This window comes from Citrobacter sp. W9 (assembly GCF_026719375.1).
Classification (GTDB): Bacteria; Pseudomonadota; Gammaproteobacteria; order Enterobacterales; family Enterobacteriaceae; genus Citrobacter; species Citrobacter werkmanii.
Genome location: NZ_JAPPTE010000016.1, coordinates 1 through 57,671, shown reverse-complemented (window position 1 = coordinate 57,671; position 57,671 = coordinate 1). Strand labels below are relative to the sequence as shown.

55 protein-coding genes and 2 rRNA genes (1 of these 57 running past the window's edge) are annotated in these 57,671 nt (G+C 52.9%); 26 read left to right on the top strand and 31 right to left on the bottom strand.

The genetic code is table 11. The features are described from left to right. Positions 1-213, top strand: partial view of a zinc uptake transcriptional repressor Zur gene (gene zur, locus OOJ59_RS20055; RefSeq protein ID WP_038636258.1) — the 3' end only. The gene continues 306 nt to the left of window position 1, outside the view; only the last 213 of its 519 coding nucleotides appear in the window; its start codon lies beyond the left edge, outside the window; the stop codon is at positions 211-213. A gap of 41 nt (positions 214-254) precedes the next feature. Here the strand turns inward: zur and OOJ59_RS20050 are convergent, their stop codons facing one another. The 4 genes from OOJ59_RS20050 to OOJ59_RS20035 form a co-directional block, all read right to left on the bottom strand. Further along, the gene (locus tag OOJ59_RS20050) at positions 255-464 is read right to left on the bottom strand and encodes a CsbD family protein (RefSeq protein WP_006688302.1); all 210 of its coding nucleotides are present in this window, start codon (positions 462-464) and stop codon (positions 255-257) included. A gap of 131 nt (positions 465-595) precedes the next feature. Beyond that, positions 596-1,921, bottom strand: coding sequence for an MATE family efflux transporter DinF (gene dinF / locus OOJ59_RS20045; RefSeq protein ID WP_160955796.1), 1,326 nt, complete (start codon positions 1,919-1,921; stop codon positions 596-598). Between the two features lie 131 nt (positions 1,922-2,052). Beyond that, a complete protein-coding gene (lexA, locus tag OOJ59_RS20040) occupies positions 2,053-2,661 on the bottom strand; it encodes a transcriptional repressor LexA (RefSeq protein ID WP_003031703.1) in 609 nt (202 codons plus the stop codon). A 109-nt stretch (positions 2,662-2,770) separates the two neighbouring features. After that, on the bottom strand, positions 2,771-3,139 hold the full coding sequence (locus tag OOJ59_RS20035; protein ID WP_003826594.1) for a diacylglycerol kinase: 369 nt from the start codon (positions 3,137-3,139) through the stop codon (positions 2,771-2,773). 171 nt (positions 3,140-3,310) lie between these two features. Here OOJ59_RS20035 and plsB point away from each other — a divergent pair, with 171 nt between their 5' ends. Further along, a complete protein-coding gene (gene plsB / locus OOJ59_RS20030) occupies positions 3,311-5,731 on the top strand; it encodes a glycerol-3-phosphate 1-O-acyltransferase PlsB (protein ID WP_038636254.1) in 2,421 nt (806 codons plus the stop codon). Between the two features lie 54 nt (positions 5,732-5,785). On the opposite strand, the gene ubiA is transcribed toward plsB, so the two are convergent. From ubiA to malK, 5 genes are all read right to left on the bottom strand, one after another. After that, positions 5,786-6,658, bottom strand: a complete 873-nt coding sequence (ubiA, locus tag OOJ59_RS20025; RefSeq protein WP_003826589.1) for a 4-hydroxybenzoate octaprenyltransferase — start codon at positions 6,656-6,658, stop codon at positions 5,786-5,788. 13 nt (positions 6,659-6,671) lie between these two features. Next, the gene (ubiC, locus tag OOJ59_RS20020) at positions 6,672-7,169 is read right to left on the bottom strand and encodes a chorismate lyase (RefSeq protein ID WP_038636252.1); all 498 of its coding nucleotides are present in this window, start codon (positions 7,167-7,169) and stop codon (positions 6,672-6,674) included. 180 nt (positions 7,170-7,349) lie between these two features. Beyond that, positions 7,350-8,297, bottom strand: coding sequence for a maltose operon protein MalM (malM, locus tag OOJ59_RS20015; protein WP_069325183.1), 948 nt, complete (start codon positions 8,295-8,297; stop codon positions 7,350-7,352). A gap of 113 nt (positions 8,298-8,410) precedes the next feature. After that, positions 8,411-9,766, bottom strand: a complete 1,356-nt coding sequence (locus tag OOJ59_RS20010; protein ID WP_038636248.1) for a maltoporin — start codon at positions 9,764-9,766, stop codon at positions 8,411-8,413. A gap of 91 nt (positions 9,767-9,857) precedes the next feature. Beyond that, positions 9,858-10,967, bottom strand: a complete 1,110-nt coding sequence (gene malK / locus OOJ59_RS20005; protein WP_038636246.1) for a maltose/maltodextrin ABC transporter ATP-binding protein MalK — start codon at positions 10,965-10,967, stop codon at positions 9,858-9,860. Positions 10,968-11,327: 360 nt separating this feature from the next. Here malK and malE point away from each other — a divergent pair, with 360 nt between their 5' ends. From malE to xylE, 4 genes are all read left to right on the top strand, one after another. Then, positions 11,328-12,518 carry a maltose/maltodextrin ABC transporter substrate-binding protein MalE gene (malE, locus tag OOJ59_RS20000; protein WP_160955797.1) on the top strand — a complete coding sequence of 397 codons (1,191 nt, stop codon included), beginning with the start codon at positions 11,328-11,330 and terminating at the stop codon, positions 12,516-12,518. 130 nt (positions 12,519-12,648) lie between these two features. Next, on the top strand, positions 12,649-14,193 hold the full coding sequence (gene malF / locus OOJ59_RS19995; RefSeq protein WP_160955798.1) for a maltose ABC transporter permease MalF: 1,545 nt from the start codon (positions 12,649-12,651) through the stop codon (positions 14,191-14,193). A 14-nt stretch (positions 14,194-14,207) separates the two neighbouring features. After that, positions 14,208-15,098, top strand: a complete 891-nt coding sequence (gene malG, locus OOJ59_RS19990; protein WP_038636242.1) for a maltose ABC transporter permease MalG — start codon at positions 14,208-14,210, stop codon at positions 15,096-15,098. Positions 15,099-15,421: 323 nt separating this feature from the next. After that, positions 15,422-16,897, top strand: a complete 1,476-nt coding sequence (xylE, locus tag OOJ59_RS19985) for a D-xylose transporter XylE (RefSeq protein ID WP_038636240.1) — start codon at positions 15,422-15,424, stop codon at positions 16,895-16,897. A 51-nt stretch (positions 16,898-16,948) separates the two neighbouring features. Here xylE and psiE read toward each other — a convergent pair whose 3' ends face one another. After that, positions 16,949-17,353: a phosphate-starvation-inducible protein PsiE gene (gene psiE, locus OOJ59_RS19980; protein ID WP_160955799.1), complete on the bottom strand. Its 405-nt coding sequence runs from the start codon at positions 17,351-17,353 to the stop codon at positions 16,949-16,951. A 139-nt stretch (positions 17,354-17,492) separates the two neighbouring features. Here psiE and OOJ59_RS19975 point away from each other — a divergent pair, with 139 nt between their 5' ends. Both OOJ59_RS19975 and OOJ59_RS19970 read left to right on the top strand, forming a co-directional pair. Continuing rightward, a complete protein-coding gene (locus OOJ59_RS19975; RefSeq protein ID WP_038636237.1) occupies positions 17,493-18,002 on the top strand; it encodes a GNAT family N-acetyltransferase in 510 nt (169 codons plus the stop codon). Positions 18,003-18,015: 13 nt separating this feature from the next. Beyond that, a complete protein-coding gene (locus OOJ59_RS19970; protein WP_069325179.1) occupies positions 18,016-18,468 on the top strand; it encodes an acyltransferase in 453 nt (150 codons plus the stop codon). A 79-nt stretch (positions 18,469-18,547) separates the two neighbouring features. Here OOJ59_RS19970 and OOJ59_RS19965 read toward each other — a convergent pair whose 3' ends face one another. From OOJ59_RS19965 to pgi, 5 genes are all read right to left on the bottom strand, one after another. Further along, complete coding sequence (locus tag OOJ59_RS19965) at positions 18,548-20,644, bottom strand: YjbH domain-containing protein (protein WP_038636233.1); 2,097 nt, start codon at positions 20,642-20,644, stop codon at positions 18,548-18,550. Beyond that, positions 20,644-21,381, bottom strand: coding sequence for a capsule biosynthesis GfcC family protein (locus OOJ59_RS19960; protein ID WP_193157157.1), 738 nt, complete (start codon positions 21,379-21,381; stop codon positions 20,644-20,646). The genes OOJ59_RS19965 and OOJ59_RS19960 overlap by 1 nt, the downstream gene beginning before the upstream one ends. Continuing rightward, on the bottom strand, positions 21,378-22,016 hold the full coding sequence (locus OOJ59_RS19955) for a YjbF family lipoprotein (RefSeq protein ID WP_121529826.1): 639 nt from the start codon (positions 22,014-22,016) through the stop codon (positions 21,378-21,380). The genes OOJ59_RS19960 and OOJ59_RS19955 overlap by 4 nt, the downstream gene beginning before the upstream one ends. Before the next feature lie 241 nt (positions 22,017-22,257). Then, on the bottom strand, positions 22,258-22,500 hold the full coding sequence (gene yjbE / locus OOJ59_RS19950; protein WP_003826562.1) for an exopolysaccharide production protein YjbE: 243 nt from the start codon (positions 22,498-22,500) through the stop codon (positions 22,258-22,260). 420 nt (positions 22,501-22,920) lie between these two features. Beyond that, the gene (gene pgi / locus OOJ59_RS19945; protein WP_160955802.1) at positions 22,921-24,570 is read right to left on the bottom strand and encodes a glucose-6-phosphate isomerase; all 1,650 of its coding nucleotides are present in this window, start codon (positions 24,568-24,570) and stop codon (positions 22,921-22,923) included. 314 nt (positions 24,571-24,884) lie between these two features. Here pgi and lysC point away from each other — a divergent pair, with 314 nt between their 5' ends. The 3 genes from lysC (at position 24,885) to OOJ59_RS19930 (ending at position 27,669) form a co-directional block, all read left to right on the top strand. Continuing rightward, complete coding sequence (gene lysC / locus OOJ59_RS19940; protein ID WP_038636225.1) at positions 24,885-26,234, top strand: lysine-sensitive aspartokinase 3; 1,350 nt, start codon at positions 24,885-24,887, stop codon at positions 26,232-26,234. 92 nt (positions 26,235-26,326) lie between these two features. Beyond that, complete coding sequence (panS, locus tag OOJ59_RS19935) at positions 26,327-27,253, top strand: ketopantoate/pantoate/pantothenate transporter PanS (RefSeq protein ID WP_069325174.1); 927 nt, start codon at positions 26,327-26,329, stop codon at positions 27,251-27,253. A gap of 143 nt (positions 27,254-27,396) precedes the next feature. Further along, positions 27,397-27,669, top strand: a complete 273-nt coding sequence (locus OOJ59_RS19930; protein ID WP_160955803.1) for a DUF3811 domain-containing protein — start codon at positions 27,397-27,399, stop codon at positions 27,667-27,669. On the opposite strand, the gene rluF is transcribed toward OOJ59_RS19930, so the two are convergent. Next, entirely contained in the window at positions 27,666-28,541 is an 876-nt protein-coding gene (gene rluF / locus OOJ59_RS19925; RefSeq protein ID WP_008786901.1) for a 23S rRNA pseudouridine(2604) synthase RluF, read from the bottom strand. The genes OOJ59_RS19930 and rluF overlap by 4 nt on opposite strands. A 475-nt stretch (positions 28,542-29,016) precedes the next feature. Here rluF and OOJ59_RS19920 point away from each other — a divergent pair, with 475 nt between their 5' ends. The 8 genes from OOJ59_RS19920 (at position 29,017) to OOJ59_RS19885 (ending at position 35,557) form a co-directional block, all read left to right on the top strand. Continuing rightward, positions 29,017-29,964 carry a sugar-binding transcriptional regulator gene (locus OOJ59_RS19920; RefSeq protein WP_139815604.1) on the top strand — a complete coding sequence of 316 codons (948 nt, stop codon included), beginning with the start codon at positions 29,017-29,019 and terminating at the stop codon, positions 29,962-29,964. A 70-nt stretch (positions 29,965-30,034) separates the two neighbouring features. Continuing rightward, on the top strand, positions 30,035-30,841 hold the full coding sequence (locus OOJ59_RS19915; protein WP_160955804.1) for an SDR family oxidoreductase: 807 nt from the start codon (positions 30,035-30,037) through the stop codon (positions 30,839-30,841). Between the two features lie 9 nt (positions 30,842-30,850). Continuing rightward, positions 30,851-31,258 (top strand): mannose/fructose/sorbose PTS transporter subunit IIA, encoded by a 408-nt coding sequence (locus OOJ59_RS19910; RefSeq protein ID WP_160955805.1) that lies wholly within the window; start codon positions 30,851-30,853, stop codon positions 31,256-31,258. Next, positions 31,258-31,752 (top strand): mannose/fructose/sorbose PTS transporter subunit IIB, encoded by a 495-nt coding sequence (locus OOJ59_RS19905; RefSeq protein ID WP_087856546.1) that lies wholly within the window; start codon positions 31,258-31,260, stop codon positions 31,750-31,752. Before OOJ59_RS19910 ends, OOJ59_RS19905 begins: the two co-directional genes overlap by 1 nt. 65 nt (positions 31,753-31,817) lie before the next feature. Then, positions 31,818-32,615 carry a PTS mannose/fructose/sorbose transporter subunit IIC gene (locus OOJ59_RS19900; protein WP_042313048.1) on the top strand — a complete coding sequence of 266 codons (798 nt, stop codon included), beginning with the start codon at positions 31,818-31,820 and terminating at the stop codon, positions 32,613-32,615. An 11-nt stretch (positions 32,616-32,626) separates the two neighbouring features. Beyond that, positions 32,627-33,451: a PTS system mannose/fructose/sorbose family transporter subunit IID gene (locus tag OOJ59_RS19895; RefSeq protein WP_048216971.1), complete on the top strand. Its 825-nt coding sequence runs from the start codon at positions 32,627-32,629 to the stop codon at positions 33,449-33,451. A gap of 68 nt (positions 33,452-33,519) precedes the next feature. Continuing rightward, entirely contained in the window at positions 33,520-34,743 is a 1,224-nt protein-coding gene (gene sorE, locus OOJ59_RS19890; protein ID WP_160955806.1) for an L-sorbose 1-phosphate reductase, read from the top strand. A 1-nt stretch (position 34,744) separates the two neighbouring features. After that, a complete protein-coding gene (locus OOJ59_RS19885; protein WP_087856548.1) occupies positions 34,745-35,557 on the top strand; it encodes a shikimate 5-dehydrogenase in 813 nt (270 codons plus the stop codon). Between the two features lie 49 nt (positions 35,558-35,606). On the opposite strand, the gene OOJ59_RS19880 is transcribed toward OOJ59_RS19885, so the two are convergent. Next, positions 35,607-35,963, bottom strand: a complete 357-nt coding sequence (locus OOJ59_RS19880; protein WP_121530048.1) for a hypothetical protein — start codon at positions 35,961-35,963, stop codon at positions 35,607-35,609. Positions 35,964-36,104: 141 nt separating this feature from the next. On the opposite strand from OOJ59_RS19880, the gene OOJ59_RS19875 reads away from it, so the two are divergent. Together OOJ59_RS19875 and OOJ59_RS19870 are read left to right on the top strand one after the other, a co-directional pair. Further along, positions 36,105-36,266 carry a phage protein gene (locus tag OOJ59_RS19875; protein ID WP_003841416.1) on the top strand — a complete coding sequence of 54 codons (162 nt, stop codon included), beginning with the start codon at positions 36,105-36,107 and terminating at the stop codon, positions 36,264-36,266. Between the two features lie 185 nt (positions 36,267-36,451). Next, entirely contained in the window at positions 36,452-36,820 is a 369-nt protein-coding gene (locus tag OOJ59_RS19870; protein WP_226809241.1) for a GNAT family N-acetyltransferase, read from the top strand. Between the two features lie 284 nt (positions 36,821-37,104). Here OOJ59_RS19870 and OOJ59_RS19865 read toward each other — a convergent pair whose 3' ends face one another. From OOJ59_RS19865 to OOJ59_RS19850, 4 genes are all read right to left on the bottom strand, one after another. Continuing rightward, on the bottom strand, positions 37,105-37,764 hold the full coding sequence (locus OOJ59_RS19865) for a LysE family translocator (protein WP_121529819.1): 660 nt from the start codon (positions 37,762-37,764) through the stop codon (positions 37,105-37,107). A gap of 103 nt (positions 37,765-37,867) precedes the next feature. Continuing rightward, a complete protein-coding gene (arsC, locus tag OOJ59_RS19860; RefSeq protein ID WP_085049574.1) occupies positions 37,868-38,293 on the bottom strand; it encodes a glutaredoxin-dependent arsenate reductase in 426 nt (141 codons plus the stop codon). Between the two features lie 12 nt (positions 38,294-38,305). Further along, on the bottom strand, positions 38,306-39,595 hold the full coding sequence (locus OOJ59_RS19855) for an arsenic transporter (protein WP_038636211.1): 1,290 nt from the start codon (positions 39,593-39,595) through the stop codon (positions 38,306-38,308). A gap of 44 nt (positions 39,596-39,639) precedes the next feature. Then, complete coding sequence (locus OOJ59_RS19850; RefSeq protein WP_038636209.1) at positions 39,640-39,960, bottom strand: transcriptional regulator; 321 nt, start codon at positions 39,958-39,960, stop codon at positions 39,640-39,642. Between the two features lie 85 nt (positions 39,961-40,045). Here OOJ59_RS19850 and arsH point away from each other — a divergent pair, with 85 nt between their 5' ends. Continuing rightward, complete coding sequence (gene arsH / locus OOJ59_RS19845) at positions 40,046-40,744, top strand: arsenical resistance protein ArsH (RefSeq protein WP_160955807.1); 699 nt, start codon at positions 40,046-40,048, stop codon at positions 40,742-40,744. A 140-nt stretch (positions 40,745-40,884) separates the two neighbouring features. On the opposite strand, the gene OOJ59_RS19840 is transcribed toward arsH, so the two are convergent. Continuing rightward, positions 40,885-41,121, bottom strand: coding sequence for a hypothetical protein (locus OOJ59_RS19840; protein ID WP_137350723.1), 237 nt, complete (start codon positions 41,119-41,121; stop codon positions 40,885-40,887). A 184-nt stretch (positions 41,122-41,305) separates the two neighbouring features. Next, on the bottom strand, positions 41,306-42,202 hold the full coding sequence (locus OOJ59_RS19835) for an alpha/beta fold hydrolase (RefSeq protein WP_137350722.1): 897 nt from the start codon (positions 42,200-42,202) through the stop codon (positions 41,306-41,308). A 518-nt stretch (positions 42,203-42,720) separates the two neighbouring features. Between OOJ59_RS19835 and OOJ59_RS19830 the strand changes: the two genes are divergently transcribed. Together OOJ59_RS19830 and pepE are read left to right on the top strand one after the other, a co-directional pair. Then, a complete protein-coding gene (locus OOJ59_RS19830; protein ID WP_085049570.1) occupies positions 42,721-42,999 on the top strand; it encodes an addiction module antidote protein in 279 nt (92 codons plus the stop codon). Positions 43,000-43,108: 109 nt separating this feature from the next. Next, positions 43,109-43,798, top strand: coding sequence for a dipeptidase PepE (gene pepE / locus OOJ59_RS19825; protein ID WP_085049569.1), 690 nt, complete (start codon positions 43,109-43,111; stop codon positions 43,796-43,798). Between the two features lie 127 nt (positions 43,799-43,925). Here pepE and OOJ59_RS19820 read toward each other — a convergent pair whose 3' ends face one another. Together OOJ59_RS19820 and metH are read right to left on the bottom strand one after the other, a co-directional pair. Beyond that, a complete protein-coding gene (locus OOJ59_RS19820) occupies positions 43,926-45,554 on the bottom strand; it encodes a Na/Pi cotransporter family protein (protein ID WP_038636190.1) in 1,629 nt (542 codons plus the stop codon). Between the two features lie 213 nt (positions 45,555-45,767). Next, entirely contained in the window at positions 45,768-49,451 is a 3,684-nt protein-coding gene (metH, locus tag OOJ59_RS19815; RefSeq protein ID WP_038636187.1) for a methionine synthase, read from the bottom strand. A 195-nt stretch (positions 49,452-49,646) separates the two neighbouring features. On the opposite strand from metH, the gene iclR reads away from it, so the two are divergent. Further along, positions 49,647-50,471 (top strand): glyoxylate bypass operon transcriptional repressor IclR, encoded by an 825-nt coding sequence (iclR, locus tag OOJ59_RS19810; protein ID WP_038636184.1) that lies wholly within the window; start codon positions 49,647-49,649, stop codon positions 50,469-50,471. Positions 50,472-50,515: 44 nt separating this feature from the next. Here iclR and aceK read toward each other — a convergent pair whose 3' ends face one another. The 4 genes from aceK to metA all read right to left on the bottom strand — a co-directional run bounded on the left by aceK (position 50,516) and on the right by metA (position 56,535). Continuing rightward, a complete protein-coding gene (gene aceK, locus OOJ59_RS19805; protein WP_121529812.1) occupies positions 50,516-52,297 on the bottom strand; it encodes a bifunctional isocitrate dehydrogenase kinase/phosphatase in 1,782 nt (593 codons plus the stop codon). 102 nt (positions 52,298-52,399) lie between these two features. After that, entirely contained in the window at positions 52,400-53,704 is a 1,305-nt protein-coding gene (gene aceA / locus OOJ59_RS19800; RefSeq protein WP_038636179.1) for an isocitrate lyase, read from the bottom strand. A 31-nt stretch (positions 53,705-53,735) separates the two neighbouring features. Further along, a complete protein-coding gene (gene aceB / locus OOJ59_RS19795) occupies positions 53,736-55,337 on the bottom strand; it encodes a malate synthase A (protein ID WP_137350608.1) in 1,602 nt (533 codons plus the stop codon). Between the two features lie 268 nt (positions 55,338-55,605). Next, entirely contained in the window at positions 55,606-56,535 is a 930-nt protein-coding gene (metA, locus tag OOJ59_RS19790) for a homoserine O-acetyltransferase MetA (RefSeq protein ID WP_042313076.1), read from the bottom strand. A 157-nt stretch (positions 56,536-56,692) separates the two neighbouring features. On the opposite strand from metA, the gene OOJ59_RS19785 reads away from it, so the two are divergent. Further along, positions 56,693-57,130, top strand: a complete 438-nt coding sequence (locus OOJ59_RS19785) for an acetyltransferase (protein ID WP_137350607.1) — start codon at positions 56,693-56,695, stop codon at positions 57,128-57,130. A gap of 226 nt (positions 57,131-57,356) precedes the next feature. Here the strand turns inward: OOJ59_RS19785 and rrf are convergent. After that, positions 57,357-57,472 (bottom strand): 5S ribosomal RNA (gene rrf / locus OOJ59_RS19780). 98 nt (positions 57,473-57,570) lie between these two features. Then, positions 57,571-57,671: ribosomal RNA gene (locus OOJ59_RS19775) — 23S ribosomal RNA — on the bottom strand; the annotation flags it as partial.

Here is a 57,671-nt window from a genome sequence, read left to right as displayed (position 1 = left end):
TGCGATCGCTGTGGCGTGGTAAAAGAAGAGTGTGCGGAAGGTGTGGAAGACATCATGCATATGCTGGCGGCAAAAATGGGTTTTGCTCTGCGGCATAACGTGATTGAAGCTCACGGGCTGTGCCCGGCATGCGTGGAGGTTGAAGCCTGTCGCCATCCAGGCGAATGTCAGCATGACCACTCAATTCTGGTGAAAAAGAAAGTCGGTCGCTAAGCCAGAGAGCGTACATCCTTGTACTCTCAGGAGGGGACTAATTACCAGCGGTAATCATTGCGGGTTTCCCAGTCAGTGACTTCTTTCTCCGCCTGATCTTTTGCATAACCGTAACGCTCCTGGACTTTACCGACCAGTTGGTCACGTTTGCCTTCAATGACCGTCATATCATCGTCGGTCAGTTTGCCCCATTGCTCTTTCACTTTACCTTTGAACTGTTTCCAGTTGCCGCCGACTTCGTCTTTATTCATCATCAAATCCTCATCGTTAGGTTGTGAATAGCCAGAGTATCTCGTCCAACTCCGCTATCTTTTCTGCTGGACGTGAGAATAAGTGTAGTCACTGATTCGGCATTCGATTCACTATTCAGAATTTTTAACCGTCAGGCTTCAACGAACCACGTCCCGTTGCGCCAGTGACGTCGCCAGATAAAGGCCAGTGAAAGCCCGCGCAGGGCGAGAAACACGGTGAGCGCCAGCCACAAACCGTGGTTACCCAGCAGCGGTAAAGCCAGTAACGTTAATGCGAATCCCGCGGCGGCAGCGGCCATGCTGTTGCGCATTTCTGCAGCCCGTGTTGCGCCGATAAACATACCGTCCAGCAAATAACACCAGACGCCAACCAGCGGCAAAATCACCTGCCAGATAAGATAACGATCGGCCAGCAGTTGAATCTGCGGGAGCGAGGTCAGCAACGCTATAATGTGCTCGCCAAACAGGGCATAAACCAGCGAAAACAGAATCGCCACAAGACCGGACTGTCGGCAGGCTGCGCGCCAGACATCCAGTAACTGGCTGCCATCCCGTGCGCCATAGGCCTGACCAGAATGCGCTTCAACGGCGTAGGCAAACCCGTCCAGCGCGTAGGCGGTAAAGGTCAGCAGGGTCATCAGAACGGCATTTACCGCAATGATATCGCTCCCCAGGCGCGCGCCCAGCACCGTAATGGCACCAAAACAGAGCTGCAGCAACAGCGAGCGCAGCATAATGTCACGGTTAAGCGCCAGTAAGCGGCGGAAATTGCCACGCCAGGCCTGTTTCAACATTGCCAGCGAAATTCCGCGCATATGCAGGACTTTGCGGACCATTAACAGACCGATCAGCAAGGTGGCATATTCGGCGGTGACCGTCGCCAGCGCCGCGCCCTGCACGTTCATATGCAGGCCCATCACCAGCCATAAATCGAGCACAATGTTGAGAACATTACCGACAATCAGCAGGATAACCGGCGCCCGCGCATACTGAACGCCAAGCAGCCAGCCGAGCAGCACCAGATTCGCCAGCGAGGCGGGGGCGCTTAACCAACGGATTTCCAGGAAACGTCGGGCCTGCTCCAGTACTGCTTCACTGCCGCCGACAATATGCAGAGCCAGATCGATAATCGGCGTACGAAACAGTGCGATAAGCAGCCCCGCCCCCAGCGCCAGCATTAGCGGCTGCACCAGCGCACGCGCCAGTGCCTGCGGATTTTTCGCGCCAAATGCCTGGGCGGTAAGACCTGTGGTGCTCATACGTAAAAAAAGCAGCAGCATAAAGAGAAAACTGGTCGCGGTGGCGCCAACGGCAACGCCGCCAAGATAGACCGGACTATCCAGATGACCAATGACCGCGGTATCGACCAATCCCAGCAAGGGAACGGTGATATTGGAGAAGATCATCGGTAAGGCAAGACGCCAGAGTGCTTTGTCGGAGGAGGTAAAGAAAGGCATGAAATAGCGCCTGAAAAGAAGTTAGAGGTACTGGAAGATGTTGCCCTGGCCCGGTAAGCGCAGTGCCACCGGGCGAGTTGCCGGATGGCGACGCAAACGTCTTATCCGGCCTACAGGGACTCAACAGAGTATTACAGCCATTCCCCGTTACGAATGACGCCTACCGCCAGCCCTTCAATAGTGAAGCTTTGCTCGCGCAGGTCGACCACAATGGGTTTGAATTCACTGTTTTCTGGCAGGAGTTCAACCTTGTTGCCCTGTTTTTTCAGGCGCTTCACCGTCACTTCGTCGTCAATGCGCGCAACAACAACCTGACCGTTACGCACATCCTGTGTTTTATGCACGGCCAGCAAATCACCGTCCATAATCCCGATGTCTTTCATCGACATACCGCTGACGCGCAGCAGAAAATCGGCGTTCGGTTTGAACAGTGAAGGATCGACCTGATAATGGCCTTCGATGTGTTGCTGCGCCAGAAGTGGCTCACCTGCCGCAACGCGACCGACAAGCGGTAAACCTTCTTCTTCTTCCTGCAACAGACGAATACCACGCGATGCGCCGGATACAATTTCCAGCACGCCTTTACGCGCCAGCGCTTTCAGATGTTCTTCAGCAGCGTTTGGGGAACGGAACCCCAAACGCTGCGCGATCTCCGCACGCGTCGGTGGCATACCTGTCTGGCTGATGTGATCTCTAATAAGATCAAACACCTCTTGCTGCCTGGCCGTTAACGCTTTCATTCCGCCCCCTGGGTGTATATACAGTTATGCTGTGAGTATATACAGCTAAAGGTGATTTTGGAACCGCAAACTGCACAAAAAACAGGAGAATGATGAAGTTGTGGAATCTTTATCGCAAATGCGACCACAACAGGATGCCCCAGGTGATCAAGGCGACAAAAATCGACAGCAATACCGCCGCCGACCCCATGTCTTTCGCACGACCAGACAGTTCGTGGTACTCGGAACCGATACGATCAACCACCGCCTCAATCGCACTATTGAGGATTTCAACGATCATCACCAGCATCACGGAACCAATCAGCAACACGCGCGTAATGGCGTCGACGTCCAGCCAGCAGGCGATGGCAACGCCTAGCAGAACGGCAACGCTTTCCTGACGAAATGCCGCCTCATTAATCCATGCGGCGCGAAAACCTTTCCAGGAATAGCCTGCAGCTTTGATAATTCGGGTGAATCCAGTGGTATTATTGGCCATCAAAAAGAACCTTTTTACATTATTAGCGTCAATGTCATTGTAACGTTACCCCGTTTGTTTCAGGGTGTGGCAAAGCAGCGCGAAGTATGACCGGATACACCAGAAATTCACTAAACTTTCTGATATCCTTGCAGCGCATTTGCATTATTAACCAGAGGCTTTACATCGTTTATGTCCGGCTGGCCACGAATTTACTACAAATTACTGAATTTACCATTAAGCGTACTGGTAAAAAGCAAGTCTATTCCGGCGGAACCCGCACCGGAATTGGGGCTCGATACTTCTCGCCCCATTATGTACGTCCTACCGTACAACTCCAAAGCAGACTTGCTGACGCTGCGCGCCCAATGTCTGGCGCACGATCTCCCGGATCCCCTGGAACCGCTGGAGATAGACGGAACTCTACTGCCGCGCTACGTGTTTATTCACGGCGGCCCACGTGTCTTCACCTATTACACGCCAAAAGAAGAGTCTATTAAGCTGTTCCATAACTACCTCGACTTGCATCGCAGCAATCCAGACCTGGATGTGCAGATGGTGCCGGTTTCGGTAATGTTTGGCCGTGCGCCTGGACGCGAAAAAGGCGAGGTCAACCCGCCGCTACGTATGCTGAACGGCGTACAAAAATTCTTTGCTGTGTCCTGGCTGGGTCGCGACAGCTTTGTCCGCTTCTCCCCGTCGGTTTCCCTGCGTCGCATGGCGGATGAACACGGTACAGATAAAATTATCGCCCAGAAGCTGGCGCGCGTAGCGCGTATGCACTTTGCACGCCAGCGCCTGGCCGCAGTCGGTCCGCGCCTCCCTGCCCGACAGGATCTGTTTAACAAACTGTTGGCCTCAAAAGCTATCGCGCGCGCGGTAGAAGATGAAGCGCGCAGTAAAAAAATCTCCCACGAAAAAGCGCAGCAAAATGCGATAGCGCTGATGGAAGAGATTGCCGCCAACTTCTCCTACGAGATGATCCGTCTGACAGACCGTATTCTGGGCTTTACCTGGAACCGTCTGTATCAGGGGATTAACGTTCATAATGCAGAGCGTGTACGCCAGTTGGCGCACGATGGCCACGAAATCGTCTATGTTCCGTGCCACCGCAGCCATATGGACTATATGCTGCTGTCGTACGTGCTGTATCATCAGGGTCTGGTTCCGCCGCACATCGCGGCAGGCATCAACCTGAATTTCTGGCCAGCAGGTCCGATCTTCCGCCGCCTGGGCGCGTTCTTTATTCGTCGTACCTTCAAGGGCAACAAACTTTATTCCACCGTTTTCCGCGAATACCTGGGCGAGTTGTTCAGCCGCGGCTACTCGGTTGAGTACTTTGTCGAAGGCGGTCGTTCACGTACTGGTCGTTTGCTCGACCCGAAAACCGGCACGCTGTCGATGACCATTCAGGCGATGCTGCGCGGCGGTACGCGTCCGATTACCCTCGTACCGATCTACATCGGCTACGAGCACGTCATGGAAGTGGGCACGTATGCGAAAGAACTGCGGGGCGCGACGAAAGAGAAAGAGAGTCTGCCGCAAATGCTGCGTGGCTTAAGCAAGCTGCGTAATCTGGGTCAGGGTTACGTTAACTTTGGCGAGCCGATGCCGTTGATGACTTACCTCAACCAGCATGTGCCGGAGTGGCGTGAATCTATCGATCCTATCGAGTCTATCCGTCCAGCCTGGCTGACGCCGACGGTAAATAACATTGCCGCCGATCTGATGGTACGCATTAACAACGCAGGCGCGGCCAACGCCATGAACCTGTGCTGTACCGCGTTACTGGCTTCCCGCCAGCGCTCTCTGACCCGTGAGCAGTTGACTGAACAACTCGATTGCTATCTGAGCCTGCTGCGCAACGTACCGTATGCCCCGGATGCGACGGTTCCTGCGCAGAGCGCCAGTGAACTAATTGACCATGCCTTGCAGATGAACAAGTTTGAGGTCGAGAAAGACACCATTGGCGACATCATCATTCTGCCGCGCGAGCAGGCGGTATTGATGACGTACTACCGCAACAACATTGCGCATATGCTGGTTCTGCCTTCGTTAATGGCGGCCATCGTAACCCAGCATCGTCATATTTCACGCGCCGCGCTGCTGCAGCATATTGAAGCGCTATACCCAATGCTGAAAGCGGAGCTGTTCCTGCGCTGGGAGCGTGACGAACTCGCTGGCGTGATCGACGAACTGGCCAGCGAAATGCAGCGCCAGGGACTCATCACCCTGGACGATGACGAACTGCATATCAATCCGGCCCGCTCCCGTACGCTACAGCTGCTGGCGGCGGGTGCTCGTGAGACGTTGCAGCGCTACGCTATTACCTTCTGGCTACTGAGCGCTAACCCATCTATCAACCGTGGTACGCTGGAGAAAGAGAGCCGCACCGTGGCTCAGCGTCTTTCTGTCCTGCACGGCATTAACGCGCCGGAATTCTTCGACAAGGCCGTGTTCAGCTCTCTGGTGCTGACGCTGCGTGACGAGGGATATATCAGCGATACCGGAGATGCCGAACCGGAAGAGACGATGAAGATCTATCAGATGCTGGCCGAACTGGTCACGTCGGATGTGCGTCTGACCATCGAGAGCGCCACACAAGGCGAGTAAGCATAAAAAAACCGGTCATAATGACCGGTTTTTATTTTGCAGGCTAAGCCAAACTCAAAAATGCCAGTAGCTCATTGCCAGGCCTAAGAACAGCACCAGACCAACATAGTTATTGTTCATAAACGCTTTAAAGCAGGCGTCACGTTCACGGTTGACGATCAGTTTCTGCTGATACACAAACAGCGCCCCAGCCACTAACAGAGACCAGTAATAGCCCAGTCCCAACCCGTTTAACCAGCCCACCAGCGCCATCAGCACCAGCACGCCCACCTGCAGGATACCAATAATCAGCTTGTCGTTCTGGCCGAACAGAATCGCGGTCGATTTAATACCGATCTTCAGGTCATCATCGCGGTCAACCATTGCATACTGCGTATCATAGGCCACCGCCCAGAGGATATTGGCGAGGAACATCAGCCAGCAGCTCAGCGGTACGGACTCGCTCACGGCGGCGAACGCCATCGGGATCGACCAGCCAAACGCCGCCCCCAGCACCACCTGCGGCAGATGCGTATAGCGCTTCATAAACGGGTAAACCCACGCCAGCGCTAATGCCGCAACGGACAACAAAATGGTCATCGTATTGAGCGTCAATACCAGCAGGAAGGCCAGCAATACCAGTACGACAAACAGCGTTCGGGCTTCTTTCTCGGTGACAGCCCCGCTCGGCAGCGGTCGATTCGCGGTACGCTTAACGTGGCCGTCAAACTTCCTGTCGGCATAGTCATTCACCACGCATCCGGCAGCGCGCATTAACCATACGCCGGCGACAAAAACCGCCAGGATCCACAGTTGCGGCATGCCAGGGGTTGCTACCCATAATGCCCACAGCGTAGGCCAGAGCAGCAGTAAGGCGCCGATTGGCTTATCCGTACGCATCAAGCGGTGAAACGCCAGCAGCTTATTCTGCGTCAGACTCCACTCCATCTTTATCTTCCTCTCAGTACAACGGCGATGCAGGCAGAAAAAGCTCGGTAAGCATCAACGGCTTACCGCTCAGCCGCAGGCGGGAACGACGCCCCCACAGCGCTGCATCGCGGCCAATCTCAATAAAATCTCGGGTCAATGTCGATGACGTAAACAGGTAGCGTCCGAGCGGGGTTTTCCCCAGGTTTTGTAAGGCCAGTTCAGGGCCACACAGGGTGGATTCAGGCACCACGGTACGCCCGGCAAGCCAGGGTTCACCATCCGCGCATAACAGGATTTCGCGTAACCAATAGCGGGACTCTTTAGGCAGCAGCGTCAGTTCTTCAGCCACCTCATTTTGCCCAACGAACGCTTCGCGAATCAACGTGACGGTGACTTCTTTGCCCTGCTGCTCAAAACGTTTGGTCATGGAATCTTCCAGTAACAACCAGTCGAGCAGTTGCGGGTCCAGCGCCGGGATCGCATCAAAATAACGCAGCGCACGCAGTTGCGTTAACGCAGGGTGTGGCATGCCTTACTCTCCGATTTATAACCTAAAGGCATTGTATCGCAGAAAAGGCATTACGGGGTGAGCAAACACAATTAAGTGATCGGCAGAGCAACATAAGCGTAACAATTCGCACTGAAGGATAAAAAAAGGTGCGCCAGGAGACGCACCAGTTGTTGCAAAATCAACAATGTGGGGAGATGTTTACCCCTTGCCTTTTACACTGCTGATAAAGGTGGATCGGGCTGATTTGGATCCCAGACGTTCAGCTTCATCAAGCAGCTTCAGCGCTTTATCGACATCGCCTTTCGCCACGGCATCCTTAATCGCCTGATTAAAATAGCTTTCGGTGTCGTTCAGCATCGGCTCACTTTTCTTCACCGGCTGCGGCGCAGGAGCGGCAACCGCTGCTGCCGGAGCCGCATAAGTCACTGCAGGCGCTGCGGTATTGCCGACAGTGACAGGGCCAGGGCCGGAAGAACCGAACAGCGGCCCGACCAACACACTGGAGGACGAGCTGGTTTTGACTTTCAATTTCAACAGACCATCGGTGGTATGACGCGCGATCGGGTCCGGAATATCGGGAACGGCGTTACCGACGCCCTTGGCATAGGCTTTTGCCGGATCAAGCAGGGTCGTGGTCTGCTGGAGGTCTTTATCCGTCGTAAAGACCAGAACATAAAGCTTTTGCTGGCCCAGCGCTGGCGTCAGACGCATTACGCCTTCCAGGCGATCGGCACTCATTACGCCGGGCTCCTGGTAGGTGAAATAGCTGCTGGGGAAGAACGCAGATGGCGTCATGTTCTGATCAAGAATTAAGACGTTTGGCGCAAATACGCTGGTTTGTTTGTTTACTTCACTGGTTAGCGTCAGAGTTAACTCGCCAATATTGGCCGGTACGCTCCAGGCCGCGACCGGACCGGTAATACCAGCAACATCCAAACGCTGGCCCGCGCTCGCAAGCTGCGTGGACTGAGTTTTGGATTGATCAACAGGCGTCCAGGTTAACTGTTGCAACGCAGCAGTGGGAATAGCAGGCGCCGCGGTGGTGTTCTGCGGAACAATATTCACATCGGCCAGGCTGATGCCAGGCGCGCTGGCAAATAACCCTGCAGATAAACAAAGGGCAACGAGACTTTTCTTCATTTTCATTGTTATCACCTCAGATAGCATGGGTTCAGCGGTGGCCAGGCAATAGCGCGCTAAACCGTAATCAAGAGGGGCTTACGCCCCTCTTTCGGTCTTTACGTCAGGTTAGTGCTGAATTACCACCAGATTTCCATCTGAGCACCGAAGGACCACTCATCGCTGTCACCACGGCTGGTGGTGCTGATACCAGAGTTCGTTGCAGCTGCATATTTGGTTACGTCGTTACCATTTTTGACGTAGCCCCACTCCTCATCCCACTTGGCATAGGTTGCGAAGACACGAATTGCCGGGCGGGACCAGATGCTGTCGCCAGCCTGCCACTGTTGCGCGAGGGTGATTTTGTACTGGCTGTTGCGATCGCCAGTCTGCTGAGATTTGACGTTGTCGTAGCCGACTTCCATCAGGGTGCTCATGATTGGCGTCCATTTGTACATCGGGCGGATACCGACGGTGTACCATTCGGTACCCAGATCGTTATCCATATCGAGGTTCTGGTACATACCGACGTACATCAGATCCCATTTGTCGCCCAGAGAGATGGCGCCGTGGTCGAGAATACGCACCAGGCTACCGTTGTTATTAATCACGTTATTGGCGTAATTGGTTTTACTACCATCTGGATTAGTAATGGTGAAGGAAGAAGAACCGTAAGAACCCTGGTTCAAACCTTTACCCTGCGTGGTCATGGAGTCTGTCGCGTACTGAACAACAAACTTGTTGTAGCCCTTCAGCATGCTCTGAGTATGTTCAGCGGTGAACATCCAGCCATCTTTTGATGCGCCGTCTGCCAGGCTGTAATCGTCTGTCGTATTCGCACGACCGTAGTCAACACCCAGTTCCAACATACCGTCAGTGTTCGTTGCCAACTGCGCTAAACGAACGTCAAATACGTCGTTGGCGGTATCTTTGGTACGATCATAGATATTCTGGCTGCTGAACGCGTATGAACCACCCGCTTCCTGAGAACGGCTCGCGGCCAGAGACAGTTTACCGAAGCCCAGATCGATGTTTTCAATACCGGCGCCAGGACCTGAAATATCCCAGTAGTAGAAGTCGATCATGTGCACGTCATGACGTTGGTAGAAGCGCTTACCGGCCCAGATAGTAGAGCCTGGCAGCCATTCAATCAGGTTTTTACCCTGCACGTTGGCTTCACGGAAGGCTGGATCAGTTCCTTCCCAGTCATTCTGCTGTGCTACGGAGTAGGCGACGTTGGTGTCGAAGTAGAAGCTCTTATCGCCTTCTTTCCACACTTCCTGACCTAATTTGATTTCCGCATAGGTTTCACATTCGTTACCGAGACGGTATTTACTTTGTGCACCTGTTGCCTGGAAACATTGTTGTTCGCCGCCGCTACCCGTCCAACCGATACCGGAACGAGCATAACCATGGAAATCCACAGCCATTGCCTGAACAGACATAATGCCTGCTGCCACAGCAACCGCCAGAGGAAGTTTGCGCAGAGTAATCATCGTTCTATCTCCTGAGATCATTGCTTTTCTTTAAACGCTGCCACCTTCTGAAACTGCGAATGGTTTTGCGTTTCGTTTTTTTATGGGGACCTTAAACGCCCGGCTCCTGGTGCAACCGACGACATGCAGTGCCATCCTCACGGAACAGATGGCAACGCTCTGGCGGCAGGCCGATAGCGAATGTGGCACCCTCTTCTACCAACACCACGTCGTTCTGGCGGTAAACCAGGTTTTGACGGATGGCGGGGATCTGGATATGAATTTGTGTTTCGTGACCAAGTTGTTCGACCACCTGGACTTCACCTTCAAGGGTGACATCGGCGATTTCACTGGGCAGCAAATGTTCCGGGCGGATACCTAAAGACATATTGGCGCCCACCTGAACGCGGGCACTGTCGACGGGTAACCAGACTTGCTGGCGGTTTGGTAATTCAACCTGCACCTGATCAATCGCCGTTGCGGTAACTTTCACCGGCAGGAAGTTCATCTTTGGCGAACCGATAAAGCCCGCGACAAAGCGGTCGGCAGGATAGTGGTACAGCTCCAGGGGTTTACCGACCTGCGCCACACGACCGGCATCCAACACCACAATTTTGTCTGCCAGGGTCATCGCTTCGACCTGATCGTGGGTGACGTAAATCATCGTGCGGCCAAGACGTTTATGCAGGCGGGAGATTTCAATACGCATCTGGACGCGCAGCGCGGCGTCAAGGTTCGACAACGGTTCGTCCAGCAGGAATACTCGCGGCTCGGCAACCAACGTACGGCCAATCGCCACACGCTGACGTTGTCCACCGGAAAGCGCTTTCGGTTTACGGTCCAGCAGGTGCGCCAGTTGCAGAACTTCAGCTACCTGATTAACGCGCTGGTTCATTACCTCTTTTTTCGCGCCGGCCAGTTTGAGGCCGAACGACATGTTTTCCGCGACGGATAAATGGGGGTATAACGCATAGGACTGGAAGACCATGCCCACACCGCGTTCGGCGGGCGGAATATCGTTCATCCGGGTCTCCCCGATAAACAGGTCGCCGCTGGTGATGGTTTCAAGTCCGGCGATCATACGCAGCAAGGTCGACTTACCACAGCCTGATGGTCCGACAAACACCACGAATTCCCCTTCGTGAATGTCGAGATTGATATCCTTCGATACCACCACGTCACCCCAGGCTTTCGTTACATTTCGCAGCTGTACGCTCGCCATGCCCTTCTCCCTTCGTTACAACCTGTCATCGACAGCAACATTCATGATGGACTGACTATGCGTTATCCCTCACGGGCGTGAATCCTCCACCCCCCAGCTTTTTTATGGGGGAGGAGGCGGGAGGATGAGAGCGCAGCGTCTGAGACCCGGACCACCAGCCTCAGAGGAATTTCGTGATGCAGCTTGCAAAAATGGGTGGGGTTTTATGTGCGCCAGTGCGCAATACTCACATTTATGTAACACAGATCACATAAAGAACGGGTGGGGCGTAGGTGTAAGGAGGATGGAAAGAGGTTGCCGTATAAAGAAACTAGTACCCGTTAAGCCACCTCTGCAAAATCACCAAACAGGATGGGAACTATGAATATCAAAACTGGCGCACGCATCCTCGCATTGTCTGCATTAACGACGATGATGTTTTCCGCCTCGGCTCTCGCCAAGATTGAAGAAGGTAAGTTGGTCATCTGGATTAACGGCGACAAAGGCTATAACGGCCTCGCTGAAGTGGGTAAAAAATTCGAGAAAGACACGGGTATCAAAGTTACCATTGAGCACCCAGACAAGCTGGAAGAGAAGTTCCCGCAGGTTGCCGCGACTGGCGACGGCCCGGACATCATCTTCTGGGCGCATGACCGTTTTGGCGGCTACGCACAATCTGGCCTGCTGGCTGAAATCACCCCAGACAAAGCGTTCCAGGACAAGCTCTATCCGTTCACCTGGGATGCCGTACGCTATAACGGCAAACTGATTGCGTACCCGATCGCCGTGGAAGCGCTGTCGCTGATTTACAACAAAGACCTCGTTCCGAACCCACCGAAAACCTGGGAAGAAATTCCGGCGCTGGATAACGAGCTGAAAGCGAAAGGTAAATCCGCGCTGATGTTCAACCTGCAAGAACCGTACTTCACCTGGCCGCTGATTGCCGCCGACGGCGGTTACGCGTTCAAGTTTGAAAACGGCAAGTACGACGTGAAAGACGTTGGCGTGGATAGCGCTGGCGCGAAAGCGGGCCTGACCTTCCTGGTCGACCTGATCAAAAACAAACACATGAATGCGGATACCGACTACTCCATCGCCGAAGCTGCCTTTAACAAAGGCGATACCGCGATGACCATCAACGGTCCGTGGGCGTGGTCCAACATCGATAAGAGCAAGGTGAACTACGGCGTTACGCTGCTGCCAACCTTCAAAGGCAAGCCGTCTAAACCGTTCGTTGGCGTACTGAGCGCGGGTATCAACGCCGCCAGCCCGAACAAAGAACTGGCGAAAGAGTTCCTCGAAAACTACCTGTTGACCGACCAGGGTCTGGATGAAGTGAACAAGGACAAACCACTGGGCGCGGTTGCGCTGAAATCCTTCCAGGAACAGTTAGCGAAAGATCCGCGTATCGCAGCCACCATGGATAACGCCCAGAAAGGCGAAATCATGCCGAACATCCCGCAGATGTCCGCATTCTGGTATGCCGTGCGTACCGCAGTGATCAACGCCGCCAGCGGTCGTCAGACCGTCGATGCCGCGCTGAAAGACGCGCAGGGTCGTATCACCAAGTAATACAGTTGTGAACGTGCCGGATGGCGGCATACATGCCTTATCCGGCCTACAACGTATGTAGGCCTGATAAGCGCAGCGCCATCAGGCACGCTGACCAACAGGTTTTCATTGTTGTTGAGGATTGAACCCCATGGATGTCATTAAAAAGAAACACTGGTGGCAAAGCGACATGCTGAAATGGTCAGTAATGGGTCTGCTTGGTCTGCTGGTCGGTTACCTTGTTGTTTTGATGTACGCTCAGGGGGAGTATCTGTTTGCCATCATGACGCTCATTTTAAGCTCTGTTGGCCTGTATATTTTCGCTAACCGTAAAGCCTATGCCTGGCGCTATGTTTATCCTGGCGTGGCCGGTATGGGGCTGTTTGTCCTGTTTCCGCTCATTTGTACCATCGCCATTGCTTTTACCAACTACAGCAGCACCAACCAGTTGACCTTTGAACGTGCTCAACAAGTCCTGATGGATCGTTCTTATCAGGCAGGTAAAACTTACAACTTTGGCCTGTATCCGGCGGGTGATGAGTGGCAACTGGCCCTCACCGACGGTGAAACGGGAAAAAATTATGTTTCCGACGCCTTTAAATTTGGCGGCGAACAGAAGCTGCAGTTAAAAGAAACCGAGGCGCTGCCAACTGGCGAACGTGCGACGCTGCGCATCATCACCCAAAATCGTCAGGCGCTGACTCAGCTAACAGCCATTCTGCCGGACGAAAGCAAAGTCATCATGAGTTCACTGCGTCAGTTCTCCGGTACGCAGCCGCTCTACTCCCTGGCCGATGATGGGACGCTCACCAACAACCAAAGCGGCGTGAAGTACCGCGCTAATAACGATATTGGTTATTATCAGGCCATTAACGCAGATGGTAGCTGGGGTACTGAAAAACTCAGCCCGGGCTATACCGTCACCATCGGCTGGGACAATTTCACTCGCGTATTTACCGACGAGGGCATCCAGAAACCGTTCTTCGCCATCTTTGTCTGGACGGTAGTGTTCTCAGTCCTGACGGTGATTCTGACCGTGGCTGTGGGTATGGTGCTGGCCTGTCTGGTGCAGTGGGAATCTCTGAAGGGCAAAGCGATTTACCGCGTCCTGCTGATTCTGCCCTACGCCGTACCATCGTTTATCTCGATTCTGATTTTCAAAGGGCTGTTCAACCAGAGTTTTGGTGAAATCAACATGATGCTCAGCGCGCTGTTTGGTATCAAGCCGGCCTGGTTTAGCGATCCAACCACCGCGCGTTCGATGATTATCATCGTTAACACCTGGCTGGGTTATCCGTACATGATGATCCTGTGCATGGGGCTGCTGAAAGCGATTCCTGACGATCTGTATGAAGCCTCGGCAATGGACGGCGCGGGTCCGTTCCAGAACTTCTTTAAAATTACGTTACCGCTGCTGATCAAGCCGCTGACGCCGCTGATGATCGCCAGCTTCGCCTTTAACTTTAATAACTTCGTGCTGATTCAACTGTTGACCAACGGCGGTCCGGACCGTCTTGGCACCACTACGCCTGCCGGTTACACCGACCTGCTCGTCAGCTACACCTACCGTATCGCCTTTGAAGGCGGCGGCGGTCAGGACTTCGGGCTGGCGGCGGCGATTGCCACCCTGATCTTCCTGCTGGTTGGCGCGCTGGCGATTGTGAACCTGAAAGCCACACGTATGAAGTTTGATTAAGGGAGATAACGACAATGGCTATGGTCCAACCGAAATCACAAAAGTTACGTTTATTCGCAACGCACTTAGGGCTGCTGATTTTTATCGCGGCGATCATGTTCCCGCTGCTGATGGTCATCGCCATTTCGCTGCGTGAAGGTAACTTCGCTACCGGCAGCCTGATCCCGGATAATATTTCCTGGGAACACTGGAAACTGGCGCTGGGCTTTAGCGTAGAACATGCGGATGGCCGCGTCACTCCGCCGCCGTTCCCGGTGCTGCTGTGGCTGTGGAACTCGGTGAAAGTCGCCACCATTACCGCGATTGGTATTGTGACGCTTTCCACCACCTGTGCTTACGCCTTTGCCCGTATGCGCTTCCCGGGTAAAGCGACCCTGCTGAAAGGGATGCTAATCTTCCAGATGTTCCCGGCGGTGCTGTCTCTGGTCGCGTTGTATGCCTTGTTTGACCGCCTGGGCCAGTACATTCCGTTTATCGGCCTGAACACTCACGGCGGCGTGATCTTCGCCTATCTCGGCGGTATCGCGCTGCATGTGTGGACAATTAAGGGCTATTTTGAAACCATCGACGGTTCGCTGGAAGAAGCGGCCGCGCTGGATGGCGCCACGCCGTGGCAGGCATTCCGCCTGGTACTGCTGCCGCTTTCCGTACCAATTCTGGCGGTCGTGTTTATTCTGTCATTCATTGCCGCTATTACCGAAGTACCGGTCGCGTCACTGCTGCTGCGTGATGTGAACAGCTACACCCTTGCGGTAGGTATGCAGCAGTACCTCAATCCACAGAACTACTTGTGGGGCGACTTTGCCGCCGCTGCTGTACTTTCCGCCATTCCGATCACTCTGGTGTTCCTGCTGGCACAGCGCTGGCTGGTCAACGGCCTGACGGCGGGTGGTGTGAAAGGTTAAGTTTTATCGAAGTACCTGTCCGGCAACGGGCAATGCCACTGCAACCCTCAACTTATGTTATCCCAACCTGTGACTGTTATTCGGCGCTCTACGGAGCGCCCTTTTTTATGTTATTTTGCATTGCTGTTACGATTATTTCCTTTCGTGGCCCCCATCACTGCAATTATATTTACCACCTGAAAACAGACAAATTAAACAGAATTAAGATCACAGAAAAGACAAAACATAATTGCAATGTAAAAAATGATAATTGTCTTCCCTGCCTGTTAAATCCACCATCACGACACTGATCAAAAGAGCTGTATCCTCTAAGGCAGGTCTGAATGAACACCCAATATAATTCCAGTTATATTTTTTCGATTACATTAGTAGCAACATTAGGAGGGCTATTATTCGGCTATGACACCGCCGTCATATCCGGAACGGTAGAATCCTTAAATACCGTGTTTGTCGCCCCGCAACATTTAAGTGAATCCGCCGCCAACTCGCTGTTAGGCTTTTGCGTTGCCAGCGCGTTGATTGGCTGCATCATCGGCGGTGCGCTGGGCGGTTATTGCAGTAACCGCTTCGGTCGCCGGGACTCGCTGAAAATCGCCGCCCTGCTGTTCTTTATTTCCGGTATTGGTTCTGCGTGGCCAGAATTAGGATTTACCACGATTAACCCAGATAATGCCGTGCCTGTTTATTTGGCCGGATACGTCCCCGAATTTGTTATTTATCGCATCATTGGTGGTATTGGCGTTGGTTTAGCCTCAATGCTCTCACCGATGTATATTGCAGAACTGGCTCCAGCGCATATTCGTGGGAAACTGGTTTCCTTTAACCAGTTCGCCATTATTTTTGGTCAACTGCTGGTGTATTGCGTTAACTATTTTATTGCCCGTTCCGGTGACGCTAACTGGCTGAATACCGATGGCTGGCGATATATGTTTGCTTCCGAAAGCATTCCCGCCCTGCTGTTTTTACTGTTGCTGTACACCGTCCCGGAAAGCCCGCGCTGGCTGATGGCGCGTGGCAGACACGAGCAGGCGGAGGGCATTCTGCGCAAAATTATGGGCAACAGCCTCGCCACCCAGGCCATGCAGGAGATCAATCAGTCACTGGAGCATGGCCGTAAAACCGGCGGACGCCTGTTGATGTTTGGTGTGGGCGTTATCGTCATCGGCGTGATGCTCTCCATCTTCCAGCAGTTTGTCGGTATTAACGTCGTGCTGTACTACGCGCCGGAAGTGTTTAAAACGTTGGGGGCCAGCACCGATGTGGCGCTCTTGCAGACTATTATTGTCGGCGTAATCAACCTGAGCTTCACCGTACTGGCAATCATGACGGTGGACAAATTTGGTCGCAAACCGCTGCAAATAATTGGCGCATTGGGTATGGCTCTTGGGATGTTCAGCCTTGGCACCGCGTTTTACACCCAGGCTTCCGGGCTGATAGCGCTGCTGTCGATGCTGTTTTACGTCGCCGCATTCGCCATGTCCTGGGGACCGGTTTGTTGGGTGCTGTTGGCAGAAATCTTCCCGAACGCGATTCGTGGCAAAGCGCTCGCCATTGCCGTCGCCGCTCAGTGGCTGGCGAACTACTTCGTCTCCTGGACCTTCCCGATGATGGACAAAAATTCGTGGCTGGTTTCCCATTTCCACAACGGTTTCTCCTACTGGATTTACGGTTGTATGGGTATTCTGGCGGCGCTGTTTATGTGGAAGTTCGTGCCGGAAACCAAAGGCAAAACGCTGGAAGAACTTGAAGAACTGTGGGAACCCGCAGCAGAGAAAACCCAGCCAGCCTCTGCGCAGTAACCCTGACATACAACACGCCGCAGCCGGATTGCGGCGTGTTGTCTTTTACTCTCACTTCAGCCGTTTAGAGTTACACAGCCACAGCGTAATCACCAACAGCAGGATCGCCGCAGAATAGATCAATACATCCATCGGCGCTTTATGATCGACGATGATCAACCGCACAATTGCGGTGATCCCGATATAAACAAAGTAGCGCAGCGGAAAGTGAAATCCTGACTGAAAGTACTTCACAATCAGCGCGATAAATTCAAAATAGAGAAAGTAAACCACCAGCCCTTCCACCAGCTCATACTTGCTGGTTTGTTCCGGCGCGAACAGTACATCCGCCAGGTGTAGCGTTTCTTTCCCAAGGAATACAACCAGGATCAGGCCCAGACTCAACAGCCCCAGATTCAACACGGTCTGCAAGATGGTGGAGATAAACTCCACTCGCGGACGAGATAGCGACGTCATAACGGCCCCTCCTGTTCAGTAACAAGGTTCCTGTATAACGCAGAAATGTGACATAGATCTACATTTTTTGTTTATGTTTTGTGCAGCTCAATAATAGTGCAACAATGCTTCTGACACTAACTTCTTGAACGGAATAGAAATGCTTAAGATTGAAATGGCAACCGTCGACGATGCCAGCTTGCTAAGCGCAATGGGCTATATCAGCTATCGACATCACTTTGCGCCTTTGTGGAAAAACCCGAGCGAGCTCGACGCTTATCTTGAGCAGGAATATTCCTTACCAGCGATATCCAGCAGTTTGGCCGAGCCCGGAACCTTCTGGCTTATCGCCTTTGCCGACGCGCCGGTTGGCTTTGCCAAATACAGTCTCCGCCACTCTATTGATCCAGAAGGGCGTTCAGGGGCATTGCTACATAAGATCTACCTGATGCCAGATGCAACGGGCAAACAGTACGGTGAGCAGCTTTTTGCCGAAGTTATTCGCCAGGCCAAAGAGCAGGATGAAAAATGGCTCTGGCTTGAGGTACTGGCTGATAATCCTAAGGCCCGGCAGTTCTATGAACGGCAAGGGATGACGCTTGTGAAGGAAACTGCTTTCACTACCGCCTCCCAGACCAGTATTTTGTACGTTATGGAAAAGCAGATTTAAGAGGATATAAATGATGAATATTCGTCAATCCGCTGTCCGCAACGTCACGTGCGGTGAGAATGTGGTGGTTTATGAACCGGCGAACCTGTACGACTGCATACTGGAAGACAACGTTTTTGTCGGACCATTTGTTGAAATCCAGGGCAACACGCAGATTGGCGCAGATAGCAAAATTCAGTCGCACACCTTCATCTGCGAATATGTCACCATCGGTTCCCGCTGTTTTATCGGTCATGGCGTGATGTTCGCCAACGATATGTTTCGGCAAGGAAAACCCAATGCCGACCGCACCAGTTGGGGAAGAATTACGATTGGTAATGATGTCTCGATCGGCAGTGGGGCGACCATTCTGGCAGTCACAATCTGCGATGGCGCAGTCATCGGCGCGGGAAGCGTGGTGACAAAATCGATTACCGAGAAAGGCGTGTACGCGGGCAACCCGGCAAAATTATTGCGTCGTTTGTAAGTTGCCGGGTGGCGGCATAAATGCCTTATCCGACCGGCGATGTAGGCCGGATAAGCGCAGCGCACCGGTCGATCAAACATTAACGGAAGTTCTCGCTTCTGTCGCTGGTCATATCATACAGACCAAACTTACGTCCAAGCTGCTGCCCACCGTCACGCGTCAACGGCGTCCAGCCAATCGCCGCACGGCTGCGGGTTGGGCCTGAAGAGAAGAGATCCAGCGGCACGGAAACGTACACCCCTTTGGTAAAATCGCCCTCTCCGTACTCATCCGGCGAGGCGTCGGTGATGGTCGCATAGCCGCCCACCACCACACCGCTGTCGAAGCGTTTGGCAATTTCCAGCGTTCCCCCCTTATCACCCGCCAGATACTGGCCGACGCTGGCTTTCACCAGTACATCCTGGGCGAATGAAGGATTCCAGTAAGCCGTCAAATGCCCGGTCTTCACGCTGTAGTCGGTGAATTTCATCATATCCTGCGCGCTACGCCAGTCACGCTGTTTCACATAGTTGGCGTCAATGCCAAACGCCCAGTTGCTGTCTAACGGACGATACAACACCTCGGCTCCCGCCCCGCCGTACATGGTCTCCAGGTAACCAGCGTAAACCTGTCCGTAGAACCCGTTTCCGAGTGACTGGAAGTAGTTGGCCTGCAGGTTATTCACGTAGACATCGTTTTGCACATACTCGCGCACATGAGTACGCACGCGTGGTAAATGCGAATCCTGCGGCGGGTTGGTGTAGTTAAATTTGTCATAGTTATTGGCGAGGTTGGCGAACAAACTCCCGGTGGTCAGCAGATGATCGGTCACCCACCAATCCGCAGTTCCCATTACGCCCAACTGGTACATATAGAAGTTTTCCGGGCCGCCCACCGACTGATTGAGCACCGGATCGATATGAAAATCAAAGCGAGACTTATCAATATACCAACCCTGCTCGGTCGTTTTCGGCACCACGGGCTCAACGCGTTTTTGCGCCAGTTGTGTTTCATGACCCAGCGGCTCACCTTCCAGGTGTCGCTTAAGGCTGGAAACATCCGTTTCGGTCGTCACCTGCGGCAAGTTAAGGCGATTTTCGGTAATCCGGATCGTGCGGATCCCGTCGGGAAGATCGTTCATCACGATCCGATTGGCGCGTTCGATCCCTTCTCGCGAATCACGATATTTCACCTGTTCGCCGGTCACATACAGCGTATCGCCCTGCACCTGGATTTTGGGATCCGCCAGCCCGGCGTTATATTTCAGCAGCGTTAACTGATTCGCCACTACCGAATGTTGCAGAATCGCATCCTGCGGCTGTGGTTGATACTTCGGACGGGCGTTATCGTTATAGTTTGGTCGCAAATCGTTGAAGTTAGTCCGCAGCGTGAACCCAAACATAAAGGTGTTCCCGCGCTCATAGCTGAGGTTAACGTCGGCCCAATCGGTGACGCGATAGATAGCGCCGACGTTAAACTTGCTCTTTTGATCCAGCTTGCCCGCAAAATCCTGCTGGTAATTATTGCCTTCATACTCCAGTTTCAGGCGCAGCGGCTGCCAGGGTGTCTGATATTCCACGCCGCCAAATAACGATGCCGGACCATGAAACATCTGACTGCCGTCAATAGAACCAGCCTGCTTGTAGCTGTTATCGCGATGACAGAATTTATCGCTGTATGAGCAAAACGGATTGCTGACGTTGCCGCTGGTGCCAAGATACCCCCAGCCCAGACCGAGCGAGAAATCAAACGGGCCCCAAGCTTTGTTCGCTACAATATACTCCGCATCAAACAGACCCGTCCCGCCGATATCCCGCGCGCCAACGGCCACCTGCGGCATCCAGTAGCTCTCTTCCCACAGCCGCAGTTTGAGATCAAACGCTTTATCCTTGTATGTCTGATCGCCAGAAAATGACTCCACGCTGCTGTATTTTTTGGTACGCACATCGGTATAGCGCAGCGTGGTTTCCAGCCAGGGGAACAGTTGCACCGACGCAGAGTAGTAGCGGTACTGATCGTTGTCACGGTAGTTGAGGCTCATTTCCCCTTCACGCGCCATCCGTGCTGTCGGGGTTTGCAGCAGGCCTACGCCGCCAAAATCGGACTGGGATGGACCAATAGGCGCAGGCCATGTTTCACCGTGACAGGCAACGCTTACGCCCAGCGCCAGTAAGCTGAGCAGATAAGTTTTTCTCATTATTCAGGTATCCGCTGGGTCAGGGTGTGAAGAATATCGGCATTGATTTCATCCGGGGTACTGCTCCAGAAGGCATCAGAGAGTCCGACAAAAATGATGCTGCCGGGCATCGGCTCAACGTGACGTTTGTTCCAGTAAGCGATAGGGACTTTTTGCGAGCGTCCATCGGGATAGATGACCCACGCGTAGCTGCGATCCGCTCCGCTGAGCCGACTTTGCCCATCGAGATAGCTGGCGACATCACGCCCAGGCACAAACGGTTGTTTACCCGGACGGCTTAGCAAACCAAACAATGTGATATGCGTTGGCTGCGATCCAACCCATAGCGTGTAGTTGCCCTGCAACGGCGGGTTGCCTCGCTCGCTGACGCGCACCACATCCGGGTCAAGGTTAATGTTCTGTCTGCCGGTCACCTTCAGCGCCTGAATTTGCTGGCGTAATGCGTTGATAGCCGCCGCATCGTCACCGCTTTCTTCAGCACTCAGCGCTGCCAGACGAGCCAGTAGTGTCTGCCGCTGGCGTTCTGCCGCTGCCGTTGCCCGCTCTTCGCTGATGACCGCTCCGGGCCACCAGCTATTACTCAGCCGCGGCTGTCCAACCAGATCGATCAGACGCTCCGCACCGGTCAATATTTTGGGTTCAGCGCTGCCTGCAATCATGACTTTGACATTGCCCGCAGCAAAAACAGAGGGTGCGCTCAGGCTAAAAACCAGCGCCATTACGGCTCGTTTCATCATGATTTTGCCGCCTTAATCAGGGTGGTTTTCACCGGGAAGAAGTTAGCTCCCAGATACTGTTCCGACTGACGGATTTGCCCTTCGCTATCGATCCAGTAGCGGTTATGCCAGCGCGTTTGATCGGTCGTTATCTCTTCATCAAGGATGCGCACTGGCGTTTCATCGCTGCCGACCTGAATACTGTCAGTGCCATCCCATGTGAAAACAGAGCGGGCGGTGGCATAGCGCACCTGCTGATGTTCAGTCCAGCCCATCGTACGGGTCCATGTTGCGCCATCGGCTATCTGATTGGGTTTGACGAGCGGGTCTGCTGCCAGATTATTCACCTCAATCAGGTTGTCACCGCCGAGCTGCGTTTTCACAATGCGCCCATGCTGCGTGACGAGAATGGCCTGATCCTGAGTCACCCATTTCTGTTGTCCGTTTTCTGCAAACGCGAGTACGACAAACAGCTGTGGACCACCATTGAGCTGCATATACTGGCTGGCGTAGGGCATGTTTTGGATTTCATCATCCGTCATCTGAACGCCGGGAGTACCAAACACACTATCCCACAGCGAATGGCCCAGCCCTTCGGTGGTGGCCGAGCACGCCTGTAGTAACAGGCAAACCAATATGAGCGCTGGTCGCTTCACGACACTTCTCCGCATTATTGCCGGGAGCGCAACGCTTACCCGGCCTACAAATCCCGCAGGCTTTTGGCAATTCAAAATAACCACACCGAAGTGTGGTTAGAATTAATCCCCGTCATACTTCACGTTGCAGATGCGTTAGCTACGTTCACTCACCCCGGTCACATAGCTATCTATGCTCCCGGGGACTCACTCACTTGCCGCCTTCCTGCAACGCGAATTATTTAGGGGCTACGTACCGGTATTACTGGGTACTGGTGGTTGTCGTGGTTGTCGTTCCGGTATTAGAACCATCACCACCACCGGTCGCCGCAAGGGCCACCCCCACCGCAGAACTTACGGTGCTCACGCTGGTGGCAGAGGAACTTCCTGCCGAAACCGACGCGGCAGCCGACCCTGCAGCTTCACCCACCTGAACGGGGGCAGCATAGACAGAGGTCGCCGCAAGCGCAGATATAGCCCAAAGGCCATACAGAACTTTTTTCATCACAAATTCCCTTCATTTAATGAATGGAGATTTACCCAAAAGAATTTCGGGCGAGATCGAGTATACACAAGCCAAAGTGTGCAAATTACGACTGGCGGGAATTTAGGATAATGAGAAATGAAAGTAGATTGCCATTATTAGTTAATAACATTAAACAGCAAAATCAATCAGTTAAAATATACACACCAGAAATACAATATCCGTAAATTCTGAAAATAACAGAAATGAAATTCCATTAAGTTAATTATTTTAGGATTATGCTCAATTAGGGAGTGAAGCAAAAGCGTAGATATCCTGGAGCAATCTTATAAAAAAGCCGATATTAATATCGGCTTTTTTATTTCATTAATGCCGGATGGCGGCTAAACGCCTTATCCGGCCTACAAATGTGTGCCTGTAGGCCGGATAAGCGCAGCGTCATCAGGCGCGCCAGGACTTATAACGGTTAATCAAACCGTTAGTCGAGCAATCATGGCTGGTAATCTCTTTATCATCATTCAGCTCCGGCAGGATGCGATTTGCCAGCTGTTTGCCCAGCTCCACGCCCCACTGGTCGAAAGTGAAGATGTTCAGAATTGCGCCCTGAGTAAAGATTTTGTGCTCGTACAGGGCAATCAGCGCACCCAGGCTGAACGGCGTGATTTCACGCAGCAGGATGGAGTTGGTCGGGCGGTTGCCTTCGAACACTTTGAACGGCACCACGTGGTCCAGCGTTGCCGGATCTTTACCCTGGTCGCGATATTCCTGCTCAACCACATCACGAGATTTACCGAACGCCAGCGCTTCGGTCTGAGCGAAGAAGTTAGACAACAGTTTCGGATGGTGATCCGACAGCGGGTTGTGAGTGATAGCCGGCGCGATGAAATCGCACGGTACCATTTTGGTGCCCTGGTGGATCAACTGGTAGAACGCATGCTGGCCGTTAGTCCCCGGCTCACCCCAGATGATTGGGCCGGTCTGGTAATCCACCGCATTGCCGTTACGGTCCACGTATTTACCGTTGGATTCCATATTGCCCTGCTGGAAGTAGGCCGCGAAACGGTGCATATACTGGTCATACGGCAGGATCGCTTCGGTTTCAGCACCGAAGAAATTGTTGTACCAGATACCGATCAGCGCCAGCAGCACCGGCAGGTTTTTCTCCGCCGGGGTAGTGGAGAAATGTTTGTCCATCGCGTGCGCGCCGGACAGCAGCTCTACGAAGTTGTCGAAACCGACGGACAGGATGATCGACAGACCAATCGCTGACCACAGGGAGTAACGACCGCCAACCCAATCCCAGAATTCGAACATATTGGCGGTATCAATACCGAATTCGCCAACCGCTTTACCGTTGGTGGAGAGCGCCGCGAAGTGTTTGGCAACGTGCTTGTTGTCGCCCGCGGTCGCCAGGAACCAGTCACGCGCGCTGTGGGCGTTAGTCATAGTTTCCTGGGTGGTGAAGGTTTTAGATGCGACCAGGAACAGCGTGGTTTCCGGGTTCACTTTCTTCAGTACTTCAGCGATGTGCGTCCCATCGACGTTAGACACAAAGTGCATGTTCAGATGGTTTTTGTACGGACGCAGCGCTTCGGTCACCATGAACGGACCAAGGTCGGAACCGCCGATACCGATGTTCACTACATCAGTAATGGCTTTGCCGGTATAACCTTTCCAGCTTCCGGAGATGATCGCTTCAGAGAAGGATTTCATCTTCTCCAGCACCGCGTTCACTTCCGGCATCACATCTTTGCCGTCAACGATGATTGGGGTATTGCTACGGTTACGCAGCGCCACGTGCAGCACGGCACGGTCTTCGGTACGGTTGATTTTCTCACCGGAGAACATGGACTTGATGGCGCCTGCCAAATCGGTCTCTTTCGCCAGATCCTGCAGTTTGGCCAGCGTCTCTTCAGTGATGCGGTTTTTGGAGAAATCCACCAGCATCAGATCGTCAAACGTCGCGGAAAATTTGGTGAAACGATCGCTATCTTTCGCGAACAGATCGGCGATAGTAACGTCTTTCATCTCTTCAAAGTGTTTTTGTAGTGCCTGCCAGGCTGAGGTCTGCGTTGGATTGATGTTTTTCATTAGCAATACTCTTCTGATTTTGAGAATTGTGACTGAGATCGATTGTAACGCCAGTCACAGAAAAGTGTGATTGTTTTAATGCCATTGCCAGGGCATCCGCCAAACGAGGCTACAAAGTATAGCCGTTATCAGCGTTGTTATTAGTACCGTTACTCAACGCAGTTGCAGCATGAAAAATCCGCATAATCCCAGCGTTGACAGTGCAAGCTACACATTTTATTTATAAATACGGTATTTGCATTTGCGCCTGCACCGGTTTCCGTTCTGCCTTATGTGCCATGGTCGCTCTATTCACTCCCTGACACGAGGTAGTTATGACTGATGTAGTTGTCTCCAAGTTTGGCGGTACCAGCGTGGCGGACTTTGATGCCATGAATCGCAGCGCTGATGTGGTGCTTTCTGATGCGAACGTCCGGTTAGTGGTGCTCTCCGCATCGGCTGGCATTACGAACCTGCTGGTTGCTCTGGCGGAAGGGCTGGAGCCAACCGAGCGCTTCGAAAAACTCGACGCCATTCGCCAAATTCAGTTCAATATTCTGGAACGCCTGCGTTATCCAAACGTGATACGTGAAGAGATCGAACGCCTGCTGGAAAACATCACCACGCTGGCAGAGGCGGCGTCACTGGCGACCTCAACCGCGCTGACCGACGAACTGGTCAGCCACGGTGAGCTGATGTCTACCCTCCTGTTTGTTGAGATCCTGCGTGAGCGCAACGTGCAAGCGCAGTGGTTTGACGTACGTAAAGTGATGCGCACTAACGATCGTTTCGGTCGTGCAGAACCCGACGTCGCGGCGCTGGCCGAACTGGCAACGCTCCAGTTAGCACCACGTCTGAGTGAAGGTCTGGTGATTACTCAAGGCTTTATCGGCAGCGAAAGCAAAGGCCGCACTACCACGCTGGGACGCGGCGGCAGTGATTATACGGCCGCCCTGCTGGCTGAAGCGCTGCACGCAACGCGCGTCGATATCTGGACCGATGTTCCCGGCATTTACACCACCGATCCGCGCGTCGTTCCAGCCGCTAAACGTATTGATGAAATCGCCTTCGAAGAAGCCGCGGAAATGGCGACCTTCGGCGCGAAAGTGCTGCACCCGGCAACCCTGTTACCTGCCGTACGTAGCGATATCCCGGTGTTTGTTGGCTCCAGTAAGGATCCAAAAGCAGGCGGTACGCTGGTATGCAATAAAACCCAAAATCCACCGTTGTTCCGCGCCCTGGCCCTACGCCGTAAGCAAACGCTGCTAACGCTGCATAGCCTGAATATGCTGCACTCTCGCGGCTTTTTAGCGGAAGTGTTCGGCATCCTGGCGCGCCACAACATCTCGGTAGATTTAATTACCACATCGGAAGTCAGCGTGGCGCTGACGCTGGATACCACCGGTTCAACGTCTACCGGCGATACGCTGTTAACACAGTCTCTGCTGATGGAACTGTCTGCCCTGTGTCGGGTTGAAGTGGAAGAAGACCTGGCGCTGGTAGCGCTGATTGGCAACGACCTGTCCAAAGCCTGCGGCGTGGGTAAAGAGGTGTTCGGCGTACTGGAGCCATTCAACATCCGCATGATTTGCTACGGCGCGTCCAGCCATAACCTGTGCTTCCTGGTGCCAGGTACCGAAGCCGAACAGGTGGTACAGAAGCTGCACCATAATTTGTTTGAATAATATTTCATCACGCGATAAACAATAACTATAGCCGGGCTCGAACCCGGCTTTTTTATAACAACACAACACATTTCAATCGCAAGGAATATAACATGCTCGCTACTCTGACGCGGCTGTTCCCATTATGGGCGCTGCTGCTCTCTGTTATTGCGTATTACACGCCCTCCACCTTTACACCTGTCGGGCCATTCGTGCCGTCGTTACTGATGCTGATTATGTTCGGCATGGGCGTCCATTTGAAGGTGGATGACTTTAAACGTGTACTCTCACGTCCTGCGCCGGTCGCCGCGGGTATTTTCCTGCATTATCTGGTGATGCCGCTCGCCGCCTGGATTTTGGCGCTGGCTTTTAATATGCCGCCGGAACTGTCCGCAGGCATGGTGCTGGTCGGTAGCGTCGCCAGTGGAACAGCGTCTAATGTCATGATCTATCTGGCAAAAGGTGATGTGGCGCTCTCCGTGACTATTTCATCCGTTTCAACGTTGGTCGGCGTCGTCGCCACACCGCTGCTGACACGGCTGTATGTCGATGCGCATATTCAGGTGGATGTGATGGGTATGCTGCTGAGTATTCTGCAGATCGTGGTCATTCCGATTGCCCTGGGACTGGTCATTCACCATCTGTTCCCACGCGTCGTAAAAGCCGTCGAGCCCTTTCTGCCTGCGTTTTCTATGGTGTGCATCCTGGCGATCATCAGCGCCGTCGTGGCAGGCTCTGCTTCGCACATTGCGTCCGTTGGCTTTGTGGTGATTATCGCCGTTATCCTGCATAACACCATTGGCCTGCTCGGCGGCTACTGGGGCGGAAAACTGTTTGGTTTCGACGAGTCGACCTGTCGTACGTTGGCTATTGAAGTCGGCATGCAGAATTCAGGGCTGGCCGCTGCGCTGGGCAAAATCTATTTCGGCCCGCTTGCCGCCCTGCCCGGCGCGCTGTTCTCCGTTTGGCACAACCTTTCCGGTTCGCTGCTGGCAGGCTACTGGTCCGGTAAGCCGATTAAAGAGAAAGCACGCCGCTAATTGTCGGCTGTAGGCCTGATAAGTGTAGCGCTATCAAGCATAGTGCGTACACGTCGCCGGATGGCGGCTAACGCCTTATCCGGCCTACCCAGCCTCTGCACTTTGCCGTACACTGAGGATATCGGCTAACAGAGGGCACCCCTATGGCACTCCCCCGCATTACCCAAAAAGAGATGACCGAGCGCGAGCAGCGTGAACTGAAAACGCGGCTCGACCGCGCGCGCATTGCACATGGTCGCCTGCTGACCAACGCAGAGACCAACAGCATCAAGAAAGAGTACATCGATAAACTGATGGCCTTGCGCGAAGCAGAAGCAAAAAAAGCCCGCCAGTTGAAGAAAAAGCAGGCCTATAAACCGGATGCGGAAGCATCGTTTTCCTGGTCAGCAAATACGCCGACGCGCGGCAGACGTTAACGTCCCTTCTTCTTACGTCCCGGCGAAGTAAAACGCTTACCGTTTGCCGCCGGGCGCGATTTCTCTTTCTCCGCTGATTTTTCGATTTTCACCACCGGACGCTTAATGCCTGCGGTTTTTGGCTTCGCTTTCGCCTTCGGTTTGGCTTCTGAGGACGAGTTCTCAATCAGCTTGAACAGATCGATCAGTTCGTCATCTGTCAGGTCGCGCCATTCACCAAGCGGCAGACCAGACAAACCAACGTTCATGATACGCGTACGCTCAAGCTTGGTAACTTCATAGCCAAAGTGTTCGCACATACGACGGATCTGACGGTTAAGCCCCTGAATCAGCGTAATGCGAAACACAAACGGCGCTTCTTTCTTCACCTTACATTTTTTGGTGACGGTACCGAGAATAGGCACACCGGCCCCCATCCCACGGATAAAGTCATCAGTGACCGGCTTATCGACCGTCACCAGATACTCTTTTTCGTGATCGTTACCGGCACGCAGGATTTTATTCACCAGGTCGCCGTGGTTGGTCAGAAAGATAAGTCCCTGGGAATCTTTGTCCAGACGACCGATTGGGAACACACGCTTGCTGTGATTCACGAAATCAACAATGTTGTCGCGCTCGCTGTCTTCGGTGGTGCTAACAATCCCTACCGGCTTGTTCAGCGCGATAAAGACCAGATCTTCCGCTTCACGCGGCTCAATCAACCGACCATTCACTTTTACGACGTCGCCAGGCATCACCTGATCGCCGATGGTGGCGCGTTTACCATTCAGGAAGACATTCCCTTGTTCGATAAAGCGATCCGCCTCGCGACGCGAGCAGATTCCGCTTTCACTGATGTATTTATTTAGTCGGATGGATGAGTCGGGCAGCATAGTTTCTCCTGTATACACTTCATCCTTCAAGCTGTCTCTGCGTTGGCTGCCCTCACTCACCCAGGTCGCATAGCAATCTATGCTCCCAGGGATTCGTTCCCTTGCCGCCTTGATACAACTTGAATGATTTTGTGTATTAAAAGCGAAATATACCCTACCTTGCGGGCGATAAAAAATAATCGTGTCCGACTGCCTCCGCACTATTTGTGATCTGTCCCAGCTTTTGACACAAAAGTGTTAGTAATGCATACCTGCAATTTTGCTGAGTGAAAACAAGCAGAATCAATACATTAGAGCAACATGCACATCTGTGCCGACAGCGTGCTATCGCCACATCAAATGTGCAACATAATCGGCCAGTTTAACGCGCTGAAATAAGTGAAAATAGCTTTGAGATGTGGAAAGGATGGGGTTATATCAGATCAAGAAGGCAATTTCGTGATTTGCACAAATGTGCAGGAGTCCAAAAATGGCGATGGAAAACAGCGATGATATCCGCCTGATCGTAAAAATAGCGCAGCTTTATTACGAGCAGGATATGACACAAGCGCAAATCGCCCGCGAGCTGGGGATTTACCGCACCACGATCAGCCGATTACTAAAACGTGGCCGCGAGCAGGGTATCGTCACCATCGCCATTAATTATGACTACAACGAAAATCTGTGGCTGGAACAGCAGCTAAAACAGAAATTTGGCCTGAAAGAAGCGGTCGTAGTCTCCTGCGACAGCGAACAGGAAGATGAACAACTCACTATGATGGGCGTGCACGGCGCACAGCTGCTGGAACGCTTACTGGAACCCGGCGACATTATTGGTTTTTCATGGGGTCGCGCGGTGCGAGGATTGGTTGAAGGATTATCCCCGGCCAGCCAGTCACGCCAGCTTATCTGTGTGCCGATTATCGGCGGACCGTCCGGTAAACTTGAAAGCCGCTACCACGTCAATACGCTGACCTACGGCGCCGCGGCAAAGCTGAAAGGGGAATCACACCTGGCCGATTTCCCGGCGCTGCTGGAAAACCCGCTGATCCGTAACGGCATTATGCAGTCCCGGCACTTCAAATCGATTTCCGCTTACTGGGATAATCTGGATGTCGCGCTGGTTGGAATTGGGTCTCCGGCAATACGCGATGGCGCCAACTGGCACGCTTTTTACGGCAGCGAAGAGAGTGATGACCTGCATGCCCGCCATGTCGCCGGAGACATTTGCTCGCGCTTTTACGATATCAACGGTGTGACCGTAGAGACCAGGATGAGTGAAAAGACGCTCGCCATCGAAACCGATAAATTAAAACAGGCACGTTACTCCATTGGTATTGCGATGGGTGAAGAAAAATACAGTGGGATATTAGGCGCATTACGTGGGAATTATATTAACTGTTTAGTCACCAACAGTCATACCGCTGAATTATTGTTGAAGTAAATAAATTATAATTGGTCCTGCCATAATTAATTTTATGTGGGATCCCCTTATCTGAAATCGGGAGTTTATTATGCAAACGTGGTTAAATCTGCAGGACAAAGTCATTATTGTTACCGGTGGTGCATCCGGAATTGGCCTGGCGATTGTCGAGGAGTTATTAGCACAAGGTGCTAATGTGCAAATGGCAGATATTCATGGTGGAGAAGGTAAATATGATAGCCATGACGGATATTATTTCTGGCCAACAGATATTTCCAGCGCCAAAGCGGTTAATCATACTGTTGCTGAAATTATCCAACGCTATGGGCGTATTGATGGACTGGTAAATAATGCTGGCGTCAACTTCCCGCGCCTGCTGGTCGATGAAAAAGCACCTGCCGGGCAATACGAACTCAACGAAGCTGCTTTTGAAAAAATGGTTAATATCAACCAGAAAGGTGTGTTCTTAATGTCGCAAGCAACGGCACGCCAAATGGTAAAACAGCATAACGGCGTGATCGTGAATGTCTCTTCCGAAAGCGGGCTGGAAGGTTCAGAGGGCCAAAGCTGCTATGCCGCCACCAAAGCCGCGTTGAATAGCTTTACCCGCTCCTGGTCGAAAGAGTTGGGCAAACACGGTATTCGTGTGGTGGGAATTGCGCCTGGCATTCTGGAAAAAACCGGTCTGCGCACCCCCGAGTATGAAGAAGCGCTGGCCTGGACCCGCAACATCACCGTCGAACAGCTGCGTGAGGGTTATACCAGGAACGCGATCCCGATCGGTCGTTCAGGACGTTTAAGTGAAGTCGCTGATTTTGTTTGTTATCTCCTCTCAGATCGCGCCAGTTATATCACCGGAGTAACCACTAACATTGCGGGCGGAAAAACGCGCGGCTAAGGAGGTTTTATGGTCAATGCAATCTTCTGTGCTCACGGCAATCTGGCCTGCGCCATGCTGGAATCGGTACAGATGGTCTACGGCGATGTCAACGTCGAAGCTGTGGCATTTGTCCCAGGGGAGAACGCCAGCAACATTGTAGAAAAACTGAAAAAGTTAGCAAGTGCTCACGCTAATGATGAATGGCTGATTGCCGTCGATCTGCAGTGTGGCAGTCCCTGGAATGCTGCCGCTTCACTGGCAATGCAAAACCCCACCATTCGCGTCATTAGCGGGTTGTCGCTGCCATTAGCGCTGGAACTGGTAGACAACCAAAGCAGTATGAATGTGGATGAACTGTGCGAACACCTGACGACCATTGCTCAACAAACCTGTGTCGTCTGGCAACATCTGGAAACGACCGAAGAGGATTTCTGATGAACATTACCCTTGCTCGTATCGATGACCGCTTGATTCACGGTCAGGTAACCACCGTCTGGTCGAAGGTGGCGAATGCCCAACGAATTATTATCTGCAATGACGACGTTTATAACGATGAAGTACGTCGAACATTATTACGTCAGGCAGCCCCGCCAGGAATGAAGGTTAACGTCGTTAATATCGAAAAGGCAGTCGCTGTTTACCATAACCCGCAATATCAGAGCGAAACTGTTTTTTATCTGTTTACCCGCCCGCAGGATGTTTTAGCAATGGTAAAACAAGGGGTAAAAATTGCCACGTTAAATATTGGCGGCATGGCCTGGCGACCGGGTAAAAAACAATTAACCAAAGCCGTTTCTTTAGACAGCGACGACATTAATGCGTTTCGTGAGTTAGATAAACTAGGTGTCACGCTGGATTTACGCGTCGTCGCATCCGATCCATCTATTAATATTCTCGAAAAAATAGAAGAACAATCTTTCGCTGAATAAATAAAAATGCCTGTGCACTTATGCTTTAACAGGCAGGGATGATCACATTCACAAGGTGACATATTATGGAAATAAGTACCCTACAAATTATCGCCATATTCCTATTTTCCTGTATTGCCGGAATGGGCAGCGTGCTGGATGAGTTCCAGACCCACCGCCCGCTAATTGCTTGTACCGTTATCGGCCTGATCCTCGGTGATTTAAAAACCGGGATTATGCTCGGCGGTACGCTGGAGTTAATCGCTCTTGGCTGGATGAACGTCGGCGCAGCGCAGTCTCCCGATTCGGCGCTCGCCAGTATTATCTCCGCCATTCTGGTTATCGTCGGTCAGCAAAGTATTGCTACCGGTATCGCCATCGCCCTGCCCGTCGCGGCGGCAGGTCAGGTACTAACTGTCTTTGCCCGTACCATCACCGTGGTGTTCCAGCACGCGGCGGATAAAGCAGCCGAAGAGGCCCGCTTTCGCACCATCGACATGCTGCACGTTTCCGCTCTCGGCGTACAGGCGCTGCGCGTTGCCATCCCTGCATTAATCGTCTCGCTGTTTGTCAGCGCCGATATGGTCAGCAATATGCTCAACGCCATTCCAGAATTCGTCACCCGCGGATTGCAGATTGCCGGTGGCTTTATCGTGGTGGTCGGTTACGCCATGGTGCTGCGCATGATGGGCGTGAAGTACCTGATGCCCTTCTTCTTCCTCGGATTTATTGCCGGAGGGTATCTCGATTTGAGCCTGCTGGCTTTCGGTGGCGTGGGCGTGATTATCGCGCTGGTCTACATCCAGTTGAACCCACAGTGGCGTAAAGCCGAACCGCAGGCGCAACCCGCCTCTTCTCAAGCTCTCGATCAGCTTGATGACTAATGGAGCCAGCCATGGAACAGAAAAAACTGACCAAATCCGACCTGTTTAGCATGTTTGTTCGCTCCAACCTGCAACAGGCATCATTCAACTTTGAACGCATTCATGGGTTGGGCTTTTGCTACGACATGATCCCTGCCATCAAGCGGCTGTATCCACTGAAAGAGGACCAGGTTGCAGCACTCAAACGTCACCTGGTGTTCTTCAATACCACACCTGCCGTTTGCGGCCCGGTGATTGGCGTGACCGCCGCGATGGAAGAAGCCCGCGCCAACGGCGCTGAAATTGACGACGGCGCAATCAATGGCATCAAAGTTGGGCTGATGGGTCCGCTGGCCGGCGTCGGCGATCCGCTGGTATGGGGAACGCTGCGCCCGATTACCGCCGCGCTCGGCGCCTCGCTCGCACTGTCCGGTAACATTCTCGGCCCATTGTTGTTCTTCTTTATTTTCAATGCAGTACGTCTTGCCATGAAGTGGTACGGCTTACAGCTTGGCTTTCGTAAAGGGGTCAATATCGTCAGCGACATGGGCGGCAACCTGCTGCAAAAACTGACCGAAGGCGCATCAATTCTTGGCCTGTTTGTCATGGGGGTACTGGTCACCAAATGGACCAGCATCAACGTGCCGCTGGTGGTATCGCAAACGCCTGGCGCAGACGGCGCCACCGTCACCATGACCGTGCAGAACATCCTCGACCAACTCTGTCCTGGCCTGCTGGCGCTGGGTCTGACGCTGCTGATGGTACGGCTACTCAACAAAAAAATTAATCCAGTATGGCTGATCTTCGCCCTGTTTGCGCTGGGGATTATTGGTAACGCACTGGGCTTCCTGTCCTGATTTTTCCGCCCCGGCGATGCTGGGGCACCTTCAATAAATTGTCCTCGAAAGAGGAAGAGGTGGTAACAATGCAAACAACAACAGCTTTACGCCTTTATGGTAAACGCGATCTGCGCCTGGAAACCTTCGACCTTCCCGAAATGCAGGACGATGAAATTCTGGCTTCGGTCGTGACCGACAGCCTGTGCCTTTCTTCCTGGAAAGAGGCTAACCAGGGCGAGAACCACAAAAAAGTGCCGGACGATGTGGCCACCAACCCGATCATCATCGGCCACGAGTTCTGCGGCGATATTCTCGCCGTAGGGAAAAAATGGCAGCATAAGTTTCAGCCCGGCCAACGCTATGTCATTCAGGCCAACCTGCAACTGCCGGATCGCCCGGACTGTCCCGGCTACTCCTTCCCGTGGGTAGGCGGTGAAGCCACGCACGTCATCATTCCTGATGAAGTCATGGAGCAGGACTGCTTGTTGGCCTACGAAGGCGAAACCTATTTTGAAGGCTCGCTGGTTGAGCCGCTATCCTGCGTGATTGGCGCATTCAACGCCAACTATCACCTGCAGGAAGGCACTTATAACCATAAGATGGGCATTCGTCCGCAGGGGCGCACGTTAATCCTCGGCGGTACCGGGCCAATGGGACTACTGGCGATCGACTATGCACTGCATGGCCCGGTTAACCCTGCGCTGCTGGTGGTAACCGACACCAATAACGACAAGTTGAGCTACGCCCGTAAGCACTATCCATCAGAACCACAAACGTTAATCCACTATCTCCACGCCCAGGATGCGGCTTATGACTCATTGATGGCATTGAGCGGCGGACATGGGTTTGACGACATCTTTGTATTTGTGCCCAACGAAGAACTGGTCACGCTGGCTTCTTCCCTGCTGGCTGCCGATGGCTGCATGAACTTCTTTGCGGGTCCGCAGGATAAGCAGTTTAGCGCGCCGATTAACTTCTACGACGTGCACTATGCCTTCACCCATTATGTTGGGACATCTGGCGGCAATACCGACGACATGCGCACGGCGGTAAAACTGATCGAAGAGAAGAAAGTTCAGGCGGCAAAAGTGGTGACGCACATTCTGGGATTGAATGCGGCAGGTGAAACAACGCTGGAGCTGCCGCAGGTCGGTGGCGGTAAAAAACTGGTTTACACCGGCAAAGCCTTACCATTAACCGCGCTCACTCAGATTGATGATCCAGCCTTGCGCGATATCCTGAAGCGTCATCAGGGGATTTGGTCGCAGGAAGCCGAACAGTACATATTGTCTCACGCCGAGGAGATTTAACATGATTAACCGCGACACCCAGCTGTGCATGTCGCTTGCCGGCCGACCCGGCAACTTCGGCACACGTTTTCACAACTATTTGTATGAAAAGTTGGGGTTAAATTTTATCTACAAAGCCTTTACTACGCAGGATATTGAGGCCGCAGTGAAAGGCGTTCGCGCACTCGGGATTCGCGGCTGTGCGGTCTCTATGCCGTTTAAAGAGAGTTGCATGCCGTTTCTGGATGCCATCGATCCTTCCGCAAAAGTCATTGACTCCGTCAACACCATCGTCAATGACAACGGTACGCTGACAGGATTTAACACCGACTACATTGCGGTAAAAAGCCTGATTACCAGCCACCAGCTTGATAACCACGCACGCGTCATGATCCGCGGCAGCGGTGGAATGGGTAAAGCGGTTATCGCCGCGTTTCGCGATGCCGGTTTTCACGATGTGATCGTCGCCGCCCGCAATCGTGAGAGCGGCCCGGCGCTGGCAAAACAGTACGGTTTCCAGTGGCAACCTCAGCCGGAAGGGATTGCCTGCGATATTCTGGTCAACGTGACGCCCGTCGGTATGGCTGGCGGTAAAGAGAGCGATGAACTGGCCTACAGCGAAGCGATGGTCGCTGCCGCCAGCGTGGTGTTTGATGTTGTCGCCCTGCCGCCGGAAACACCGGTAATCAAACTGGCACAGCAATTAGGTAAAAAGACCATCAGCGGTGCAGAGGTGATTGCCTTACAGGCCGTGGAGCAGTTCGCCATGTACACCGGCGTACGCCCGGATGACGCGCTAATCGCCGAAGCGGCAGAATTTGCTCGGGCGGGGTAAAGTAGCAGGAACAGAGCGCCAGGGATGGGCGCTCTGTTTATTTTAGGTACTATGCAACAGCGAACAATTGCTGGTCAGCTTTCGCTTCCAATTGCGCCAGCGCGGGAATCAACTGGCTGATGTTGACCAGGCTGTGTCCTAACTGGCATATGCTCTCATACGCAAAATGTTCCTGACCTTCACCCGCCATGGTCAGCAGGCTTTCGCCCATAAAATTCAGCGTCTGGTACAACCCTGCCAGCGCCTCTTCACAGCCAAACGATAGCGCCAGATTTTCTTCGGTGGTGAGATGGCTACAATCAAGATGGCGGAATGCCTCGGCGAGTGGAAAATAAAGCAGATCGGCTTGCGGAATGGGAGAAGAAGACGCAAAACAGGCGTTAGTGGTACTATTAGCATCAGCCATAGCATTACCTCGTATAATGTTGTGGTTAGACGCCCTGATCGTGTTCCCGCACTTTCGGGGCGTTGTCATTTTTGGTGTGTGAGAGTAATGTGTCATCACACATACTCACACTACTCTTGTGTAATTAAGGTGTCAACACACATGAACGAAAGAAGAGGCAATCCTCCGTTTCAATTCCGTCTGGATCCGGAACTTCGCAAAGCGATGGAAGAAGCACAACGGCAGGATGGCGATGAATCGTTGGCTGCCTGGATTAAGCGTGTGATTAGAAAAGAGCTGAAACAGAAAGGGATCGAAGTCTAGTGGTCGGCATTATGTATCGTTTTCTGAAGGTCTGTTTAGAGCGGACAAGCTGCCATCATGAGCAGTAAGCAGATAATCACCTCTTGATTAGTCGATTATTAAATGTAAACGGAGCATAGTAAGTCATTCGGTACAGGATTATGCAGTCCAATCCATCGACACAAAATAACTGTAAGGTCACAAATATGACGCCTACATTGCAAGGATCTCTTGTCACGCTCCGTCCTCTGCTTAAGACAGATGCTCAGCTATTGATTGATGCTGCTGCGGATGGGGAACTCTGGTCCCTGCCATTTACGGTAGTTCCGTCTGCTGACACAGCTGAGTCGTACATTCAGAAAGCCCTGCAGGGGCAAACTGAAGGCACAGTCATGCCGTTTGCTGTAACGCTCTCATCAGACCAACGCGTCATTGGGTCAACACGTTTCTGGAAGATTGATAAAGAAAACCGAAAGCTCGAAATTGGTCATACCTGGTATTCACAAAGCTGGCAAAAACAGCTGCAAATACCGAGAGTAAACTGTTACTGCTGCGATACGCCTTTGAGCAACTGAACTGTGTTCGCGTTCAGTTTACGACTGATGTATTGAATGAGCGCTCTCAAGCTGCCATTCTCCGTATTGGCGCAGTCCAGGAAAGCATCATCAGAAATGAACGAATTATGCCTGATGGCCGAAAACGTACTTCTATACGGTATAGCATAATTGATGATGAGTGGCCGCAGGTTCGGACTAACCTTGAGCGCCGCCTCTCCAGTTACAGCAATGAGAAATAACTCGAGCTTTTGCGGGCGGAAGGTCTGCTGTGAACGAAGCGGACACTGGGTTTACCGTTTCGGTTAAGCTTCTCTGGCAGATTTCGATACTACACCAGACCCGCTAAACAACATGCGGATACCGAGGCCTATCATGACAACTCCGGTAAACCGTTCCTGCCATTTGATAAAGCCTGGGTGTTTACCCAGCCAGTTTCCAAATGTCCCTGATGCCATCGCGACCGACCCCAGGGAAACGATTCCTGCCAGCTTTTGGATACTACCCAGAACAAGTAATTGCAGCCAGACAGGACCCGCGGTGGGATCGACAAACTGAGGAAGAAAAGCAAACATGAACAACAGGGATTTTGGGTTAGTCAGGCTATTCAGGGCGCCTTCCTTAACGGCATTCCAGTCAGAAATTTTTGCAGTTTTTCGCAGACGTGTATCAGTGCCAGAAGTCGCAATCATTTTTATGCCCAGCCATATCAGATAAGCTGCGCCAGCCCACCTTAGCAGATCTAGCGCCACCGGCCAGGCATGAACAACGGTTACCAGCCCCAGGACAAGAAAAGAAACTTGCACAAAACCAGCTACAAATACATTACCCAGTACCGTAAGCAGTGCAATACGTCTTCCCTGACCGACTCCTCTGGCGATAGTTAGCATCATGTCTGGCCCCGGAGAAATCTCCAGTAGAGTCAGCGCAAGAAGGAAGGTCATAAACGTTTCGATCGAAGGCATCTTGGTTGAATCCGGAAAAATATTTCCGCTACGTTACCTCAGTCCGATTCGAGCAGAAAGCGGAATATACCGCAGCGCCCGCTCCTGGCACGAAGTGGGCAGATTACTTAACCCGCTTCCCCGTTTCGTCAATGACCTTCTCGCCATCCTCTTTGGTAAACGCTCGTTTCTGACCTTCCGGTAGAATATCCAACACTATTTCTGAAGGGCGGCAAAGACGAGTGCCAAGCGGCGTAACGACTACCGGCCGATTAATCAGGATCGGATGTTGAAGCATGAAATCAATCAACTGCTCATCACTAAATTTCTCTTCATCAAGACCCAGGTGTTCATAAGGCTCAACATTCTTACGCAGTAATGCACGCACCGTAATTCCCATTTCTGAAATAAGTTTAATCAGCTCATCACGGGTCGGTGGCGTATCGAGATAATAAATTATCGTCGGTTCGTTGCCGCTGTTACGGATCATCTCCAGCGTGTTACGAGAAGTGCCGCAGGCAGGGTTGTGATAGATGGTAATGTTGCTCATATCTGTATCTCATTACAAAGTGATGGAGAAGCGCAACGCCAGCGCGGCCAGAGTGACAAACAGCACGGGCAGCGTCATGATAATGCCAGTGCGGAAGTAATATCCCCATGTAATCGTTATATTTTTCTGGGCAAGCACATGCAGCCAAAGCAAGGTTGCCAAACTGCCAATCGGGGTGATTTTCGGGCCTAAATCGCAGCCAATCACATTGGCATAAATCATAGCCTCTTTGACGACGCCAGTCGCCGTACTCCCGTCAATCGACAGTGCGCCAATCAGCACCGTCGGCATATTGTTCATCACCGATGACAGGAACGCGGTCAGGAAACCGGTGCCGAACGTTGCTGCCCATAACCCCTTTTCTGCCAGCAGGTTCAGCACGTCAGACAGATACTCCGTGAGTCCTGCATTGCGCAGGCCATAGACCACCAGGTACATGCCCAGCGAAAAAATAACAATCTGCCATGGCGCACCGCGCAGGACTTTTCCGGTGTTGATGGCATGACCTCTTTTCGCCACTATAAACAGTACTGCTGCGCCAGTAGCCGCTATCGCACTGACCGGGATCCCCAGAGGTTCCAGCACAAAGAAACCGACAAGCAGCAATAACAGGACAATCCAGCCCGCCCTGAACGTTGCCGGATCCTTTATCACACTGGCAGGCGTCTTCAGCAGCGAAACGTCATACGTCTCCGGAATGTCCTTGCGGAAGAAGAGATGCAGCATGACCAGAGTGGCCGCAATCGCGGCCACATCTACGGGGATCATAACGGAGGCATACTGCGTAAAGCCCAGACCGAAAAAGTCCGCCGAGACGATATTCACCAGATTGGAAACTATCAGCGGCAGGCTGGCCGTATCTGCAATAAATCCTGCGGCCATGACAAAGGCCAATGTCGTGCCCTGGCTGAATCCCAGTGCGAGCAGCATCGCAATTACAATCGGCGTCAGGATCAGTGCGGCGCCGTCATTGGCAAACAACGCAGCAACAGCGGCCCCAAGCAAGACTATCCAGGTAAACAAAAGGCGACCACGTCCGTTACCCCAGCGGGAGACGTGCAGTGCGGCCCATTCAAAGAAGCCGGACTCATCGAGCAGCAGGCTGATGATGATGACCGCAATAAATGCCGCAGTCGCGTTCCAGACAATATTCCAGACAACGGGAATATCAGCGATATGGATGACTCCGGTACCCAGCGCCAGCGCAGCTCCGATACTCGCGCTCCAGCCAATACTCAGACCTCTGGGTTGCCAGATCACCAGTACCAGCGTCAGTAAAAATATACTCCCTGCCAAAAACATTTCAAACCCCGTTATATATGATTATGTGAATATGTTTTCCTTCCTCAGCAAGAGGTGCAGGCCGACTTTGCCAACCATTCCCGCACATCTTCCCGAAGGCACTGCCAGGACGTCGTGATTGTCTCAGCGGCCCACGCAGGAATATGAGGTGACAGACGATAGTGAATCCATTTGCCTTCCCGACGATCCAGAACTAGCCCAGACTCGCGAAGGATAGCCATATGACGTGATATTTTGGGCTGTGATTCGGCGGTAGCTGCACAGATATCGCACACGCACAGTTCTCCGGACTCCCGCAGAAGCATGACAATGGCGAGCCGTGTTTCATCCGACAGGATTTTGAAAAGCTGAACAGGTTGTAGCATTTTCCTCTCCGTTCACTTTAGAATACATATATGATAAATCATATATATTAACTTTGAAATCATCTGCTCTCTCTGGAGGAGAAAAATGGAACAATTTCCTGCCCTGAATACGGAATGCTTTGATCAAGACATCGCTGAACGCCTGCATCTGCAGGAGCCACCAAGAATTCTGATCCTGTATGGTTCAGTAAGAGAGCGCTCCTACAGCCGCTTTGCCGCGGAGGAAGTGGGTCGCCTGCTGACGGCGATGGGCGCGGAGGTGAAACTCTTTAACCCCTCCGGTTTACCCCTGCCGGATGATGCGCCGGACACGCATCCCAAAGTCACCGAGCTGCGCGGTCTGGTCAGATGGTGTGACGGGATGGTGTGGAGTTCTCCGGAACGGCACGGTGCTATGAGCGCGGTGATGAAGGCGCAGATTGACTGGATACCCTTAAGTGAAGGCGCGGTTCGTCCTTCGCAGGGCAAAACACTTGCGGTAATGCAGGTCTGCGGCGGTTCACAGTCCTTCAATGCCATGAACCAGATGCGTATTCTGGGTCGCTGGATGCGGATGTTTACGATCCCCAACCAGTCCTCTGTAGCCAAGGCATGGCAAGAGTTCGACGAAAACGGACGAATGAAACCTTCGTCATGGTATGACCGTATCGTCGATGTCGCCGAGGAGCTGTTTAAAATCACGCTGCTGCTTAAGGGACAAACCGGTTACCTTGCAGATCGTTACAGCGAGCGAAAAGAGAGCCATCAGGAGCTTTCATCCCGTGTCAATCAGGACAAAATATAACGTCCTTACTTATTGAGCTCAAACGTCCGCTCCTGGCACGAAGCGGACGAGCTAACTGAGATGAAGGTCCGCTGTGAGCGAGAAGCGGACGTCGTAGAGACATGAGAATAAGAGCGGCTAGGTTGTGGATTTTGTGCTTTTTACTCCCATCCCATTTCTTTGTAGGTCTTACTATCCTGTTCAGGGAAATCAGTTTGATATTCACCCCAATTACGGAACGTATAATATTTTTTCATTGCTTCAAGGTGCGAATCTGCATCACATGTCCACACTAATCTGTAGTCCGGATCCAGCAATTTCCGAGCAGAGTCTCCCAGTGGACCGGCAAGACAAAACAAATCTAAACCGGCTTCATTTGTCCACAGCTCGTGCTTCATAATTTTATCCCCATGAACTGCCATCCATGAATTAATATATCGCGATGTTAGCAACGTCCGCTCCTGGCACACTGCAGTCACGTTCCTGACGCTGAAGGTCTGCTGAGAGCGAGAAGCGGACACGGGAATAGTTTTCAATAATAATCAGTACGTATTGAGCAGAACTAAATTCTTAAGATATGCTTTAATTTGACGTACATCTATTCAAATGTTGAAGAATTTCTTCACTAATATCAAAGATGCAGTCTAAATGCTTACTGTGCTCAATAATTCTACTATGTAAATTCGGGTTACCACATCCTTCTACAAACTCTGACATTTGTCTTGCATCAAATAGCTCATCCTTTTCAGCTATCAGAACAGTTACAGGTAATGGCAATGCTGCAATTTGCCTTGCAGGTTGACGCGGCGTCAAAGCATTCGCCATATTCACGCTGTATCGCTGAACAAATTCAGGTCTTAATAGCATAACCTCATTGGGGAAATTAAGAGTAACTGCATAACGGTTACCGCATAGTAATCCCACACTGAGCGCATTTAGTACGAAAGGCCACTTGCTCACCGACGCGAATGGAACCATTGTTTTTCTGCAAATTTTAACTGGCGCAAAAGGCCCAAACTCAGGCGCAAGTAAAATCAGGCTGTCACTTTGTTGAGAGGGGGTGAATCGAGTAAAATAATTGATCAACATCCCCCCTCCGCTTGAATGGCCAAGCAAGTGAACTCTGGCCCAGGGGAACTTTACGCGAACATGTTCAAGAACAGTGTCGATATCCTGCCAGACCTGCTCAGGATTAGAAACGCTACCTTTGTTACCCAATGAGCGCCCGTGTCCACGGATATCTATGAGGCATGTACAAATAGCTCCACGATGACTTATCTGATGAGCAAGGATATCGTAACCAGCATCTGAGTTGACTCCACCACCGTGGTAAACGATAAGAACATCCTCAACTGCGCTTGCGGGTTCAAAGATGCGAATGTTTAGTCCTGCTATCAAATATTCAGCTACATTTTTAGCAAGTGGTAATAAAGTTCTGAGTTGTTTATAGCGGTCGTTAAAACTTATGAAATCAATCACGTCAAAAAATCCATGCAGATGAAGATCGGTATCCTAAGAATGTATTGCTCAAAGTATGCACTGTTTTTTTCTTCAGAACTCATACTGAGCGGATTTTCTCCAAAAAAATTCCTCCTAACTTCTTTCTTGGTCCTGATCTTCAACTTCCGTTCCTGGCACAAAGCCGCCCCTATCCCCTGTTATCGTTTCTCGTATCAACCGCAGCGTCCTGAAAAACTACGTATTATTGCGAGGCGCTTTCCTGTTTCCTCCACCCAACATTTCCCCATACTCCCCATTTTTTTATTCTCTAGTCTCAACTTGTCAATTCAGAATGTAGTTTATAAAATACATGGAACGTACTCATGGAAATTCTTCAGACAATGGTTTTCCAGCGTTGGGAGCAAAACTTACGGGACAGGAGAGCTAAAACGCTCATTGCTACACGCCTTTTTCGTTTGGCTCATGGTTTAGCTGGTGATGTCAAACCTGTTGGAGAATGCTCGCCCGTTCACTGGATTATCAAGAGATCTTCCACCATGAATAAACTTACGCAGTACGATCCCGCAACTGCGCTGGTCGATGATGAAGAAATTGCCGTTTTTATGGCCGATGCCCTCGAAACAGGCGATGCAGCGTACATTGCAAAAGCATTGGGCGTGGTGGCTCGCGCTAAGGGAATGGCGAACATCGCGGCAGAAACGGGATTATCCCGCGAACAACTTTATCGCTCTTTTAGTGAGAAAGGTAACCCAACGCTGAAAACTACGCTTGCAGTGATGAAGGCGCTCGGTATTGAATTGACGCTTAAAAAATAGTCTCAGCATCTGTCTCCTCTTCCAACATCGTGAGCCATATCAGGAAGGCGTTAGATCGATAGTGGTAGCATGACCGCGGTTTGTAATTTTCTGATTACATGGAGAAATGATGGAACTGCTTTTATTGAGTAACTCGACGCTGCCGGGCAAAGGCTGGATGGAACATGCGCTGCCGCTGATCGCAGAGCAACTGAACGGTCGCCGCACGGCGGTGTTTATTCCATTTGCCGGCGTGACGCAAACCTGGGATGAGTACACGGCGAAAACGGCAGCCATCTTTGCGCCAATGGGCGTTAACGTTACTGGCATTCATACCGTTACCGATCCGATTGCAGCCATTGAAAACGCCGAACTGGTGATTGTCGGCGGGGGTAACACCTTCCAGTTGCTGAAAGAGAGCCGCGAGCGCGGACTGCTGGCGCCGATTGTCGATGTCGTCAAACGCGGCGCGCTGTACATCGGCTGGAGCGCGGGTTCCAACCTTGCCTGCCAGACCATCCGCACCACCAACGACATGCCGATTGTCGATCCAAAAGGCTTTGATGCCCTGGGTCTGTTCCCACTGCAAATTAATCCGCACTTCACCAACGCGCTGCCGGAAGGCCATAAAGGCGAAACGCGTGAACAGCGTATTCGCGAACTGCTGGTTGTGGCACCGGAACTGACGGTGATTGGTCTGCCGGAAGGGAACTGGATCAAAGTGAGCAACGGTCAATCCGTGCTTGGCGGCCCAAACACCACGTATATCTTTAAAGCGGGTGAAGAGGCGGTTGCCGTTGAGGCGGGTCACTGCTTTTAGTTGGTTTGTTGTCTGATGCCGGATGGTAGCTTCGCCTTATCCGGCATCAAGGTAGACGACAACATTGACGGTTATCCGTAGGCCCGGTAAGCATCAGCGCCACCGGGCAACCTTTCATCTGTCCTCGTTAGTACTCACGCTCGTCGTCCTCATCCGGCTGTTCCAGCACACTGTAAGCCACAGAGCAAAACAGTGAGTTCAGACGCTGCATATCGCCCAGCAACGCCAGGTGCAGGGAACTGGTCTCAATGCTCTGCACGTTCTGCTGATGCAGACGATCCACGTGCGCATGCGAATAACGACGGTTAAGGATGCGGAAACGGTGCTTGCTGCGGCGCAGACGACGGGCGCTGGTCACGTCGCCAGAGAAGAATACCGACATCGCCAGTTGCAGATTACTGAGCAGTTGATCGTACAGTGCATCAAGTTCTTTCAGCCCTTCGACAGAGAATGCCCGACGCGCTGCCAGCGACTTGTCGGCAATCTCGCTGCCCATACGCTCAACAATATCCGACGCCTGTTCAAGGTTGAGCGACATTTCGATAATCTCAGCCCAACGGCGCGACTCTTCTTCTGCCAGTTCATCCTTTGGCATCCTCGCCAGATAGAGCTTAATCGCCGTGTACAGTACGTTGATATCGTCCGCCATCCTGCGCAACTCTTTCTCTTCACGCGGTTCGCCGTGCATCACCTTCTTTAGCCCATCCATCATCTGCTCCATCGCATCGCCAATACGTAGGGCCTCACGGGCGGCATTGGCCAGAGCCAGGGTTGGGGTATCCAGTGCGCTGATGTCCAGATGCTTAGGCTTCAGGTGGGCGTCCAGTTCCGGCTCATCACGGATAATACGCTTGCAAAAACGCGCCATCGGTTCGGCGAAAGGCACCATCGCTATGCAACGTACCAGGTTGTAGAAAACATGGAAATAAATGACCAGCTCAGATTTCGGCAGCGGCAGCTCATCCATCAGATTCGCCAACGGATGAACAAACGGCAGGATAATCAGACTCCCCACCAGCTTAAACAACAAGCTGCCAAGCGCCACGCGACGGGCAGCAGCGTTAGCCGCGCTATTGTTGAGCATCGCCAGCAGGCCAGAGCCAAGGTTGGCGCCAATCACCAGGCACAACGCGACAGGAAACGAGATAATGCTGGCAGCGGTCAGGGTTGCCGTCAGCAAAACCGCCGCCAGGCTGGAGTAACTGATCACCGCGAACATAGCGCCAATCAGCGCATCCAGCATAATATCGCCGGTCAGCGAGGCGAAAATAACCTGTACGCCGTTAGCCTGGGTTATCGGCGTGACCGCCTGCACAATCAGCTCCAGCGCCAGTAAAATCAACCCCAGCCCGATGCCAACCCGCCCCAGTTGCCCCACGCGGGACTGCTTACGCCCGAGAAAAAAGATCACGCCGATGAAAATCAGCAGTGGCGATAGCCATGAGAGATCGAAAGTCAGGATACGCGCCATCAGCGCGGTCCCCACGTCGGCGCCCAGCACAATGACCAGCGCCGGGGTAAGCGCCACGAGATCCTGTGCGACAAATGAGGTCACCAGCATGGTGGTGGCGTTGCTGCTTTGCACCAGCGCGGTCACGCCGATACCCGCACAAAAGGCGAGCGGCTTCTTTTCAACGCTACGGCTGAGTACGGTACGCAAACGGGCGCCAAAGACGCGCATCACGCCGGTACGCACAATATGTGTGCCCCAAACCAGCATAGAGACAGCAGAAAGCAGGTGTAACAGAGTTAGCACGGAATCAGGTTCTCCTTATCGTTATATGTTCCTGAGGTTCATCGCAATGACATACCGCCTGACGGCGCTACGCTTATCAGGCCTACAAAAATGAGCCATCCGGCAAGCAGTGCCGATGAACGTTCTTTCAGTATAAGGGTTTAAACGTAAGAAAGAGACAGGGCACTCATTGAGTGCCCTGTTTGTTGTAAAGAAAGATGACAGTTTTGTGAATCAATCGGCGTCGTAGCCCAGATTAGGCGCTAACCAACGTTCAACTTCTGCCACGCTCATGCCTTTACGGAAGGCATAATCTTCAACCTGATCGCGCTGAATTTGCGCCACGGCGTAATACTTACTGTCAGGATGACTGAAATACCAGCCGGAAACCGAGGCGCCAGGCCACATGGCGAAGGATTCGGTGAGCTTCATCCCGGTATGTGCTTCGACGTCCAGCAGCTCCCAGATGGTGGCCTTTTCGGTATGTTCCGGGCACGCCGGGTAGCCCGGCGCCGGGCGAATGCCCTGGTAGTTTTCGCGGATTAGCTCTTCGTTACTGAGGTTCTCATTCGCCGCATAGCCCCAGTAGACTTTACGCACGCGCTCATGCAGATATTCCGCGAATGCTTCCGCCAGACGGTCAGCGATGGCTTTCACCATAATCTTGTTGTAGTCGTCATGCTGCGCTTCGAAGGCGTCCGCCAGCGCATCCTCCTCCAGACCACCGGTCACCGCGAAAGCACCGATGTAATCCGCTTTGCCGCTCAGTTTCGGCGCGACAAAGTCAGACAGGCAGTAGTTGGCGAAGCCAACTTTTTCCGTCTGCTGGCGCAGGTGATGACTCACGCTGATAACGTGCGTACGCGTCTCGTCACGGTAAATCTCGATGTCGTCACCCACGCGGTTAGCCGGGAACAACCCCACCACGCCGCGCGGGTTCAGGGTCTTCTCAGCGCTGAGTTTATCCAGCATGTCGTTGGCGTCTTTGAACAGGCGCTTCGCCTCTTCGCCCACCACTTCATCTTCGAGGATGCGCGGATACTTCCCGGCCAGCGACCAGGTCATAAAGAACGGCGTCCAGTCGATGTAATTGCGCAGCGTTTCGATGCTGGCCTCGACTTCCTGCACGCCTAACCGATGCGCGACCGGCGGCGTGTAGCTTTCCCAGTCGAAGGCCAGATCGTTATCACGTGCGGCCTGTAACGTTACCGGCGGCGTGCGAGGTTTCTTACGCGCATGCTGGATGCGCACGGTTTCGTACTCTTTACGCGTACGGGCGACAAAGTCATCGCGCTGGGTGTCGGAGAGCAGCGCGGCAACAACCCCCACGGTACGCGAGGCGTTCTGCACGTAAACCGTCGGGCCGCTGTAGTTCTGCTCAATTTTCACCGCGGTGTGCGCTTTTGAGGTGGTCGCGCCGCCAATCAGCAGTGGGATGGTGAAGCCCTGACGCTCCATCTCTTTCGCCACGTTGACCATTTCGTCCAGCGACGGGGTAATAAGCCCGGAAAGGCCAATCAGATCGGCATTCACTTCACGCGCCGTTCTGAGGATTTTCTCCGCGGGCACCATCACGCCAAGATCGACGATTTCGTAGTTGTTACATTGCAGCACCACGCCAACGATGTTCTTGCCGATGTCGTGCACATCGCCCTTCACGGTGGCGATGACCATCTTGCCGTTGCTGGAGCCTTTCTCTTTACTGGCTTCGATATACGGTTCGAGGTAAGCCACCGCCTGCTTCATCACGCGGGCTGATTTCACCACCTGCGGCAGGAACATTTTGCCCTCGCCGAACAGGTCGCCGACCACGTTCATACCGTCCATAAGCGGCCCTTCGATCACCTCAATCGGGCGTTCGGCCTGCTGGCGCGCTTCTTCTGTGTCGAGCTCGATAAATTCGGTAATGCCTTTCACCAGCGAGTATTCAAGGCGCTTTTTCACGTCCCAACTACGCCACTCCGCCATCTGAGCATTCGCGGTGTCGTCGGTTTTACTGCCGCGATATTTCTCGGCCAGTTCCAGCAAACGCTCGGTACCATCTTCACGACGGTTGAGGATCACATCTTCAACCGCGTCGCGCAGTTCGGTCGGGAGGTCGTCATAGATAGCCAGCTGTCCGGCGTTGACGATGCCCATGTCCATCCCATTGCGAATCGCATAGTAGAGGAATACCGCGTGAATAGCCTCACGTACCGGGTCGTTGCCGCGGAACGAGAAGGAAACGTTAGAGACGCCGCCGGAGATCAGCGCGTGCGGCAGCTCGCGTTTAATATCTTCACAGGCACCGATAAAGTCCTGCGCGTAGTTGTTGTGCTCTTCAATCCCGGTTGCCACGGCGAAAATGTTTGGGTCGAAGATGATGTCTTCCGGCGGGAAGCCCACTTCTTCGGTGAGAATTTTGTACGCCCGGCGGCAAATCTCAATTTTACGTTCGCGGGTATCCGCCTGGCCCTGTTCGTCAAAGGCCATCACCACCACCGCAGCACCGTAGCGACGCAGCAGCTTCGCGTGATGGATAAAGGTCTCCACCCCCTCTTTCATCGAGATGGAGTTAACGATGCCTTTACCCTGAATGCACTTCAGTCCTTTTTCGATGACTTCCCATTTCGAGGAGTCGATCATAATCGGCACGCGGGCGATGTCCGGCTCGCCGGCAATCAGGTTGAGGAAGCGCACCATCGCCGCTTCGGCGTCGAGCATCCCCTCATCCATGTTGATGTCGATAATCTGCGCGCCGCTTTCCACCTGCTGGCGGGCGACGTCCAGCGCTTCGCTGTATTTTTCTTCTTTGATCAGACGCTTAAATTTCGCTGAACCGGTGACGTTGGTACGTTCGCCGACGTTAACAAACAGGCTATCGTCGCCAATGTTCAGTGGTTCAAGGCCGGACAGCCGGCAGGCCACCGGGATTTCTGGCAACTTGCGCGGCGGTAAACCTTCTACCGCCCGGCTCATCGCGGCGATATGTTCCGGCGTGGTGCCGCAACAACCGCCAACCACATTGAGGAAACCGGCCTCGGCCCATTCGCGAATCTGTGTCGCCATGGTGTCGGCGTCGAGGTCGTACTCGCCGAAGGCGTTCGGCAGCCCGGCGTTCGGGTGCGCGGTGACGTAGCATTCGGCAATGCGTGACAGCTCCTGCACGTACTGGCGCAGCTCGTCCGGGCCTAAGGCGCAGTTCAGACCGAAGGTCAGCGCATCGGCGTGACGCAATGAGTTATAGAACGCTTCGGTGGTCTGGCCGGAAAGCGTACGCCCGGAGGCGTCGGTAATGGTACCGGAAAGCATAATCGGCAGCTCGACGCCCAGCGCTTCGAACTCGGTTTTTACCGCGAAAATAGCGGCTTTAGCATTGAGGGTATCGAAGACGGTTTCAATCAGGATCAGGTCGCTGCCGCCTTCCACCAGCGCTTTGGTGGATTCGCGATAGGCGGCCACCAGCTGGTCAAAGGTAATGTTGCGGTATGCCGGGTCGTTGACGTCGGGCGAGATGGAGGCGGTACGGTTGGTTGGGCCAAGCACGCCCGCGACATAGCGCGGTTTGTTCGGCGTGCGCGCCGTCCATTCGTCTGCCGCCGCGCGCGCCAGCTTCGCCGCCGCAAAGTTGATTTCCGCCGACAGGGATTCCATCTGGTAATCCGCCATGGCGATAGTCGTGGAGTTAAAGGTGTTGGTTTCGATGATATCCGCACCCGCCTCAAAGTAGGCGTTATGGATCGCGGCAATCACCTCCGGCTTGCTGAGAACCAGCAGGTCGTTGTTGCCCTTCAGGTCGCAAGGCCAGTCGGCGAAGCGCTCGCCGCGGAAATCCTCTTCGCTCAGACGATATCCCTGGATCATGGTGCCCATCCCGCCGTCCAGCACCAGAATACGTTCATTTAACTGCTGACGTAATTGTTCTACTTTGCTGCTCACACTCGCTCCCGACAACGCTCAACCAGACCGAAAAAAACTCAACAGGCCATACTGGCACAAACCTGAGAGGCGGAAAAGAGAACAACGGCCAACATGAGACATGTTCAGCTTCACTCATCCGATCAGTACAGGAATTCTTGCATTATAATCGAATAAAACGAAAATGATTTCCACGATACAGAAAAGGAGTCCGCCATGGTTGCCCCTGTCCCCGCGAAACGCGGTAGAAAACCCGCCGCTGCCACTACGCCTGCAACCGGGCAGGTTCAGTCTTTGACCCGGGGTCTGAAGCTACTGGAGTGGATTGCGGAATCCAACGGCAGCGTGGCACTAACCGAGCTGGCGCAGCAGGCCGGTCTGCCGAACTCAACAACCCACCGTCTGTTGACTACCATGCAGCAGCAAGGTTTTGTCCGCCAGGTGGGCGAATTAGGCCACTGGGCCGTGGGTGCGCATGCGTTTATCGTCGGCAGCAGCTTTTTGCAAAGCCGCAATCTGCTGGCGATTGTGCACCCCATTCTGCGCAAACTAATGGAAGATTCGGGTGAGACGGTAAACCTGGCCGTGCTGGATCAAAGTGACCATCAGGCTATTATTATCGACCAGGTGCAGTGCACCCAGTTGATGCGCATGTCTGCGCCTATCGGCGGCAAGCTGCCGATGCACGCCTCCGGTGCGGGCAAGGCATTTTTATCTCAATTGAGTGAAGAACAGGTTACCGGTCTGCTGCACCGCAAAGGGCTACACGCGTATACCCATGCCACGCTGGTGTCGCCGGTCCATCTGAAAGAGGATTTGGCGCAGACACGTAAGCGCGGCTATTCCTTTGATGATGAAGAACACGCGCTGGGCCTGCGCTGCGTGGCGTCGTGCATTTATGATGAACACCGTGAGCCGTTCGCCGCCATCTCCATTTCCGGGCCAATTTCACGTATTACCGATGACCGCGTGACCGAGTTTGGCGCAATGGCGATCAAAGCAGCGAAAGAAGTCACGCTGGCGTACGGCGGGTTTAGATAAGCAAGGGTTGGGACTGATTTGTAGACCTGATAAGCGCAGCGCCATCAGGCACGGCGTATATTGCCGGATGGCGGCGCAAGGGCCTTATCCGGCCTACGGTCGGTTTCATAACGTACGCTAAACCGCTGCCGACGACGGTAAGCGTAAACATCTTCCACGTGACCTTCCCGGATCCGCGTTTGCAGCCCTCGCCAGTAGTCGGCGCTGAACAGGTCGGCGTGCATCTCCTCAAACAACGGCCCGATGCGCGGGTCGGCACATAGCCAGTGACGAAACTCTTCCGGGAAGACATCCCCCGGCGACACGCTGTACCACGGTTCAGCGCTCATCTCATCTTCCGGGTAGCGCGGCGGTGGGATATGGCGGAAATTCACCTCCGTCATATAGCAAATTTCATCGTAGTCGTAGAACACCACGCGCCCGTGGCGGGTCACGCCGAAGTTCTTAAACAGCATATCTCCCGGGAAAATATTGGCGGCGGCCAACTGACGAATGGCGTTGCCGTACTCTTCTATCGCGTCGCGCAGCTGCTGGCCTTCGACCTGCTCCAGCCAGATATTCAGCGGCACCATGCGCCGTTCGATATACAGATGGCGAATAACAATCTGATCGCCGAGATCGGTAATTTTTTCCGGCGCTTCCTGTAGTAGCAGCGCCATCAGCGCCGGGTCGATTTGCCGTTTATCCAGCACAAAGTTTTCAAACTCCTGGGTATCGGCCATGCGCCCGACGCGATCGTGCTCTTTCACCAGCTGGTAGCAGGCGCGGACGTGCGCGGCGGACATCTCCTTTTGCGGCGCAAATTTGTCTTTGATGATTTTAAACACCCGGTCGAAGCCCGGTAGGGTAAACACCAGCATCACCATGCCGCGGATCCCCGGCGCTTCGATAAATTGCTCATCGCAATCAGCGAGATAAAGCAGATACTCGCGGTAGCTTTCGGTCTTCGCGTGTTTCTGACAACCAATCGCCATATACAATTCAGCGGTGGTTTTACCGGGCAGGATCTCGCGCAACCACTCCACTAACGCCGCGGGCAGCGGAGCGTAAACCATAAAGTAGGAGCGGGCAAAGCCAAACACAATGCTCGCTTCCGCCGTCGTGGTCAGACAGGTATCGACAAACAGTTCGCCTTCGTCAGTCCGGTGGATTGGCAATAAAAACGGCAGCGTCCCGGAAGGGGTAATCAGCTTACCGACCAGCCAGGCGGCCTTATTGCGATAAAACAGTTCGTTCGCCACCTGTAAATGACAGCGCGGCAACACATCCGCACCCAGAGTTTCGGTCAGGTGTTCAATGATGTAGTGGATATCACGATGTTTGTTCTGCCACGGTAGACGCAGAGGCAGATCGCTGAGAACGCGGGTGAGCAGCCACTCCCAGCCGGTATCGGGAAAAAAGTCTTTCGCCAGCGGGCGGGGGATCGTGCGAAAACGGCGCTCTGGCTGAGAGCTAAAAATAAACAGCCGCTCGGGAGTCAGCGAGCGGTGGTCAAATAACCGGCAGTAAACGGAGTTAAAGAAGCTCTCCGCAATCTCGAAGCGCGGATAATCCGGCAAGAGCCGGGTGTAATGATCTTTCACGCGGAGCAAAAAATCCGCGTCGGTACTTTTGCCGTCAGTAATGCAGCGCAGCTGTTCCACCACCAGACCCACATGATGATCGTAAAGGTGAATACGGCTTTTCATCGCCTGCTGAACCGCATGCCAGTCGGCATGTTCAAAACGCTGCTGCGCGCCGGAGGTGACTTCCAGAAAACGCCCGTACTGGGCGTCGAAACCTTGTAAAATTGTCTGAGCAATCAGTAATTCCAGGCCACGCGTCATCGATTTCTCCCATCCGGCACAACGTCATGCCGGATGGCGCATACGCTTTTCCGGCCTACATCCCTTCGTAGGCCCGGTAAGCGCAGCGCCACCGGGCATTGATCAGAACTGCGATTCTTCGGTGGAACCCGTTAACGCGGTAACGGAAGAGGCGCCGCCCTGAATGATGGTGGTAACTTTATCGAAGTAGCCGGTACCCACTTCCTGCTGGTGGGACACGAAGGTGTAACCGTCTTTTGCCGCCGCAAATTCTGGCTGCTGCACCTTCTCAACATAGTGGCGCATGCCTTCACCCTGCGCATAGGAGTGCGCGAGGTCGAACATGTTGAACCACATGCTGTGAATACCTGCCAGGGTAATGAACTGGTATTTATAGCCCATGTCCGACAATTGCTGCTGGAAGCTGGCAATGGTTTTATCATCCAGATTTTTCTGCCAGTTAAACGACGGCGAACAGTTGTAGGCCAGCAGTTTACCTGGGAATTTCGCATGAATGGCATCGGCAAAGCGCTTCGCCAGTTCGAGGTCTGGTGTGGAAGTTTCACACCACACCAGATCCGCATACGGCGCGTAGGCCAGACCGCGGCTGATCGCCTGCTCAATACCAGCATGTGTACGGAAGAAGCCTTCGCAGGTACGTTCGCCAGTAATGAACTCGCTGTCGTAGGCATCGCAGTCAGAGGTAATCAAATCAGCTGCGTCAGCATCGGTACGCGCAATCACCAGCGTCGGCACGCCCATCACGTCGGCAGCCAGACGGGCCGCCACCAGTTTCTGAATAGCTTCCTGAGTCGGCACCAGCACCTTACCGCCCATGTGACCGCATTTTTTCACTGATGCGAGCTGATCTTCGAAGTGAACGGCTGCTGCACCAGCCTCAATCATCGATTTCATCAGTTCAAACGCGTTCAGAACCCCGCCAAAGCCCGCTTCCGCATCGGCAACGATCGGCAGGAAGTAATCCACGTAGCGCGGATCGTTCGGCTCAATACCGCTTGACCATTGGATCTGATCCGCACGACGGAAAGTATTGTTGATCCGATCCACCACTGCCGGGACGGAGTTCGCCGGATACAGCGATTGATCCGGATACATGCTGGAGGCCAGGTTGGCATCTGCCGCCACCTGCCAGCCAGAAAGGTAAACCGCTTCAATACCGGCTTTCGCCTGTTGCAGCGCCTGGCCGCCGGTCAGCGCGCCGAGGCTGTTGATATACCCTTTCTTCGACTCACCGTGCAGCAGACGCCACATTTTCGCCGCACCAAGCTGCGCCAGCGTGCATTCCGGGTTGACCGAGCCACGTAATTTCACCACATCCTCCGCGCTATATGGACGGGTGATGCCTTCCCAGCGAGGTTGAGTCCACTCTTTCTGTAATTCTTCGATTTGTTGATTACGGGTTTTCATGTGCAGATGCTCCATATTGTTATGTGGTGAGTTAAGCCAGCAGGCGGTAACCTGGCAGGGTCAAGAAATCGATCAGTTCATCAGAGGTAGTGATTTGCTCCATCAGACGCGCGGCATCGTCAAAACGCCCGCTGCTGTAGCGGTGCTCGCCCAGTTCGTCCTGAATCACCAGCATCTCTTCGGCCAGCATCTGGCGGAACAGCGGTTTGGTCACCGGCTTGCCATTGCTGAGCGTTTTCTGGTGGTGGATCCACTGCCAGATAGAGGTGCGGGAGATTTCAGCGGTGGCCGCATCTTCCATCAGACCGTAAATCGGCACGCAGCCGTTGCCGGAGATCCACGCCTCGATATACTGCACCGCGACACGGATATTGGCGCGCATACCCTCTTCGGTACGCTCACCTTCACAAGGCGCCAGCAGCTGTTCGGCGGTAATTGGCGCATCTTCTTCACGCGTCACAAACAGCTGATTTTTGTTTTCTCCGAGCACGTCGTTGAATACCGTCATTGCGGTATCTGCCAGGCCCGGATGGGCAATCCATGTACCGTCATGACCGTTATTCGCTTCCAGCGCTTTATCCGCTTTTACCTTGGTCAGAACCTGGTTGTTACGCTCGGCATCTTTACTGGGAATGAACGCAGCCATGCCGCCCATCGCGAACGCGCCGCGTTTATGACAGGTTTTAATCAACAGACGCGAGTAGGCGCTAAGGAATGGCTTATCCATCGTCACTACCTGACGGTCCGGCAGCACGCGATCCGGGTGGTTCTTCAGGGTTTTGATATAGCTGAAAATGTAATCCCAGCGGCCACAGTTCAGGCCCACAATATGGTCACGCAACGCGTGCAGAATTTCGTCCATCTGGAAAACAGCGGGCAACGTTTCAATCAGCAGGGTCGCTTTGATGGTGCCGCGCGGCAGATTAAAGCGGTCCTCTGCATAGCTGAACACTTCACTCCACCAGGCTGCTTCTTGCCAGGCCTGCGTTTTTGGCAGATAGAAATACGGGCCACTGCCTTTTGCCAGCAACGCTTTGTAGTTGTGGAAGAAGTAGAGTGCAAAATCGAACAGGCTGCCCGGGATGGATTCGCCACGCCAGGTGACGTGTTTTTCCGGCAGATGCAGACCACGCACACGACACACCAATAAAGCTGGATTGGGTTTGAGTTGATAAATTTTCCCCGCTTCGTTGGTGTAACTAATGGTGCCATTGACCGCATCGCGCAGGTTGATCTGCCCGTCGATAACTTTGCTCCACTCAGGGGCCAGCGAATCTTCAAAGTCAGCCATAAAGACTTTGACGTTCGCGTTCAGCGCGTTGATGACCATCTTGCGCTCAACCGGTCCGGTAATCTCTACGCGGCGATCCAGTAAATCATCAGGAATACCGCGAATTTTCCAGTTGCCCTCACGAATGGAAGCTGTTTCCGAAATAAAATCAGGCAACTTACCGTTATCAATATCCTGCTGCTGCTGGATCCGCGCAGCCAGAAGCTTATTCCGCTTAGGCGTAAATCTTGTCACCAGTTCAGTCAGAAACTCCACCGCTTCTCCGGTCAGGATTTGCTGCTCCTGTTCGCCACGCGGCCTGGTGAAGACCAGTTCATCGGTTGTCGTTGCCTGTTGATTCATTGCGTAGTTCCTCGTCAGTGATCCAAACACATCCCCAATGCGAACGAAGGATCGTTGTGCGGTTTTCGTTCAGCACAACTAAGACTACTCATTTAAATTTCAAAATCAAAAACAATTTCCATTTTTAAATTAATTATCGATTAACCTATTGATAACAATATAAATAAAATTTAATTACATAGTGAGGTGCGTTTCGGAAATAAAAAAGGCACCCGAAGGTGCCTGATTCAACATGCTGAAACGCTTAAGGATCGTCTGCTACAGAAGATTAATCCAGCGTTGGATTCATGTGACGCAGATCATATGGCGTGATCTGGTAGACGTAATAGTTGAGCCAGTTGGTAAACAACAGATTGCCATGGCTACGCCAGGTTGCGCGCGGTTTGTTTTGCGGGTCATCTTTCGGGAAGTAGTTATAGGGTACTTCCGGGGATAAGCCCGCTTCAACGTCACGAAAATATTCGCTACCGAGCGTGTGCGCGTCATACTCGGGATGACCCGTCACAAAGGCAATGCGTTTATCTTTGCTGGCGAACAGATAGGCATCGCCCTCTTCCGTTTCGGCAAAAATCTCGAGATCGGTATAGTCGCGGATAAGTGCGGCAGGGAAGTCGGCATAGCGCGAATGAGGGGCCAAAAATGCATCATCAAATCCGCGCGTCAGCAACGCATGAGGATGCAGAATATGATGCTCATAGACGCCGGAGAGTTTATCCGTGCGGGTTTGCTTGGGAATGCCATAAAGGATATTCAATGCGGCCTGTACCGCCCAGCAGACAAACAGCGTCGAGGTAACGTGATCTTTAGCCCACTCAAGAACCTGTTTTATCTGCGGCCAGTAAGCCACGTCATTAAACTCAACCAGACCCAGCGGCGCCCCTGTAACGATCAGTCCATCAAAGTTCTGATCGCAGATATCCTCGAAATTACAGTAAAAGTTATTCAGATGCTCCGTTGGGGTGTTGCGTGACTCGCGGGCATCGATGCGCAATAGCTGAACATCTACCTGTAGCGGTGAGTTAGACAATAAACGCAGGAACTGGTTTTCCGTTTCAATCTTCTTCGGCATCAGGTTGAGGATAAGTACCTTCAGTGGACGGATTTCCTGACCGGAAGCGCGGGATGTCGTCATGACAAAGACGTTTTCCTCACGCAAGAAATTGACGGCGGGTAGTTCGTCCTGCACGCGAATTGGCATAACCTGATAACCTCACTACATACGTTTAAACGTTTAGACATCCAGATAGCTGAAGATACCCAGGAATCAGCAGAATGTCGAGCCTACATCCTCAAGTTGAGAAAGTTTCACGGTTCCTTGCTGTAGAATAGTGCAGTAAAGAAAAAAGGAGAATGCTATGACCTTTACCATCCGTCGTTCGCGTCAGGACGAAGGAGACAAGTTAGTTTCTATTTGGTGTCGCTCAGTGGATGCCACGCACCATTTCCTCTCTGCGGATTATCGGGTTGAACTGGAACAGCTGGTACGTTCTTTTTTACCAGAAGCCCCTCTATGGGTTGCAGTGACAGAGCAGGATGAGCCAGTCGCCTTTATGCTCCTGACCGATCAGCATATAGATGCCCTGTTTGTCGATCCGGATGTGCGTGGTAGTGGCGTTGGTAAGCTGCTGATTGAACATGCTTTATCAATGAGTTCCACGCTAACAACTACCGTTAACGAACAGAATGAACAAGCGGTTGGATTCTATAAGAAGATGGGATTTAGCGTGACGGGACGTACAGAGGTGGACGATCTTGGACGCCCCTACCCGTTGCTCAATCTCGTGCGCGGGTAGCAGGGCAAGTTTTTACGTGGTGCGGGATTGCCTGATGCGCTGCGCTTATCAGGCCTACAAAATACGTTCAGTACAACGTAGGCCGGATAAGGCGGGACGCTGCATCCGGCAGGTTTCATTTCGTACAGACGCAAAAAATCGTACAGACGCAAAAAAGCCCATCCGGCAGACAACAGATAAAACAAAAGGCCCGGTCTTTCGACCGGGCCTTCCGCTTTTATTTGATGCCTGGCAGTTCCCTACTCTCGCATGGGGAGACCCCACACTACCATCGGCGCTACGGCGTTTCACTTCTGAGTTCGGCATGGGGTCAGGTGGGACCACCGCGCTACAGCCGCCAGGCAAATTCTGTTTATTAACCCGCTTTTCGCCGGTTAATCTTATCTGTATCAGGCTGAAAATCTGTCTTCTCAAATCCGCCAAAACACCTTCGGCGTTGTAAGGTTAAGCCTCACGGTTCATTAGTATCGGTTAGCTCAATGTATCGCTACACTTACACACCCGACCTATCAACGTCGTCGTCTTCAACGTTCCTTCAGGA

Excerpts from the sequence above, each read along its gene's own strand:
- OOJ59_RS20050 (WP_006688302.1), bottom strand. The coding sequence starts at position 464 with ATGAATAAAGACGAAGTCGGCGGCAACTGGAAACAGTTCAAAGGTAAA.
- dinF (WP_160955796.1), bottom strand. The coding sequence starts at position 1,921 with ATGCCTTTCTTTACCTCCTCCGACAAAGCACTCTGGCGTCTTGCCTTA.
- lexA (WP_003031703.1), bottom strand. The coding sequence starts at position 2,661 with ATGAAAGCGTTAACGGCCAGGCAGCAAGAGGTGTTTGATCTTATTAGA.
- OOJ59_RS20035 (WP_003826594.1), bottom strand. The coding sequence starts at position 3,139 with ATGGCCAATAATACCACTGGATTCACCCGAATTATCAAAGCTGCAGGC.
- plsB (WP_038636254.1), top strand. The coding sequence starts at position 3,311 with ATGTCCGGCTGGCCACGAATTTACTACAAATTACTGAATTTACCATTA.
- ubiA (WP_003826589.1), bottom strand. The coding sequence starts at position 6,658 with ATGGAGTGGAGTCTGACGCAGAATAAGCTGCTGGCGTTTCACCGCTTG.
- ubiC (WP_038636252.1), bottom strand. The coding sequence starts at position 7,169 with ATGCCACACCCTGCGTTAACGCAACTGCGTGCGCTGCGTTATTTTGAT.
- malM (WP_069325183.1), bottom strand. The coding sequence starts at position 8,297 with ATGAAAATGAAGAAAAGTCTCGTTGCCCTTTGTTTATCTGCAGGGTTA.
- OOJ59_RS20010 (WP_038636248.1), bottom strand. The coding sequence starts at position 9,766 with ATGATTACTCTGCGCAAACTTCCTCTGGCGGTTGCTGTGGCAGCAGGC.
- malK (WP_038636246.1), bottom strand. The coding sequence starts at position 10,967 with ATGGCGAGCGTACAGCTGCGAAATGTAACGAAAGCCTGGGGTGACGTG.
- malE (WP_160955797.1), top strand. The coding sequence starts at position 11,328 with ATGAATATCAAAACTGGCGCACGCATCCTCGCATTGTCTGCATTAACG.
- malF (WP_160955798.1), top strand. The coding sequence starts at position 12,649 with ATGGATGTCATTAAAAAGAAACACTGGTGGCAAAGCGACATGCTGAAA.
- malG (WP_038636242.1), top strand. The coding sequence starts at position 14,208 with ATGGCTATGGTCCAACCGAAATCACAAAAGTTACGTTTATTCGCAACG.
- xylE (WP_038636240.1), top strand. The coding sequence starts at position 15,422 with ATGAACACCCAATATAATTCCAGTTATATTTTTTCGATTACATTAGTA.
- psiE (WP_160955799.1), bottom strand. The coding sequence starts at position 17,353 with ATGACGTCGCTATCTCGTCCGCGAGTGGAGTTTATCTCCACCATCTTG.
- OOJ59_RS19975 (WP_038636237.1), top strand. The coding sequence starts at position 17,493 with ATGCTTAAGATTGAAATGGCAACCGTCGACGATGCCAGCTTGCTAAGC.
- OOJ59_RS19970 (WP_069325179.1), top strand. The coding sequence starts at position 18,016 with ATGAATATTCGTCAATCCGCTGTCCGCAACGTCACGTGCGGTGAGAAT.
- OOJ59_RS19965 (WP_038636233.1), bottom strand. The coding sequence starts at position 20,644 with ATGAGAAAAACTTATCTGCTCAGCTTACTGGCGCTGGGCGTAAGCGTT.
- OOJ59_RS19960 (WP_193157157.1), bottom strand. The coding sequence starts at position 21,381 with ATGATGAAACGAGCCGTAATGGCGCTGGTTTTTAGCCTGAGCGCACCC.
- yjbE (WP_003826562.1), bottom strand. The coding sequence starts at position 22,500 with ATGAAAAAAGTTCTGTATGGCCTTTGGGCTATATCTGCGCTTGCGGCG.
- pgi (WP_160955802.1), bottom strand. The coding sequence starts at position 24,570 with ATGAAAAACATCAATCCAACGCAGACCTCAGCCTGGCAGGCACTACAA.
- lysC (WP_038636225.1), top strand. The coding sequence starts at position 24,885 with ATGACTGATGTAGTTGTCTCCAAGTTTGGCGGTACCAGCGTGGCGGAC.
- panS (WP_069325174.1), top strand. The coding sequence starts at position 26,327 with ATGCTCGCTACTCTGACGCGGCTGTTCCCATTATGGGCGCTGCTGCTC.
- OOJ59_RS19930 (WP_160955803.1), top strand. The coding sequence starts at position 27,397 with ATGGCACTCCCCCGCATTACCCAAAAAGAGATGACCGAGCGCGAGCAG.
- rluF (WP_008786901.1), bottom strand. The coding sequence starts at position 28,541 with ATGCTGCCCGACTCATCCATCCGACTAAATAAATACATCAGTGAAAGC.
- OOJ59_RS19920 (WP_139815604.1), top strand. The coding sequence starts at position 29,017 with ATGGAAAACAGCGATGATATCCGCCTGATCGTAAAAATAGCGCAGCTT.
- OOJ59_RS19915 (WP_160955804.1), top strand. The coding sequence starts at position 30,035 with ATGCAAACGTGGTTAAATCTGCAGGACAAAGTCATTATTGTTACCGGT.
- OOJ59_RS19910 (WP_160955805.1), top strand. The coding sequence starts at position 30,851 with ATGGTCAATGCAATCTTCTGTGCTCACGGCAATCTGGCCTGCGCCATG.
- OOJ59_RS19905 (WP_087856546.1), top strand. The coding sequence starts at position 31,258 with ATGAACATTACCCTTGCTCGTATCGATGACCGCTTGATTCACGGTCAG.
- OOJ59_RS19900 (WP_042313048.1), top strand. The coding sequence starts at position 31,818 with ATGGAAATAAGTACCCTACAAATTATCGCCATATTCCTATTTTCCTGT.
- OOJ59_RS19895 (WP_048216971.1), top strand. The coding sequence starts at position 32,627 with ATGGAACAGAAAAAACTGACCAAATCCGACCTGTTTAGCATGTTTGTT.
- sorE (WP_160955806.1), top strand. The coding sequence starts at position 33,520 with ATGCAAACAACAACAGCTTTACGCCTTTATGGTAAACGCGATCTGCGC.
- OOJ59_RS19885 (WP_087856548.1), top strand. The coding sequence starts at position 34,745 with ATGATTAACCGCGACACCCAGCTGTGCATGTCGCTTGCCGGCCGACCC.
- OOJ59_RS19880 (WP_121530048.1), bottom strand. The coding sequence starts at position 35,963 with ATGGCTGATGCTAATAGTACCACTAACGCCTGTTTTGCGTCTTCTTCT.
- OOJ59_RS19875 (WP_003841416.1), top strand. The coding sequence starts at position 36,105 with ATGAACGAAAGAAGAGGCAATCCTCCGTTTCAATTCCGTCTGGATCCG.
- OOJ59_RS19870 (WP_226809241.1), top strand. The coding sequence starts at position 36,452 with ATGACGCCTACATTGCAAGGATCTCTTGTCACGCTCCGTCCTCTGCTT.
- OOJ59_RS19865 (WP_121529819.1), bottom strand. The coding sequence starts at position 37,764 with ATGCCTTCGATCGAAACGTTTATGACCTTCCTTCTTGCGCTGACTCTA.
- arsC (WP_085049574.1), bottom strand. The coding sequence starts at position 38,293 with ATGAGCAACATTACCATCTATCACAACCCTGCCTGCGGCACTTCTCGT.
- OOJ59_RS19855 (WP_038636211.1), bottom strand. The coding sequence starts at position 39,595 with ATGTTTTTGGCAGGGAGTATATTTTTACTGACGCTGGTACTGGTGATC.
- OOJ59_RS19850 (WP_038636209.1), bottom strand. The coding sequence starts at position 39,960 with ATGCTACAACCTGTTCAGCTTTTCAAAATCCTGTCGGATGAAACACGG.
- arsH (WP_160955807.1), top strand. The coding sequence starts at position 40,046 with ATGGAACAATTTCCTGCCCTGAATACGGAATGCTTTGATCAAGACATC.
- OOJ59_RS19840 (WP_137350723.1), bottom strand. The coding sequence starts at position 41,121 with ATGAAGCACGAGCTGTGGACAAATGAAGCCGGTTTAGATTTGTTTTGT.
- OOJ59_RS19830 (WP_085049570.1), top strand. The coding sequence starts at position 42,721 with ATGAATAAACTTACGCAGTACGATCCCGCAACTGCGCTGGTCGATGAT.
- pepE (WP_085049569.1), top strand. The coding sequence starts at position 43,109 with ATGGAACTGCTTTTATTGAGTAACTCGACGCTGCCGGGCAAAGGCTGG.
- iclR (WP_038636184.1), top strand. The coding sequence starts at position 49,647 with ATGGTTGCCCCTGTCCCCGCGAAACGCGGTAGAAAACCCGCCGCTGCC.
- aceK (WP_121529812.1), bottom strand. The coding sequence starts at position 52,297 with ATGACGCGTGGCCTGGAATTACTGATTGCTCAGACAATTTTACAAGGT.
- aceA (WP_038636179.1), bottom strand. The coding sequence starts at position 53,704 with ATGAAAACCCGTAATCAACAAATCGAAGAATTACAGAAAGAGTGGACT.
- aceB (WP_137350608.1), bottom strand. The coding sequence starts at position 55,337 with ATGAATCAACAGGCAACGACAACCGATGAACTGGTCTTCACCAGGCCG.
- metA (WP_042313076.1), bottom strand. The coding sequence starts at position 56,535 with ATGCCAATTCGCGTGCAGGACGAACTACCCGCCGTCAATTTCTTGCGT.
- OOJ59_RS19785 (WP_137350607.1), top strand. The coding sequence starts at position 56,693 with ATGACCTTTACCATCCGTCGTTCGCGTCAGGACGAAGGAGACAAGTTA.